A 44,838-nucleotide genomic window follows, 5' to 3' on the forward strand; every position below is an offset into this window, starting at 1 on the left:
ATTTTATCATTTCTATATCTTCAGGACTAAATGTCCTACCTGAAAATGTTCTATTAGTATTGTTCATGACTTGATTACCTACCTCCCCCAAGTCTACTATACAATACTAATCTTGTACGTGTCCAACTCGGTTTTGCGAAAATATTTTTTTGCTACTCTCTATAACTCTTGTTTTCTCTTTCTTTTAAATTCGTGCTTCATCTCTGTGAAATATTAAGTTAAGTTGGATTTAGCGAGGTGTGATGTATGAATAACAATATATGGCAGACAACTCCTATTAAATGGGATAGTATTAAAGAAAATGAGCTTTGCAAGAAGTCATATTCCATATTATTAAAATGGTTGCCTTATGCGGAAAAACAGTACCAGGAGTGGGATATAAGAAAAAATTGCGGACACTTTTTTGGAGGTTCCTACTGGTATGGACTGGAAACAGCAGGTACAGCCCTTGTATATGCAGTAATTGCAAGGCTCGGAGAATATGATGAAAAAATTACAGGTATTCCGAGATCACAGGTACTAAAAAGAGCTGTTAGTGCCATACGATACCTGGGCTTTACTCATGATACCGGACCTGATGACTGTGTAAGAGTTCAAAGCGCCAATCCTCACTGCAGTTTCAGAAAATGGGGAGGCAAGGGAGACGGATTTTTCCAGGCGAGTCAGCATGGAGTTCCAATTTCACAATTTGGACTTGCAGCTTGGATATTATGGGATAAGTTAGATGATGAAACCCGTATTTTGGTACAAAATGTTTTATCAAATTATGCAGACAGTTGGTCGAAAGAAAAACCGAGAAATGGTACATACTTTGATACCCAATGTGAGGAAAATGGGTGGACAGCTCTTGGTATAGCTATAGCAGCTGTAATGTTTTCCAAACATCAAAATGCAGAATTATGGAGACAAAAGGCAATTGAGTGGCTATTATGTGCGTGTACCACATATCTTGACAGGTTTAATAGAAGCAATTATCTTGGCAAACCCTTGGCAGGAGGCTGGATTAACAGCATCACGATACATCCGGATTATACAACTGAGAATCATGGATTCGTGCACCCGAATTACCTCAGTGCCGGATTGATTTTTGGAGGACATATTTCTTTGTTTAACCTGCTTGCAGGACAGGAAATTGTACCCAACCCCTTTCTGCATTGGGATGATATTTATGAAAAGGCTTTGAAAGTATGGACAATGTATGATGGCCTGATAACACCCATACAGGGTCAAGACTGGTGGTATAACCAACAAGCCGGTACAGCCGTAGTACATGCATATTTGAATATATTTAAAAAGAATGAGGATGCTGCTTCTCTTGAAAGAATGGCATTGGAAAGCGTTGCAAAAATTCAGGACAGCAACAAAAACGGCTGTTTATATGAAGCCAGGGGTGAAGAATGCAGGATTACTGAATTCCAGACAGCAAAAGATATGGAACACCAGGCAGCCTGTGGTATTGCGAAAATATATCTTTTACATTGTTTTGGAGGGGAAGGTAAAATTCCAACCAGCAAAGAAGAATTAAATCTGAAATTAAAAGGAGTATACAACTATCCTTACGGCAACAGCATTATTCACAGGACCCAAAATAGTTTCAGCTGCTTTAGCTGGAGAAATTGTGTAATGGCTCTTACCCTCCCTCAAAAAGGTATGTGGACTGTTACAGCTATGATTTCCAGTTATACGGGTGTAGTAAAGTTGAGAGACAACAAACAAAATACTGAATCAACTTGCATCCTGAATACTGAAATTAACGATGAACAGGGCAATAAATCAAACAAGATATCAAATAAGAACTCAAATAACAGCTTGAATTTTGGAATAACGAATGAAGATGTAATAAGAAATGTGATAGATGAGAACATAATACCCAGAGAGGACGGTTTTGCAGTAACTGCAAGGATTGAAAGGGGACGAAGGGAATTATTACAGGATGTTTCATTTGTTGCCCTTCCGGACGGAAACACTGTTTATATTGAGAAATTTACGGCTGCTGAAGATTGTATGGTAGAAGAAATGAAAACGGGTACCATTGGCATAAGAAATGAGCATTATGGCTATATGCCTAATGTTGCAAAAGGATATAGGAATGTTTACCTGGAAGGAGATAAAATTGAAACTTTTGAAGGGTACTATGGAAAAGATCCGGATAGGATAGTTGAATGGCAGAATGTGTCTTATATTAATATTGATAATGAAATCGGATATATAATATTTAATAACAATTCCGTCGAATATGTAAACAAGCATCAATATCCCAAATGGAAAGGAATTGAGGATATTCTTACTCTTAATAAATGCAGAGAACCGTTCTCTTTATCAAAAGGCAGTTCATTAGAGCCATTCATTCTTATTTCTTTACCTAATTGTACTTATAAAGAAACTGCTGAATTGGCTAAAAATGTTACTGTATTAAATGTAGATGACCATAATGTGAGTATGTTGATTTTTAATAATTTCCTTATTTATTGCAACCGTGAATACAGTAATATTTCGGCTGCGGGATATATTGATCTGAGTACAAATAGCAGTATAAATAACAACAGCAACTCAATATATCTTTTCAAAGGGCATAACAGAATTGAAAAAAACAAATATATCTGGAATGGAGATATTAGCAAAAGAGAATCAGGCTGGCATCAGTCTGGCTTTGTTTTGCATGACCTGAAAAATACAGATATTTCAGATATTTCACTAGATATTGATATAGCTGCAAACAACAGGGCAGTATTTTGCAACTCTTCGGATAAAGAAATTAGTTTCAAAGTAGAAGCCGTTTGTTCGGGAGTTATATATGATATAGTACTGAAGCCCCAACAGTATAGAATATGCACATGAATGTCTTTAGCGAAGGCACATATTAGCTATAGCTTCCTTGTCCCTACAGTCTCAAAAAAGGTGATTTTTTCATTCCCAAAGAGAGTGACTGCTAACAGGACCATTTCTTAAAACCGTGGTCTATGCCATATGCTTAAGTATATTGTACAACATTTTAAGTTATGTTTCATCAATTTTTGTGCCGGATAATGCCCGGCGTGGTGGTTAATTTGAAAATCTACACAATCCATCACTTGAATTTTACTTGAACTCAGGTAGAGGGAGGTATATAATCATATTATACGATAGCTATGTATTGGAGGTAAATTATTGTGCTGTCAGTTCGGGAAAACTATATTAGAAATGCAAGATTTGCCAACCCTGAATGGATACCTTCAAGTGTCCACATCAGTAATGCTTCATGGGACCAATTGAGATATGATCTCGAAGAAGTGGCTTTAGAGCATCCGGATTTTTTTCCGTATGTTAAAGAAGGATGGAGGGATTACGATAATTTCGACTTCGGAAATGCCTATACAAAGGGAAAACCAATTATATGTTGAAAATAATGCCAGAACACTATATAATAGGGCAATAAGGATGGGCAGATACAAATGAGGTATTGAGTGAATATTATTGTTATGTTTGAAGGAGATGGTTTTTATGGTAAACTTTGATTTTATAAGCCCAACCAAAATTATCTTTGGGAAAGGTACCGAGAACCGTGTGGGAGAGGAAACTGCAAAATACGGCAAAAAGGTTCTCTTGCACTACGGAGGGGGCAGCATAAAGAAAACCGGCCTTTATGATAAGGTGATACAATCTCTCAAACAAGCAGGTATTGACTTTATAGAACTTTCAGGAGTAAAACCTAACCCCAGGTTAAGTCTTGTAAAGGAAGGTATTAAAATCTGCAGGGAGAATGACATTGATTTTATCCTTGCAGTTGGAGGAGGAAGTGCAATTGACTCGGCAAAGGCTATAGGTGTAGGAGTACCATATAACGGGGATGTATGGGACTTTTACTCAGGAAAGGCAGAACCAAAGGAATCTCTTCCTGTAGGTGTTGTCCTCACCATAGCGGCAGCGGGAAGTGAAGCTAGTAAAAGTTCTGTTATTACTAATGAAGACGGATGGTACAAGAGAGGGCTTAATGTTGATATTATAAGGCCAAAATTTGCTATAATGAATCCGGAACTTACCTTTACATTACCGACTTATCAGACTGCGTGCGGGGCTGCTGATATTATGGCACATATAATGGAGAGGTATTTTACAAACACGCCCAATGTAGAACTTACAGATAGGCTATGCGAAGCAGCGCTGAAAACTGTAATTAACAATGCGCCTATAGCTTTAGAAGAACCTGATAATTATAATGCAAGAGCGGAAATAATGTGGACAGGAACTCTTGCTCATAATGACCTTTTAGGAACCGGTAGGATTGGAGACTGGACTTCTCACCAAATTGAACATGAATTGAGTGGAATATATGACATTGCTCATGGTGCAGGACTTGCTATTGTTTTCCCTGCATGGATGAAATATGTTTATAAAAATAACATAAACAGGTTTGCACAGTTTGCAACAAGGGTGTGGGATGTTGAATATTGTTTTGAATCTCCCGAAAGAACGGCATTAGAGGGAATAAATAGGTTGGAGAAGTTTTTTAAAGAGATAGGACTTCCGACTACGCTTAAAGGTGCGGGTATACCCGGCGACAGGCTGGAAGAAATGGCTGAAAAATGTAAAATGACAAACGGTAATACTGTAGGTAAGTTTGTGGAACTGACAAGAAAAGATGTTTTAAATATCCTGAAACTTGCACTGTAAAGATATTGAAGTTACAATAATTTTAAATAACAGGAGTAGGGGGAACAGGTGTATTATGTCAGGGAAAAGGTTGTCAACAGGGAGCATACCAACAGTAAAAGCAACAGCAGGTAAAATAAAGACAGCAGGAAAATCCATAGCAGTTGCTTTTCTTGTATTGGCAGTTTTATTCCCCTGCCGGACTTCCGGTTCATCCCTGCCCTCTGAAGACACCGGGACAGGAGCGGACGCCGGTGGCTTTAAATTTAATATGTCGTATATACATTACAACGATAAGGATTCTTACATAAAATATGTAGAAAATGCAAAGGGAGCAATCAGCGAGGTTTCTCCAAATTATTTTAATTTAAGCCAAACCGGTTCTTTACTCATTTCTTCCACAATAGATGAGAATTTCATTAGTGAAATGCATAAAAGGGGAATTAAAGTTGTACCTTTTCTCAGCAACCAATGGGACAGAACTTCGGGAAGACTTGCTTTGAGTAAAAGACATAAGTTATCGGATGAGATTGCCGCTGTGATAGAAAAGCATAACCTGGATGGAATTAATATTGACATTGAAAACCTTACCGAAAAAGACAGGGATAGATACGCTGATTTTGTGAGGTTGTTAAGAAGCAAGCTTCCGAGAGATAAAACTATTGCTGTGGCTGTTGCTGCCAATCCAAAGGGTATAACAACCGGATGGTATGGCTCCTACGATTATGAGGCTCTGGCAAAGTACAGTGATTATTTAATGGTTATGGCTTATGATGAGCATTATGCAGGTGGGCCTTCAGGGCCTGTGGCAAGTATAGACTTTGTTGAAAATTCTATTAAATACGCAGTGGAAAGAGTGCCTAAAGAAAAGATTGTATTGGGAATACCTTTTTATGGCAGAATATGGAGGAGTGGCGGAGGAGTAAGCGGACAGGGTTTAAGCCTTAAAATGGTGGAAAGCCTTGTCGCAAGCTATAGAGGGAGTGTTATTTTTAGTAATGCCTATCTTTCTCCAAAGGCTACCATCACTATAAAGTCCAGTGATAAAAAACCTGTTATAAACGGAAGTGAATTGCGTCCGGGCACATATACAATATGGTACGAAAATGAGGAATCTATAAAACACAAGTTAAGCCTTGTTAAGAAGTATGGCCTCAAAGGCACTGGAAGCTGGAGCCTGGGGCAGGAAACGCCAGATATATGGAATTATTATAACCTCTGGCTTAACGGGTACTATTATACTGATTGCGAGGGACACTGGGCTCAAAACCCTATAATATTTGTATTAAACAACGGATGGATAGAAGCAAAAGACAAAACCGGATTTGCACCTGATAAACCCCTTACCCGGGCAGAGGCTGCTGTAGCTATTGTACGGGCTCTTCAACTTGAAGAATATAAGGAAAAAGGAAATGAAGGTAAAATTGTTTTTAATGATATATCCGGACATTGGGCCAAAAAAGAAATTGAAATTGCCATACAGCATAGAATAGTTATGGGAAAGGGGGATGGCACCTTTTCTCCTGATGAGCCGGTGACGCGGGAGGAAATGTCTGTTATGTTGGACAGAGCGCTTATAGCAAGCAGGGGACTGGCCTTAAACTTAAGCCGGGGAATTAATTCCAATACAACAAATGCTAATAGCAATATTTCTCATAACAATACAAGTATAGAGATATGTTATAAGGATGTAAGCAGGGAAGTATGCGAATGGTCATATGACTCAATAGTAAGGATGTCACAACTGGGGATATTTACCGGCTCGACTGATGGAAAGTTCAACCCTAAAGAAAAAATTAGCAGGGCTGAAATGTCGGCATTGCTATATAGAATATGGGGAAAGTAAATAAAATATAATGAAAATATAATGAAAATATAATGTGACTAAGGGAAAAAAATCAGGAAATTTGTAAGTTTACATAAATTATGTGTTGAATTTTCTGACTGGATTCTGTATCCTAAATAATGAGGGGGGTACAGAAGCTATGTTTGGAAAGAGGTTAATTACATCATTACTAACTTTAATATTAATTGCATTTATTATTGTTTACCCATATTCAGCACGATCATTTGCAAATGCTTTAGATTATAAGTTTAATATGTCATATATATACTTTGAAGATAAAGCCAATTATCTGGCCTGTATAGAAAACACAAAGGGCTCAATAAACGAAATATCCCCCGGTTATTTTGATCTTAATACGGACGGGAGTCTAAAGCTTTCTTCCACAATAGATACGAATTTTATCAGTAAAATGCATAAAAAGGGTATCAGGGTTGTCCCTTTCCTGAGCAATCACTGGGACAGGTCTTTGGGAAGGATGGCGTTGAGCAAAAGGGACAAGCTGGCTGATCAGATTATTAATGCTATCATAGAATATAATCTGGATGGTGTTAATGTAGACCTGGAAAACTTGAATGAAGAAGACAGGGATAATTATACTGATTTTGTAAAGTTATTAAGTCAAAAGCTTCCTGAAGGAAAGATTCTTGCAGTGGCTGTTGCCTGCAACCCCAAAGGATTGACAAAAGGGTGGCACGGTTCTTACGATTATGCTGCATTAGGCAAATACAGCGATTATTTAATGGTTATGGCTTATGATGAACACTACAGCGGCGGTAGTGCAGGACCTGTAGCCGGTATTAAATTTGTTGAGGATTCAATAAAATATGCCCTGGAAAGAGTTCCTAAGGAGAAGATAGTTTTGGGAATACCGTTTTTCGGTCGTATATGGAAAAACGGCGGTGGAATAAGTGGACAGGGTGCAAGCTTAAATGATATTGAAATGCTGATTGCAAAATACAGGGGACAGGTTAGTTTTGACTATGCATCTTTTTCCCCAAGGGCGGTTATCACTATAAAATCCAGTGATGAAAAACCGTATATATATGGTAAAAAATTAGATGCGGGGACATATACAATATGGTATGAGAATGAGCAGTCGATAAAACAAAAGCTAAGCCTGGTTAAAAAATATGGCCTGAAAGGTACAGGAAGCTGGAGCCTTGGACAGGAGACGCCTAACACATGGGATTATTACAGCCTTTGGCTTAATGGGCATTATTATACGGATGCCCAGGGTCATTGGGCTTTAAAATCTATAATTTTTGTTGCCAGTAAGGGCTGGATGATAGGAAATGGTAGCTCAAGCTTCGCTCCTGATAAGCCGCTTACCCGTGCAGAGGCTGCAGTTGTATTGGTGCGCGCCTTGGGATTGAAAGGGGAAGCAATGGAAACGGAAGTGAGCAGTAGCGAAGAAGTTGCCAGTAGCCAAAATGATGAGAATATGGAGAAAGAAGAACCCATTATTTTTACTGATATATCGGAACACTGGGCAAAAAATGAAATTGAAATTGCTGCACAACATAGAATTGTGCTCGGTAGAGGTGACGGGACTTTTGGCCCCGACCAGCCCATAACAAGGGAAGAATTGGCTGTTTTGGTAAACAGGGTACTGTTATCTGACAGGAATACTCTTGCCAGCAGGGGTAACAGTATTAATGATAATAATAATAGTATTAGTATTGTTTATAAAGATGTAAGTGAGGATACCTGTACCTGGTCATACAATTCAATAATAGCCATGACAAGTATGGGAGTTATTACCGGAACTCCTGATGGAAGGTTTCTTCCAAAAGAAAAGGCCAGTCGTGCAGAAATGGCAACTTTGCTGTACAGGGTATGGGGGTATTGACAAATACTCTAACATGATATAGTATGTTACTGTGATATGCTCTATAGGTTGATGATTTCAGCCTATAGAGTCATAATCCGGCATACAGGGCGGCGTATTTGTATATTTCTATTTATTGTTATTCTTGTATGTATATGATACATGGTGGAATGCGCTGGGGTAGCTCAGTCGGTAGAGCAAATGATTCGTAATCATTAGGTCGAGGGTTCGAGTCCCTTCCTCAGCTCCAGATTAAAAGCCGCTAAACTCAATATTTTAGCTGTTTTTATTTTATTATTGATGAATTATAAAAACGTTTAAAAAGGTTTAAAAGTTGTGAAAATTTACTTAAAAAGTTGTGAAAAAAGTTAGTCTTTAGAGGGCGTTTCATAAAGTGATTCAAGCTTTTTAATAGTTTTTTGCTTCCTTTCATCCTAGATATGAGTATAAATTTTTCTCATTATGCTCACATCAATTTTATCTGCTATTGCTGCTTTAAATATTTGATTTAAAGTAATCCTTACTTTGTGTGCTGACTTTTAGAGCTTTTAATGCTTTTTAAAAATGTTTGTACTTGCGTAGATGTTTATCTCTTTGATTTTTTTTGCTACCAAGTGCAGTATTGATATGATTATTTATACAGTTTTGATACATTTTCTGAGTCTGTATTGCTCCTTCGCCTTTTTTATACGCATTATACCATTGCACCATGTAACTTTCCAAAGTAGGATTTTTATTAACATCGTGTTCTTAATTATGTTTATACTTCATTTCAATATATTTACTTTCAACTTCTTCCGGAGTGCTTCCATATATGAAATGCTTTTTACCACTGATTGTAAGCGTGGTATAAAAACCACCCCTTGTATGAGGACTTATTTTCATTTGGCATCCAACTATTCTTTTATTATGTGCCTTATATCCTCTATATTCTCTGCATTTCCCCTTGACTTAATCACCCTAAAGCTATTTTATTCTCCGCAGGATAAATTCATCATGCTTTGTTACTTCCTTTTCTATTCTGTCTAATTGACTGTTTAGTTGAGTATGACCGTCAAACAGTGCCTGCAGCTTTTTACCGTGGTCATCCTCAATTTTAAGTACGGTCTTTTCAACCATAGTTAGCCTGTCTTCGACCACAGTTAGCCTGTCTTCAACCATAGTTAGCCTGTCTTCAACCATAGTTAGCCTGTCTTCAACCATAGTTAGCCTATCTTCGACCACAGTTAGCCTATCTTCAACCCTTTTAAATCCTTCCTGCATTTCACCATACATTTTAGTCATGAATTCGAATAATTTATCGTTTTCCATTTTTTATCATCCTTTCTCTTTTACTCACCCTTTAGTGCTTCTATAATTTTTACTGCCCTTTCTATATCCTCTTTTGTGGCTTTTTTCGATATACTGAATAATGTCTTCATTTCTGGGCGTTTGTGGAGAGTTTCCAATATCTCATTTGCTTCATCAGGTGTGGTTGGATCAGTGACCTGTTCCATAATATCTGTTCGTCCTAAAAGATAATCAGTTGATACGTTGAAAAATTCAGACATCGTTTTAATCGTCAAGGCGTCCGGCTCAGAAATACCTTTTTCCCATTTAGCAACAGCTTGCTGGGTAACTCCTAACTTTTCAGCGAGTACTTTTTGGGACATTTTTTCTTTTTCACGCAAAATCTTAATTCTTTCATTTAACACATAAAACACCTCGCAATATAATTTTACAACAAAAAGTTGTTTAAATAAATAATAACAACCAAATTTCGTAAAAGTAATTGACAACAACTTAAAGTTGTTATATAATAAAAACAACATGAGGTTGTTACTATCAAAACTATATACGGTAAGATTGCAAGCCTTGCCACCTGCCAGTCCTACTCTCTTGAAGATTTAAGAAAGCTTGGTAAGGACAATATGAAGTAGAACAAATAACCAGAGCTCTCATTTATAAATTTATGGACAATATGGACTTAATCAGTGCTGAATTCGGCGAGCGTCAGTTCTTTACAGGAGAATATGAGAAATACGCATGCAATCTGCCCTAAAATTTGTGTTAACAGTCTGAGTCCCGTCCGGATATATTTCCGATTTTAAACCTTCATATACTCCTTTATTCCCATTATCATGCAGCATACCTGCGTTACGATACCACTCTATACCCTTATTTACGGCTTCCATTACCTGTTATTCAAAACCCTTATTCCATTCGTACTTTTTAAACCGATAATAATCTTTAAATAGTGATATTTCCGGTTCAACTCCACATAACCATTCATTTGTTATATGTATTTTATTATATAAATATTACGCAAACAAGCTAAAAGCTCCATATATCGGGACACTGAAAACTTAATATTGTCTAAAAGGTTGTTGCAATAGGGTTTCCAACATTTACAGCTATATTATGTTCCAACATTATATAATTTCCGAATAATAGTCAAAAAAACAGACAAACCATTTTTAAAGAGGATAGAAGAATTTTATACCGAAATTAATCCTGAGGTTGCTACGGATATTTTGGTTTATACCCCTGAAGAATTTGAAAACCTTAAAATTGATAACCCTTTTATATTTAGAGCCATAAAAGAAGGGAGAATAATTTATGAAGCCTGATTTTAAGAAAAATGCATACCGGTGGTTAGCTCAGGCCGAAAGAGATTTGGATGATGCCATGTTTGCAGTCTCAGGTAAAAGGTATAATCTATGTTGTTTTCTTTCACAGCAAGCTGCTGAAAAGGCTATAAAAGCATTTTTATATTTGCAGGGCGCTGAATTCGTATGGGGACATTCAATAGCTGAGTTATGTGAAGATGCAACAGCTTTTGATGGACAATTTACTGTTTTAAAAAAATACGGAGCATCGCTCGATAAATATTACATCCCGACAAGGTGTCCGGACGGATTACCGGGGGGCATATCTGCTGAGGTTTTTGACGATGATGATGCTCAAATGGCCATTGATAAAGCAGAGAAGATAATAGATTACGTTAGAAGTAATAGATTACGTTAGAAGTAAGTTTTAATAATCCCTTAATCTATCACAGAATGCGTTTTTATATACAAAAAATGAAAAAGAACCAAAATTAAAAAATATAAAAGAGAATAATTTCCATAGAGTAGTAAATAGTAATAAGATACACAGCTGTTTACTAAAGATTGGTTTGTGGCAAATATAATAAGGTAAAGTCCGAACAGCTTTGACAAATAGATGATAAACCGTTTGATTTAGTCAAAGACGGTTATTAATAAAGAAAGGCAGATGGCAACAATGGATGGGAATCAGATTAAGATTTGGTATCTACACCATAGCGGGTTTGCAGTAGAAACACAGGAACATTATGCTTCCTATGTATTTCCAAACTTAATTTACATTATAAAATTTACGTTATATAATTTACATTGTGTTATATTATTTATTATATTTAAAAAAATATATTAAATATATTAAGAACATAAAGTGTTATTCATTAAAAAGGTAAGAAAAGTAAGAAAGGGGTAAAGAATGATGAAGTTTTCAATTGCTCATACCAATTTTAATGTTATGGACTTGGAAAAAAGCGTGGCTTTCTACAAGGAAGCTCTAGAATTAAAGGAAATTAGAAGGAAAGAAGCATCTGATGGAAGTTTTATATTGGTGTTTATGGGTGATGAAACTACCGAGCATCAGGTAGAGCTTACCTGGCTTAGGGATCGAAAACAGCCATATGACCTATCTGATAATGAAATACACCTGGCCCTTGTCGTAGATGACTTCAATGCAGCTTATGAACATCATAAAAACATGGGCTGTATATGTTTTGAAAACAAGTCTATGGGTATTTACTTTATTCAAGACCCTGATGGGTATTGGATAGAAATTATTCCTCAAAGGAAGTAACAGCAGGAAAGAAGAGGAGCCTAAATATGTAAGCTCCTTTTTTATACGTAGAAAGGGAAGAGGTATGAGATCATATATAGATTGTGTACACTGTTATCTAAAACAGGTAGTTATCTGCATGGATAATGCAGGAGTAGATGAGGATACTCAATATAAAATAATTTATGAACTGATGGACTATGTAAAGAGTTTTGATAGAAATGATTCCCCTGCAGAAAATTCAACTAAAGTCCTTCTTAAAGCTTATGAAATGATTGGAGTGAACGATCCATACAAAAGAGCCAAAAGGGAATCTAATGATATAGCACTTTCTGTATATCCAAAACTCAAGACAATTGTAGAGGATTCCAAAGATAGTCTGTATCAAGCTTTAAAGGTAGCGGTTGCCGGAAACGTCATTGACCTTGGTATAAATAGAAGTTATGATATAGATGCAGGCTTAAAACACAGTTTAGAGATTGGGTTTTCAAAGGATAACTATACATATTTTGTAAAAAAACTTGAAGATGTTGAAGAGATACTGTTTTTAGGAGATAATGCCGGCGAGATTGTGTTTGATAAAATACTGGTTGAAGAATTGGTCCGAAGGAGAAAAAAGGTAGTATATGCGGTTAAAGAAGGACCTATTTTAAATGATGCAACTATATCTGATGCAATTTATGTTGGCATGGATAAAATAGCAGAGGTAATAACTACAGGAACTAATTTTTTAGGAATAAGTTTAAAGCGGGTTTCCAAGGCTTTTCTAAATAGGCTTGAAACTGCTAAACTGATTCTATCCAAAGGGCAGGCCAACTTCGAGTCTTTAGAGGGACAAGCTTTAGCCAGGAGTAAGGTTTTCTTCTTATTGAAGATTAAGTGCCAGGAGGTCAGTAAGGTAGCGGGAGCAGAATTTGGCGATATAGTGTTTTTTGCCGGATAGGCTGTTGGCTAAAATATATTGTATTGGCTTGCAAGTATAGTAGGTATAAAGGTAGAAATTATAGCAGGTATAAAGGTAGAAATAGGATATGGCCATATTCATGCTTAACCAGGATTTGCAGGGGGATATAATATACTTGAAATTAGGGATGTGAGGTGATTATTAATGAAAGTCAAAAAGAAGGATGGGAGAATTCAGGATTTTAATGCTGATAAGATCAAGTTGATCCTTGAGAAGGTTTCTGATGAGGCGGAAAAACCACTTACCGGTTCAGATGTTAATATTATAACTAAATTAGTAGAAGAAACTGTAAGGAAAGATTATAAAGACATAATTACTACGGAGGAAATACATAAAGTAGTGGTTAACCAATTGAAAAAAGCAGGTTTTTTGGATATCGCAAAGGCATATGATGAGTTTGAAAAGAAGTTTGAAAAATCGGACAAAAGCATAAAGGCAGAGCCTCGGAAAAAAGAAGTAAAATAACAAAAGGAGGATAATAAATAATATCATGAATATAATATAAGGTATTTTACGATTTTATTACGGATCAGGATGATGAAATTAAAAATAATTTTTTAACATTTGCGACCATTAAATATAGCCATTTTTAAAATTTTGATGATGTATCTAATTTGGTGTTTCAGGCCTTTGAAAATGTAGAAACCCAAAACACATTGATGCGTGTATCTCAAAAACAAAGGGAAGCATATTCTCAAGCTGTGACTTTTTCCCTAATATTATCGGAAGATTGATTGAACTTGGGGGTATATTTTATTTTGTTGCCAAATCCGGTGTATGGTGGCCTTCCCTCTAAGCTGCGTAAGGAGATTACTGAAAAGAGGAGAAAACAGGATCAGTGTGTCAGACATATCATTAGTAGGGAGTATTTACTTGAGACTAGGATATCTGGTTCAGACAGGTATTTTAAAAACAAATGGGAGGAATACAGGCAAGAGATTGAGCAGGAGGAGATGAATTTACAGCTTTATAGACTATGCTTTGAGCTTTTATTTAATCTGATAAAGTCTGTATGTATCGTTGCCATTATTGTATTAGCTGTATTATATATGTCGCAAGGGAAGTTATCTATTGGAGCTTTTAGCGCAGTTATCAGCATTTTGAATATTATGCACGCAAGTTTTAACCAATTGCGTCATCTTTCAACGTATAATTTTGCATGAGTGGTATATCATCAATAATCCTGCATGCATTTTTCCACAATATAAGTTCCAGTTCATCAGCAGAAAGGTCTAATTCACAAAGCCTTTGCAGTTCATCCTGATGAGACCACATCGGATAGTCAGTTCCAAATAGGACTTTTTCAACTCCGTGAGTCCTTATCATTTCTACAACTCTGCTCCTATCTAAAAACATAAGTGTACTTGATGTATCAAAATAAACATCTTTACCTACAAGGTATTCCATAGATTCCTCCCACATTTTATAACCTCCCATGTGGGCAGCTATAACTGTAAGTCCGGGAAACATATCTAAAATTTGTGCAAGCCTTTTAGGCCTTGAAAAAGTCTTGTTTTCATCTCCCATATGTATCAATAATGGAAACTTCCCTTCTATAGCAGAATAAATCGGCATCATACCTTTATGATCTATATCAAACCCCTGAAAATCAGGGTGAAGTTTAACGCCTCTGATACCAAAGGACTTAAGCCTTTCTATCTCCTCTTTAATTTCAATGTTTCCGAGCCCCGGATGTAAGGTACCAAAACCTATAATACAGTTATTGGATGCCTGAACCGACACTATAAAGTTATTTATGCTTTTTACCTGTTCAAATTTGGTTGCAGTAGAATGGACAATGTATTTATAGACTCCGATTTTACGGCCGCTTTCCAGAAGGTCGGAAACGGTACCTTTGCCATGCATGGGAATACCATAGTAGTTTCCTATATTTTCAACTGCCTTCTCTGCAATTTTATCAGGGAATATGTGTGCGTGTATATCGATTATTCTGTTTAACATTATTTTACTTTTCATCAAAAAATTCACCTTCATACTTTGTTAAGTCACTAAATCAATCAATAATGTAATAAATAAACCGTAAACATTCTAGCACATGCAAGATAAAAGCACAATATGCGGAAAAATTCGAAGCTACTAATGAAATGAGGTTTCTCCTGTATTTTTATAGACCCCTATATTTTACTACAAAATATCTTTACGGGGTATTGAATTTGTGATTTTTGCCATATATAATAAACTTTAATAGTTTGTGCGGAAATTCGCAGTTTTTGTTGATTTAAGTTTAGTGCAAAGTGTTTGGCAAAAGAAAGAAATGGTTAAAATTTTATGGAAGGAAGGTAATGTGGAAATGGAAAATGTGATCCCAGGCAGGGAAGAGGCGTTTGAACTTTTAAAAGAATATAATAAAGATGAAAGTCATATAAGGCATGCATTGGCTGTTGAGGCTGTCATGCTGCATTTTGCAGAGCTGCTTAATGAAGATGATAAGGAAAAGTGGGGAATTATAGGATTAGTACATGACCTTGACTATGAAATGTATCCTGATGAACATTGCAGAAAGGTAAGAGAAATACTTTTAGCAAGAAATTGGCCTGAGGACTATATCCGCTCAATAGAAAGCCATGGATGGAAGATTTGTTCTGATGTGGAACCTGTTCATAGGATGGAAAAAGTCTTGTATACAATTGATGAATTGACAGGGTTAATAGCTGCTACAGCGCTTATGCGCCCATCCAAAAGCATACTGGACCTGGAGGCAAAATCGGTAAAAAAGAAGTGGAAGCAGAAAAACTTTGCGGCGGGTGTTAATAGAGAAATAATCGAGGAAGGCGCAAAGCTTCTTGGTATGGAACTGGCTGAAATAATTGAAGAAACCATAAAGGGTATGCAAAAAGTAGCGGAAAGTATAGGGCTTAAAGGAAACTTCTAATATACAAGCCCAGGATGCGTACAACACTTGCAACAATAAAACATACAGCTATTCCGGTTATAGTCGGTACCAGAAAGGATACAATGGTCCATTTCATGCTCTGCGTTTCCTTCCTTATAGTCCAGCAGGTAGTGCCACAGGGAAAGTGCATAAGGGAAAACAACATTGTGCATACAGCCGTAAGCCAGGTCCAATTGTGGGATAGTAGCAGTTCCCTTAACTCACTAAGACTTCCTAACTCCAGTATTGAGCCTGTTGCCATGTAACTCATGATAATAATGGGTAAAACAATTTCATTTGCAGGGAAGCCCAATATAAATGCCATTAGAATATACCCGTCAAGTCCTATAAGAAAAGCAAAGGGTTCTAAAAAGCCTGCGCAATGGTCCAACAGGCTGAGTGTTCCAATGCGAATATTTGCCATAATCCATATAACTAATCCTGCAGGTGCAGCAACTCCAATGGCACGGCCCAATACAAAGAATGTCCTGTCAAATACTGAACGAACAATAACCCGGCCTATTTGCGGTTTACGGTATGGAGGAAGTTCAAGAGTAAATGATGAAGGTAGTCCTTTTAAAACAGTTCCGGATAATATTTTTGAACCCAAAAGAGTTATTACTATTCCAAAAATGATGACTCCTAATAGCGCCAAAGTAGATACAACAGGTTGGAATGGGCCGGGTACAGTTCCGGTAATAAATATGGTTATTATTGCTATTAGTGTGGGAAATCGTCCATTACACGGGACAAAATTATTTGTAATTATTGCTATTAGTCTTTCTCTTGGAGAGTCAATGATTCTGCAGCCGATAACTCCGGCAGCATTGCATCCAAAACCCATACACATTGTTAATGCCTGTTTTCCATGTGCACATGCCTTTTTAAAGAAATTATCCAGATTAAAGGCCACTCTTGGTAAGTATCCTAAATCTTCAAGCAATGTGAACAAGGGGAAGAAAATGGCCATGGGAGGCAGCATGACAGATACTACCCATGCAAGTGTCTTATATATTCCCATTACCAGCAGACCGTGTATCCATGGTGGAGTTCCTGCCCATGCAAAGCAATCTGTCAGGATATCTTCAAACCAAAAAAGAAAAGAAGCAATTACTTCAGAAGGATAATTTGCTCCTGTTATAGTAAGCCAGAATATAATTCCAAGGAGCCCTATCATTATAGGTATTCCAAATAACTTTGAAGTGACAATGCTGTCAATTTTTCTGTCGATACTGTTGTATTTTTCATTATGAAAGCGGATTATATCCGTACAGATTTTTTCTGCCAGTTTAACTATGCAAGAAACAATATTATCCCTTAAATAGTCATGATCAATACCATTTTTATTTAGATAGTCTCTGGCATTCTGAATTTGATTTAACAAAGTTTGATTTTCCATTAAACTAAATCCTGCATATTTTTCTAAAGCTTTGAGCAGGGAAGAGTCTCCGTCGATCAATCTCAGTGAAACCCATCTGCTATTCAGCTTATTTTGAAGAAGGCCCTTTATATAAGGCTCAATCATTTGGATGGCTTCTTCTATTAAATTGTTATATTTGAATTTTATTGGATTAGTTACAACTTTTTTTTCTGTTATATTATAAACCGCATCCATTAATTCTTTCAGACCTTTATTACTTCTGGCATTTGTGCCAATAACAGGTACGCCCAGCCAATGTGACAGTCCATTCACATCAATGTATATTTTTTTTCTTTTTGCTTCGTCAATTAAGTTTACACAGACTACTACATTTTGCGTAACTTCCAGGGTTTGAAGCACTAGATTGAGGTTTCTTTCAAGACATGTAGCATCTGTAACTATTACAGTTGCATCAGGATTTCCGAAGCAAATAAAATCTCTTGCAACTTCCTCTTCCACTGAGTTTGCCATTAGTGAGTAGGTTCCGGGTAAGTCTACAAAAATAAAGTCCCTGTCTTTATGCTTGCATTTCCCTTGGGCGTTTGTAACAGTTTTTCCCGGCCAGTTCCCGGTGTGTTGCTTCAAGCCTGTCAAATTATTAAAAACCGTACTTTTACCTACGTTAGGGTTACCTGCAAGTGTAATTACTCTCTCATGAGGTGTGGTACGTACTATTTTCAGTTCCTGTGCCAGGATTCTTGTACCGGTAGATTGACTTGTAAGACCCATAACAAAAACACCTTCCGGATTAGTTCAAAACCTGTTAACATTCAATTTAAAGTAATTGTACCAATATTTTACCGGCTTCCTCAGAACGCAAGGCAATTACTGCACCACGAATGCTATATGCTGTTGGATCGCCTGATGGGCTTTTCTGCAATACCTCTACTTCTGTATCTGTTATTAAACCTAAATCTAGCATTCTTCTTCTAATAATACCTGTTGAACTAAGCTTTTTTACTTTGGCTTTTCTACCCGGAGGCAGAAGATTTAATGGTATAATATTATCAACCATAGAACCAATCCCCAAATAATATTTAATATTAAGCATATTACCGGTCATTTCAATAAATCGCTTATTTGTTCTAAATAAGCGGCGTGAAAAATTTTTTCTCATGACTAATATATGTAAAATAAAATATGAGTGTTACGAATATAAATTAAATAAAATCACCAATTCCTCCTATTAATTGCAGATGTGGTTAAATGAAGACCAAAAGGTAGTGGTAAACAGTGGAAAACAACCGGGAATTTTATACAGTACGGGGGTATGAACTCCTTGAGCAGGAAAAAAGGCTTTTAACTTACGCTATGGAGGATTACCTTGAGATGATTTACAGGCACAGCCTTCAGGATGGATATATCCGAATAAATGTCCTTTCTGAACTATTGAATGTTAAACCTTCATCAGCAACCAAGATGGTCCAGAAACTTACTGCTATGGACTTATTGGATTATAAGAAGTACGGTATTATTCTGTTAACTAATAAGGGCAAAAAAATAGGGGAGTTTCTACTAAAAAGGCATAATATCATAGAAAAGTTTTTAAAAACTATAGGTGTAAAGGAGAACATATTGGTCCAGACAGAACTAATAGAGCACAATGTCAGCAATAGCACGCTTAATAGTATAAATATTCTAAATACTTTCTTTGAAAATAATCCCGATATTCTGGAAAAATTTATTTATTTTAAAAATGAAAAAACTGATATGTAAGCTTTTAAATTATGCATGATATACAGACGGGAGTATAGGTATTTAACTAATACGCAACTAAAAGCTTTTATTTGCTGAAGTATGAATGAAAACTACAATTTATTATTGACATATGCCCATAAAAATAATAGAATATATTATGGGCAAAAGCTAATAATATTTACAGGTAACAATGATGACTACTATATAGTTAAAGGGGTGTAGATTTTATGAAAATATGTATTTCATCGAAAGGAAACTCACTTGATAGTATGCTGGATTCCAGGTTTGGAAGGGCTGATTATTTTATCATAGTGGATACTGATACTATGGAGTTTGAAAGCATTGAAAATACTGCAGCAACGTCTGGAGGAGGTGCGGGAATTACATCAGGCCAGATGATGGTTGACAGGGATATAAAAGCTGTAATAACAGGCAATGTAGGGCCTAACGCGATGAGTGTTTTAAAGGCTGCAGATATTGATATATATAGAGGCATGGCTATTTCTGTGAAAGAAAATATCGAAAGCTTTAAGAGAGGACTTCTTGAGAAAATCGAAGCTACAGTACCGGCACATTCCGGCCTTGGAATAAATGGAGGGCAGAAATGAGAATTGCTGTTTTAAGCGGTAAGGGTGGTACAGGGAAAACTACCGTTTCTGCAAGTCTGGCAGCTTCATTGGAGTCATGCCAGTATATTGACTGTGATGTTGAAGAGCCTAACGGCTATATTTTTTTGAAACCCGAGTTATATCAAAATATTTCTGTAAAAGTGCTTGTACCTGAAATTGATGTTATGAAATGCAATGGTTGTGGAAAGTGCAGTAAGGTATGCCAGTTTAATGCAATTGCAGTTGTGAAAAGAAAGGTCCTTGTGTTTCCTGAAATATGTCATCACTGTGGGGCTTGTACAATAGCCTGCCCTAATGATGCAATACATGAAATTGAAAGAGAAATAGGGATTGTTGAAATGAATGGAGACGAGACATTTCTCCATGGCAAATTGAATATAGGAGAACCTATAAGCATTCCTATAATACAGGAACTCAAAAGGCATATAAAAAAAGATATGCCTGTAATTCTTGACTGTTCGCCTGGAGCGTCATGTACCGTAGTATGTTCTATTGAAGGATGCGATTATTGTATTCTTGTCACAGAACCAACACCTTTTGGCTTTCACGATTTGAAAATTGCGGTACAACTTGTAAGAAAAATGGAAATACCCTTTGGTGTAGTTGTAAATAAAGCTTCAGATGCCAGTAAGATTATACATGAGTTTTGTAAAAATGAAAATATCGAAATTCTTATGGAAATACCGTTTTCCCGGGAGATTGCAAGTGCATATTCGCAGGGAATACTTCCTACCCATAGCAGCATGGAATGGAAAGAAAAATTTAGAGAACTGTACAAGAAATTGGAAAGGGGTGCTGCAAAATGAAACAGGTTGTATTTATAAGCGGAAAAGGAGGAACAGGAAAAAGCACCCTGGTTTCATCATTGAGTATATTGGTGAAGGAGAAAGTTCTTGCAGACTGTGATGTAGATGCACCCAACCTGCATATCCTTCTAAAAGGAGAGACTCTAAAAAAGGAAGATTACTTTGGAGCAAAAGAAGCAAGTATCGATAATTGCTCTTGTGTGAAGTGTGGTGTATGTAGAGACACATGCAGGTTTGGCGCCATAAGTGAAGACATTAAGATAATACCCATGAAATGTGAAGGGTGCGGAGCTTGTGTACTAGTGTGCCCTCAGGGAGCAATACACCTTGAAGAGGTAAAAACGGGGGAAACATATGTATCTGCCACAAATAGGGGGACTTTTTCCCATGCATTACTTGACATTGGAGCGGAAGGTTCCGGAAAACTTGTTACAGAGGTAAGAAAAAACATATATAACTATAAAAAAGACGAAAAGTGGGTTTTAATAGATGGTTCTCCTGGCATAGGTTGCGTGGTTATAGCATCCATTACAGGGACTGATGCGGTAGTAGCAGTTGCTGAGCCCACAAAATCAGGCCTTAGCGACCTTGAGAGGGTTTTGGGTGTCGCACGCCATTTCCAAATTCCCGGATTTGTTTGTATAAATAAATATGATTTAAATCAGGAGGTTGCTTCACAAATAGAAGATTTTTGCAAAAAAAACAATTTTCCTGTAATTGGCAAAATACCTTTTGATCCTTCAATTGTGAAGGCACTGCAGGAATTTAAAACGCCGGTTGAAGTAGGAAATAGCAGTGTAACTGACAGGATTAAGAGTTTATGGGCAAGGCTTGAGGAGGAAATGGAGAAGCTTGATGAAAAAAAGTAACATGCGACAACCCTTAAATTAACTGGCACAACAGATTAATTAAAAAACATTTATAAAGGAGGATAAAAGCGTATGCGTATTGCAATATCTACAGAAGGAGAATATGTATCTCAGCACTTTGGCAGGTGCCAGCATTTTACATTGGTTGATATTGAAAATGGAGAAACAAAAAAAAGAGAAGTTATTCCAAATCCAGGACATTCCCCCGGATATATACCTCAATTTCTGCACCAAAGAGATGTGAATTGCATTGTCTGTGGAGGTATGGGTACACGTGCGGCAGGTTATTTTGAAGAATATGGGATTAAAATAATAACAGGTATAGAAGGAAAAATAGATGAAGTGGTCGCAAAGCTTGAGAAGGGTATACTTAAAGGTGGAAACAGTTTATGTACACCGGGGGCTGGAAAAGGTTACGGGGTGGAGAAGACAGAGTGTGACCATCCCCATGATAATTAATAACGAGTAACCAGGAGGTGATTGCAATGCCTTTGGGAGATGGAACAGGGCCTATGGGACAGGGACCTGGGGCAGGAAGAGGCTTAAGGTTCGGAAAAGGCAGGGGCAGAATGGGTGGCAATAGGGCAGGTGCAGGTCCCAGCGGAGATTGTGTGTGTCCTAATTGCGGAGAAAAAGTAATTCATCAGAGAGGAATACCTTGCTATTCCATAACGTGCCCGAAATGTGGAGCACGGATGACAAGGGGATAAATAACTTAATTTTTGCCTGATAATATATAGATAGTAGTGTACCGATAATAGTGTACCGTTATTGACATAGTGCCAAAATAGTGGTACTATTTTTCTTGTTTTTAAGAGCAAGAGCCCATAATAACAGATAAAGAACAAAATTGGAAAAAGGGAGTGGAAAAAAATGAAGGATGTTTCAGAAAAAAACAAAAAGAGTAATTGCAGTAATTGTGCAGATAAAGAAAAATGTGAGTCAGAAGGCTTCAAATGCAAAACCCATGAACTAAACGATATTAAGAAAACCGTTGCAATTTTGAGTGGCAAGGGAGGAGTGGGAAAGTCCCTTGTAACTTCGCTTTTGGCAGTAATGATGAGAAGAAGGGGTTATAGCACGGGAATTTTGGATGCAGATATTACTGGACCGTCAATACCCAAAATGTTTGGCGGGGATGGTTACAAGGTTGAAACCGGTGAATTTGGCATCTATCCCGCAAGAACCCATAATGATATAAAAATTATGTCAATAAATTTGCTTCTGGATAAAACAGATACTCCCGTTATATGGAGAGGACCCCTAATCGCAGGTGCAGTAAAACAGTTCTGGACCGATGTGATTTGGGGTAACCTTGATTACCTGTTATTCGATATGCCTCCGGGAACAGGTGATGTACCTTTGACCATATTCCAATCCATACCTTTGGACGGTATCATTATTGTAACCTCGCCTCAGGACCTTGTTTCACTTATTGTTAAAAAGGCTTACAACATGGCTAAAACCATGAATATGCCTGTAATTGGGATTATTGAAAACATGAGCTATGTTGTCTGCCCTGAATGCGGGAAACAGATAAATATTTTCGGAGAGAGTAAAGCTGAAAAGATTGCAAAAGAAATGGGTATACCATTTCTCGGGAGAATACCAATTGACCCTTATTTAGCAGAACTTTGCGATAAAGGAGAAATAGAAAAATTCAATAAGGATTATATGGACTATCCTTTAGATGCTATTGAGAATATTTCTGGTAGATAGATTTGATAGTGCGCATTTTATTTTTATGAAGAAAATGCTTCCGGTAACTAAATGTTCCAAGTCTTAAGAGCCTGTAAATTCACTTCGGGGCAAATCAAACTCGCAAAATAATTTGAATAGAATTTAATAATATTTATTTTCTTCAAAATTTGAAAATGCGCCCGATTTGATAGATAGTTTTGATAATACTACTGTTAATTTTATAAAATAGGTGGTAGAATATTTTTATAAAAAGATTAAGGGGATGATGAATAATTGGCAAGGCCTACTAAATGGAGAAGAGTTGAATTTATACCAAATGTTCAATATTTTGCTCCGGCAGATATTGAGGCTGATAATCTTAAGGAAAACATATTGAGAGTTGAAGAACTAGAGGCCATACGCCTTAAGGACCTTGAGGGATTGGAACAGGAGACTTGTGCAGAAAGGATGGAGATATCCCGACAGACTTTTCAAAGGATTCTCAATGCTGCAAGGGAAAAGATTGCTGATAGCTTGGTTACCGGAAAAGCCATCAGGATAGAAGGCGGCAATTACACACGCAATATATGTCCTGTTAAATGCCTTGATTGTGGCAAGGAGTGGAATGAAAGCTATGAAAATTATGAAAAAATATTGAATGGGGAATATAATTGTCCTGATTGTAATTCAAAAAGGGTGGTGTGCCATCGGAGAGAAAAGATGAAGTTTTGTGGAAGAAATTGCTGGAGGCACAGGCATGGGATATAAAACATGTAAGTTATATTATAAATGTAAGTTATATAAATTTTAAATACGCAAATATTTAATGCATAATATGGAGAGGAGAGATTGCATGATTCCAATCGAAGAACAAATTAAGATTATTGCAAAAGGTGCTGAAGAAATTATAACTATAGAAGACTTAAAAGCAAAGCTAACCATGGCACAAAAAGAGGGAAGGGCTCTCACGGTAAAGCTTGGACTCGATCCATCCGCACCTGACATCCACCTAGGCCATGCTGTTGTATTGCGAAAAATCAGGCAATTTCAGGACCTTGGCCATAAAGCCGTTATAATCATAGGTGATTTTACCGGCATGATAGGAGACCCTACAGGAAGGTCTAAAACCAGAAAGCAATTAAGTAAAGAAGAGGTTTTAGAGAACGCAAAGACATATGAAAAGCAAATTTTCAGAATACTTGACAGAGATAAGACAGAAGTGCGTTTCAATAGTGAATGGCTGGGGAAGCTGAATTTTGCTGATGTCATTTCCCTTGCGTCAAAGTATACCGTGGCCAGGATGCTTGAAAGGGAAGACTTCAAAAACAGATTTGAATCTCATGAAAGTATAAGTATCCATGAGTTTTTTTATCCCTTGATGCAGGGATATGATTCTGTTGTATTAAAAGCCGACGTTGAACTGGGAGGTACGGACCAGAGGTTTAATATCCTTATGGGGAGGACACTTCAGAAGGATTATGGCCAGGAGAGCCAGGTGGCTATATTAATGCCTATTCTTGAAGGGACTGATGGATTGGAAAAAATGAGCAAGAGTTTGGGCAATTACATTGGTGTCAACGAGAGCCCGGAGGATATGTACGGCAAAGTAATGTCCATACCTGATGAACTTATAATAAAATATTTCGAACTGGCTACGGACATACACCCTGATGAAGTTAACAGGATAAAGGCTACATTGGAAAGCGGAAATGTAAACCCAAGAGACGTAAAAATGCAACTTGCCCATGAGATAACAAAGTTATATCATGGCAATGCTGCGGCAGATGAAGCAGAGAAGCATTTTGTATCTGTATTCCAAAAAAAAGAAATACCAGAGGAAGTACCTGTTATCAATATGAACAAAGAAATGCTTATCAACGGTAAGGTTGACTTAATAAAAGTAATTACTTCCTCAGGTTTTGCACCCAGCAATAGTGAGGCAAGAAGATTAGTTGCCCAGGGGGCCGTAAAAATTAATGGAAGCCGGGTCGAGAACTTACAAGATGCAAATATAAAAAATGGTGATATTATCCAGGTTGGCAAAAGGAATTTTGTTAAGGTACTATTTTAACTTTTTAGCATGCAAATTTGAATGTTTTTACAGGAGGGGGGGACAAAGCATGGATACTATATTTTTAGATGATATCACCATTGAATTTAATGCCGAGGATTTTTTTAAGTTATTAAAGATGGATAATGATTATGATTACTCACCTGATGTGCTGAAGTTGTTTGAAGAAGGAAAGAAAATAGGGAGGCCTAAAGCCTTATATGGAATAGCATATATTGAGGATAGAGGAGAAGATTGGGTCGTGGTGGAAGGTATCCGTTTTACAAGCCGGATATTGAGCGTAAACCTGAAAGATGTTCACAGGGTATTCCCATATATTGTTACTTGTGGCAGGGAGCTTAATACATGGGCTAAATCTATTAATGACCCGGTTGAACGTTATTGGGCGGACACATTTTGTGAAATGGTTTTACGTGAGGCATTTAAAAAAATGAATGAAGATTTTAATAATAGGCTAAATCCCGGTAAAACTGCAACTATGAATCCGGGCTCCCTTGAAGATTGGCCTATAAGTGAGCAAAGGCAACTGTTTGCTTTAATGGGAGAAAAAGTTAAGGATACGGGGGTTGAATTGGCAGAAAGCTTTTTGATGATACCTGTAAAATCAATGTCGGGAATCAAATTCCCTACGGGATTCAATTATGAAAACTGTATGCTGTGCCCCAGGGAGAAGTGCCCGGGAAGAAGGGCAAAATATGACCCCGAGGCTTTTGAAAAAGGTTTGGGAATTGCTTACTAAAAATATTCCCCTTCCTTTATAATAAAATATGTTATAATAGATAAAAAAAACAATAAGGTATTCCTAAAAAGGAAATAACTTCTTTGGAGGGAATACATTTCTGCGGAAGGAATGAAAGGAGGTAAAAGAATGCAAATTTGCAAAATTAATGGAAAAACCAACGAAAACATAGATAAAGCCTATGAATATGCCAAAGAGGTTTATGGAGCCTATGGTGTGGACACAGAAGATGTGTTGAAAAAAATGAAGGATATCCAGGTATCTCTTCATTGCTGGCAGGGAGATGATGTAACAGGATTTGAGAAAGGAGTAGACGGCCTTTCGGGTGGAGGTATTATGGCAACGGGAAATTACCCTGGAAGGGCTAGGAATGGCGACGAATTGAGGCAAGATATTGAAAAGGCATTAAGCCTTATTCCGGGAAAACAACGTGTAAACCTCCATGCCATTTATGCAGAAACAGGGGATAAGTATGTAGATAGGGATAATCTTGATGTAAGCCATTTTAAAAGATGGATAGATTGGGCTAAGGAAAAGGGAATAGGTCTTGATTTTAACCCTACATTTTTTTCCCACAAGATGGCGGATTCCGGTTTTACCCTATCCAGCAAAGATAAAGAGGTACGTTCTTTCTGGATACGCCACGGGAAAAGGTGCAGGGAAATTGCTGCTGAAATGGGTAAGGAACTGGGTACCCCATGTGTAAACAATGTATGGATTCCCGACGGGATGAAGGATATTCCGGCCGATAGATTAGGCCATCGGCTTATACTTAAAGACTCCCTGGATAAATTGTTTGAAGAAAAATATGATAAAAACCATCTTATTGATTCTGTTGAGAGTAAATTGTTCGGAATAGGTTCTGAAAGTTATGTAGTCGGTTCTCACGAATTTTATATGGGATACGCACTTTCCAGGGATGTAGTGCTTTGCCTTGATACAGGGCACTTCCACCCCACAGAAGGTATTGCCGATAAAATATCATCAGTTCTTGCTTTTCAAGATGAACTGCTTTTACATATAAGCAGGGGCGTACGTTGGGACAGTGATCATGTAGTTTTGCTAAATGATGAAGTATTGGCAATTGCCCAAGAAGTCAAACGGGCTAATGCGTTTGAACGAGTACATTTTGCCCTTGACTTCTTTGATGCAAGTATTAACAGGATTACTGCATGGGTAATTGGAACAAGGTCTGTGCTGAAAGCTATTATGTTTGCTCTACTGGAGCCTACCGAATTGTTAAAGGAAGAAGAGAATAAAGGCAATTTCGGAAACCGTCTGGCTTTAATGGAAGAGATAAAGACGCTTCCTTTTTCAGCTGTTTGGAATAAGTATTGCAGTAGAAGTGGAGTGCCTGTAGGTTCAGAATGGCTGAATGATGTAAAAGAGTATGAAGAGAAGGTGCTTTTTAAGAGAAGTTAGGGATGAGATGTTAGAAGTTAGAGTTGAGAGATGAAGAACTAGGCTATTTAGTATTAGCTAATTTGGAAAGGGGACGGTTAAGTGTTCGATGAGATTTTGAATGAACTTGAAATAATATCACATGCTGTGGGAAATTCACCTGAATATGTACAGGGAGGTGGAGGCAATACCTCTGTCAAACTTGACAATAAATTGATGGCGGTTAAAGCATCAGGGTTTAAATTAAAACAAATCACTTCCAGTGAAGGTTTTGTAGTTGTAAATTATAAAAACATAAAGGAATACTTTCAAAACGTGGATCTTAATTCAGGCATCGATTACGAAAAAGACAGCATAAAATTTGCACAGGATAATGTTGTTGAACTGAAGGGCCTGGTAAAATTAAGACCTTCTGTGGAAGCAGGATTCCATTCTATCCTGAAAAGATACGTGATACACACCCATTCGGTATATGCAAATATTGTTTGCTGCTCGGAAGAAGGCCAAGAGCTTGTTGGTAAAATATTCCCTGAAAACGAATGGGATACCTTGTGGATCCCATATGTAAACCCGGGATTTTTTCTAACCTTAAAAATTATGGAAGGGATTAAATATTTTGAAAACGAAAAAGGGAGGTTCCCTGAAATAATTTTTATGGAAAATCATGGGCTTATAATTACTTCGAACAATAAATATTGTTGTATTGAACTTCATGAAAAAGTTAATAACCGTATTAGGGAATATCTTGGAGTAAAAGAAGATTACCCTGGGATTACTCTCAGTAAAAGAGAAAATAGCTATATAAGTAAAACAGAATATCTGATTGATTTCTTTAAAGAGAGCAATATAAGTAAGAAATTTTTTGAAGAAATTGTGTTATATCCGGACCAGCTGGTGTATCTAAATGATAGTGTTTCAATTGACGGAGAGGGAAATAAGCTCAATATTAACACAAAAACCGGTGAATTGATATATAATACCAATTATCAGGAAGCGCTAACCATCGAGGAAACCCTACTGGCCTACCTTTATGTAGTGAATAAGATAAAAGAATGTAAAATGAGTGTTAAGTCAATGACGAGAGTTCAGGTGGATTATATCCGCAACTGGGAAAGCGAAAGATACAGAAGAAAGTTAGTAGAAAAATCAGATGCTGGTAACATGGGATGAGGATTTATTTAATTTAGGTTAATTTATACAGGAGGCTGTAGAAATGATTACACCAGCCCCCCTGTATTTTTATTCTGTACATTTGTTTTTTGAGTAAAGGTAATTATACAGGATACCGTGCCGCAACTCATCGGTAATAATCTCAATCATTTTATTGATTTGATCCCTTCTTGAAAGGGCAAAAAGTATTTTTCTGTATTTTTCCACTGCCTTTTGCTCTCCCATAATTGCCGTCTTCAATCCTTCACAAAAGGATGAGGGCTTGACGAATTCACCTTCTGTTATACAGGGAATCATTTGCCCTGTTAATTCTTTATATAATTCTCTAAACATATCGAAATGTTTTATTTCATTATCCCGTATTTCCTTTATTATATTTTTATCCTCTTCTGAAGGAGCAGCACCTATTAAATATTCATAGAACAACCTGTCCTCAGTTTCCCCACCTATTGCTTCTTTAATAAGCTCAAGAGTTGTTTGTAAATCTCCGGGGCTTACCGGCATTCCAGGTGAAGACATTGTCAGGTTGTAGGGCATCGCCTGCCCATCCATGGTATCCATAGAATAACCCGGAACAGGAGCCGGCCATTGCAAAAAATCTCCTTCAATTACATCCTGGAAAAGCTGGGGCATTTGTGGCATAATATATTGGCCTTGCATATACATGCACGGCGGTATAAATTGCGTATACGGCATATTGCCTGTATTATAATACTTCACGGTTATCCCTCCATATTGCTCAGACCTTTTTTAAGCTTAAAGTTAGTGCTGTATAACATCCTGAGGTTAAAGTTTAATACTATGTAATATTTTATGAATTAATATAGAGAAGTGTTACACCATCGCTGTATTTCCTAAAAGATGCTAATTTGCGCCTACCTCAGTAAAAGGCATACCCTTTGCGCAAATGATTGTTGCTCCTGAGGCTGTTGCATATTCGGCATGGTCAGGAATGTGGAATTTTACACCGAATATTCTTTCCAACTGTTCAAAGATTCCCCGGGATTGAGGTACATTTGTAAGGTTACCCGTTAATACAACATCCCTTATGTTATCAATGCGCGTGGCGAAAACCGATATCATGCCAATAGTCTGAAAAACAAGATTTATTATGCCTAAGGCTATATCGGCCTTTGTTGCCAAATCACTGATTTTCCCAAAGTTTGATGCTGTAGTTTCAGGTGGGAGGTTTCCCACCTTTTTATCAATAGATATATCACCTATTGTCAGGTCAATATTTGAAAGGTTGCCACCCTGGGCAGTTTCAATTAAATCATCGAAACTTCTTACATTAAGCATAAGGCTTGATAATCCTAAAAGAGTTCCGCCACCGACACCTGTACCTCCCATATGTTTAACTTCTTTACTATCTGCAGCAACTAATGCTGTACCTGTGCCCATACTTACAATTATAGCCTTTTCCAGGCCGCTTAAAAACAAACCTCCCATGCCTGTGGCCAAGAATTCATCAACTTTACCTGTTGGGATCCCATAAAGCCTATCTTTTATAAAAGAAGAGCCAACCCCTGTTATCATAACCCTTTCTATATTATCAAGAGTAAATTTATTGAAACTTAGGAACTTGCCAAATGCTCCATAAACTGAAGAAATTGGGTCATTAGCCTTTACTATCATGGGACTTAATATCTTTTTGTTATCAAAGCCAACTATTTTTGTTGTACTTCCTCCTATATCAATTCCAATTATTTTACCCAAAACAATTCCCCTCTTCCTATATGGTTGTAATTAAACAATAAGCATTTCCGGTTGTCGTAGTTTCCGAATCTTAATAATTCTTAATAATTTAACGTCCTGTAACCATCCTGATAATTGCGATAGCAACACCGGTTATGCCTTCACCTCCCAGCAATCCCGATGCAGCAATATTACCTGTTTCATTGGAGCAGGGACGCCTGCGATCGGCTATAAAGCGTATAAGGCCGCCTAATAAAACAACGGATGATATTTCAAAGGGGAGGTACATTCCTATTCCTAATGTCATTACAGGTACTTTAAGGAGATAAAGGACTACACCTATAGTTATAGCTATCCAGAATACCAGGGGATTCCCAATGCCGTTAACCATCTGGCTTACAGCAAAAGCCTGGGCTGCAGGAAGACCCTTTTCTACACCTACGCCACCAAACTGGTTAATAATTGCAAACATGGATGCTGCTGCAACGACAGTACCTACTATACCTCCAACTGTTTGTGATATTAGCTGCGCTACGGGATTACTGCCAAGTATATAACCCGCTTTATAATCGTTAAGAAGGTCTCCTGCATAACCGCAAGATACCGCAACACAGGCAGCGATGAAAAATGCACCTGTTGCGTCAACATCAACGAATATCCTTATAGCCAGGAGAATTATTATCCCAAAAATTTCCATAGGATCAATACCTGTTTGCCCGGTAATCGTTGCGGCCATGGCAGAAGTAAGGAAAACTCCGGCTATAAGAAGGATTGACGGAATAATTCGCAGGCCGCAAGCTATAGAAAGTATAAAAGCTATTGCGACTGATATAACTGTTAATGTTCGGGAAGTATTATTAACACTTGAAGCATTTTTAGAGTTTTTGTTGTTACCTTGAGTATTTATTGTAGGCTTGCTGCTTTTACTTCTTGCTAAAACAGGCTTAATATTGGCAATTATGTATGAAATAAGAATTCCGGCACCAGTTCCCACCATGAGGCCTATTCCTATGGTACCCTTAAATGATACGGCGTCTTCAACGGATGGAAAGAGTTTTAATGTGATTCCAAGAGGAATTATCAATAAATAGGATAAAACTGCACCAAGAAACCAAACCCCTGTATAAAGTGTACCAATTAGGTAACCTGTCCCTATTGCCAGTGGTGAAACCCACAACCCAATAAAAAAGTTCCTGGCATAAAGCCAATTGGATACAATAACATCCGGTATCCATCGCAGGCTGTCCCTAAAAAAAGTAAACACAGTTGAAAATACCATCGTTCCGAATAACACGGCAGATTTTTTGCCGCCTGCATCTCCTGCTTTAATTGTTTCGGCTGCTGCAGCCCCTATAGGGTATGGAAGAGCCTCAACTTCAACAAACCTTGGCCTTAGTAGCCAGGTAAGCACTGTACCTAAAAGCATACCTGCCATAGCAATGGCCAATACTTTCCAGAAATGCTGCCTAAACATGTCCGGACCACTCCAAACGCCTGTAATCCACAGGCCAGGAAGAGTAAAAGCAAGGCCTCCTGCTATCATTGCCCCGGCAGACATGGCCGTCTTGGTAATATTTATCTCGTTAAAGGTTGTCTTGCCAAGAATTTTTAACAAAGCCATTGAGAGGACAGCCACGAAAATAGTAGGCCATGGTAGGGCACTCATCCTAAGAGCCGTATACATTGAACTTGCAGTAATTATACATGAACCGACAGCACCTATTAAAAGGCTTCTGAAGGATAATTGGTATATACCCGCAAAACTCCGTTCCTTCTCCGACGTATTCAACATAACAATACCTCCAATTTACTAGTGAATATATAGGCCTGACTATGTATTTATTGTATAATTATGCATATATAATAGCACTTACGAAAGGAAATGTAAACATGGTGGACCGTGCTGACTAAATAACAAATATAAAAAAACTACAAAATATCCGGAATAATTTATAGAATTAGTTTATAATATGAGATAACATAATTTAACATAATTTATTCAACGTGTATCAAATTTATAGTAAATTTATAGTATATTTAGCATGAAAGGAGATTTTTTATGGAACTTTTAAAAAATGTTGTTGACAATATTAAACCTGCTGATTATAAAGCTATGCAACACGCGGCCAAAAGACTGGATAGTCTCGTCAAACCTATAGGGAGTCTGGGAAGGCTGGAGGATATTGCGATTAAAATTGCAGGTATAAGTGGTAAGTTGAATAACTATATAAAGAAAAAATGTATAATTGTAATGGCTGCCGACAATGGAATATGTGAAGAAGGCGTAAGTTCTGTTCCGCAGATAATTACTGCCATGCAAGCTGTGAATATGACCAGGGGTTTGGCGGGTATAAGTGTTTTGTGCAGGCATGCCTATGCTGATCTAAGAGTAGTAGACATCGGCATAAAAGAAGATTATGATTGCGAAGACATTATTAACATGAAAATAAGGCGAGGAACCTGGAACTTTTCAAAGGGGCCTGCCATGACAAAGGAAGAAGCAATAAGAGGAATAGAAATAGGCATAAGGATAACGGAAGAATTAATCGCCGAAGGATATGACCTTATTGGAACAGGAGAGATGGGAATAGGAAACACAAGCAGCAGCAGTGCAATAATAATGAGCTTTACGGGCTTAAGCGCAGAAGAAGCTGTTGGCAAAGGAGCCGGACTAACAGACGAGGGACTTAAAAACAAGAAAAAAGTCATAAGCAGAGCAATCGAGATTAATAAACCCGACAAAAGCGACCCTATCGATGTGCTGTCAAAAGTAGGGGGATTTGATATTGCCGGACTTACAGGTTGCTTTTTAGCCGCTGCCCGTTACAGGATACCTGTTGTAATTGATGGAATTATTTCGGCTGCTGCCGCAATGATGGCATATAAAATAAATCCTTTTGCGAAAGATTATATGATACCTTCGCATATTTCAGAAGAACCGGGTTTTCAAATTGTCATGAAGGAAATGGGACTAATTCCTGTTTTAGACCTTGGTATGAGGCTGGGAGAAGGAACGGGTTGTGCCCTAATGTTTAATGTTATAGAAGCGGCTTTACGGATTATAAATGAAATGGCTACTTTTGAGCAAGTGAGCATGGAAAACGATTTTCTTGTGGATATAAGAAAAAGGATGTGAAAGGTATGGGAAAGCTAGTTTTTGTAACCGGCGGTGCTAGAAGCGGTAAAAGCAGATTTGCAGAAAAACTTGCAGCGGAACAGGGAAAAAAAGTGCTCTATATTGCCACATCAATTCCCTTTGATGATGAAATGAAAATAAGAATTGAAATACACAGGGCAAGAAGACCTGAAGAATGGGAAACAGTAGAAGCATACAGGGATTTAGATAAAGTAATTGAAAATAATTTAGCAGGAAAATCTGCAGTGCTATTAGACTGCATAACGGTTATGATAACCAATTTAATGGTTGAAAGCAATAGTAACTGGGACAAGATGAAAACTGATGAACTTTATAATATTGAAGCAGTAATTAATTGTGAAATAGATAAATTCATTTACACAGCAAAGAAAAAAGAACCTCTGTTTGTGGCAGTAAGCAACGAAGTAGGTATGGGCCTGGTACCTGAGTATGTTATGTCAAGGGTTTTCAGGGATATAGCCGGACGTATTAATCAAAAACTTGCTGATGCGGCAGATGAAGTTTTCTTTTGTGTATCGGGTATTCCGCTGAAAATTAAGTAGCAGCCTAAAAACTATATGGAAACTATATGGGGAAAGAGGTTGAGAATAGTTATGAAAACAGTAGTGAAAAGATTTTTGTTAATGCTTCAATTCCTTACTGCCATACCTGTACCTAAAGAAATAGAAGCAGATGACAGGGATCTGGGAGAAGGACTTGTTTTTGCAGTACCTGTTGGGCTTCTTATAGGAGGTATTCTTGCAGCATTTCATTATTTATTTTCTCTTATTTTTCCTCCATTGGTTGTTGCTATAATGTTGAATATTGTTTACATAAAAATTACCGGCGGACTTCATCTTGACGGGCTTGCAGATACTTTTGACGGTGTCCTTTCGCACAGGCCCAGGGAAAATATGTTGGAAATTATGAAAGATAGCAGGATTGGGACTCATGGGGTTTTGGCTTTGATATGTATATTGCTGCTTAATACAGCATTTTATTTTGAAGCAGATTATCTGGTTACAAGAGATGTTCTTAGAGCTATGATTGTTTTAATGCCTGTAATTGGTCGTACCGGCATGATAATTAGTGCGGGTATATCAGAGTATGCAAGAAGCGAAGGAGGATTGGGCAAGCCATTTATAAATTTTTGTGGTACAAAAGAGATTGTCATTGGAGTTATAATGTGTAGTGTAGTAATCATTTGCTTTAGAAACATTCAAATTACAGCAGCGGGAGTGGCTGCATTAATTTTTCCCTTTGGCGCTGCCGGATACTTTAATAAAAAGCTGCAAGGACTTACCGGAGATGTTTTAGGGGCAATATGCGAGATGACGCAGACATTTTTCTTGTTTATGGTTTTTGCCCTTAATGGAGGTATGGGCTTATGGAATTGATTATTGTCAGGCATGGTGAAACAGATGCCAATAGTGAAGGAGTGTTGTTAGGCTGTACCGATGTGAGCCTTAACAGGCGAGGGATACAGCAGGTGAAAAGGGCAGCAAAAAAGCTTAGGGAGTTAAAAGTTGATCGTGTTGAGGATATCTATTCGAGCCCTTTAAAAAGAGCGGTGCAAACAGCAGAAATAATAGGCAATGAATTGGGCTGCAAAAAAATAATTTATTCAGATGACCTTAAAGAAAGAAATTTTGGTGATTGGGAAGGGTTGACAGTAGAGGAAATAAGCCGGTTATATGAAAATGAATACAGGCTTTGGATAAATGATGTTGATTACTGTATGAAAAATGGAGAAGAGGTTTATGAGATGAAGGAAAGAATTAAGAGCTTTACAAAAAGGCTAATTGATTCCTCAAAGGATGATAAATACACGGATACGCATAAAAGGGAACATGGTACCGGGCAATGTACCCATATAATAGTAACCCATCTCGGATGTATAAGATATATGCTTGCTTTTCTGCTGGGTTTGCCCGATGAATATTCTTGGAGGTTCAGGGTTGGAACTGGAAGCTTGACAAGAGTATGCATAAATGAAGAGGGATATTCTTACCTTACTCTGCTTAACGGTTGATACAAAATCCGGGTTTTAGAAAAAATTAAAAAAAATTATTGACATATGCCCATAATTATATTAGAATAAATTATGGGCATATGTCAATAATAAATATACAAAACAGTTAAAGGTACATCTAATATAACTGGTGAAGATAAAAAAGGAAAAGGAGGTGAAAATAAATGCCAAGAGGAGATGGAACCGGTCCTATGGGAATGGGACCAATGACAGGCAGAGCAGCAGGTTTTTGCGCAGGGTTTTCCGTGCCTGGATACATGAATCCTTTTCCAAGATACGGTATTGGATTCGGAAGAGGCCGTGGATTCAGAAGAATGGCTTACCTCACAGGTCTTCCCGGATGGATACGTTTTGGATATCCGTGGATAGGCTTTGGGTATCCTGGGTATCCAATGTACTACGGAGGCGCTTACAGGACAGCACCTGCTGCTGATGAAAAAGAATTTTTAAAAATGCAGAAAGACTTTTTGGAAGAGCAGCTGAAGCAGGTTAATGAACAACTGGGCAATCTTGAAAAGGATACAGAATAAAAGATAAGATAAAAGATGCGCATTTTCCTCAAAAAAATAAAATGCGTACGGATAAAAGTTGTTGATTTTATTCTATTAAAAGTGGTATTATATAATCAGCATTTGTTAAATTTTAAACAAGATTGTAAACGAGGTTGAACTTTGAAAAATAAGTTATTGAAAATAGTGTTCTAATGTCGAGGAGTTTTCTGAGACAGAGGAAGATTAAACAGTAATTGGTTTACATTATTTGTAAGCTTGCATGTAACCCTTTCCCGGGAATCTTTCTCCTCCTCGGGGAAGGGTTTTTGTTTTGGATAAAAAGGAGGAACAAATAAGCATATTAAGGGGGCAAAATTAGGTATGATTGATACATTAAAAGTTAATACAGCGAAAACAGATATTAATACACCGAAAGTAGATATGAAAATAGCAGATACAGTTTATTTGTCAAAGGGAAATTTGAATGATACACCGCGAGGTGACAGGCTTCATATTGCTTTGTTCGGAAGGCGGAATGCTGGCAAATCAAGCCTTATAAATGCAATAACCCGGCAAAACATAGCTGTAGTTTCCGAGGTGGCAGGCACTACAACAGACCCTGTTTATAAAAGTATGGAAGTGTTGCCTTTGGGTCCTGTAGTATTTATAGATACACCGGGTATTGATGACGTGGGAGAACTTGGAAGGCTGAGAATTGAGAAAACCAGAGAGGTACTGAGAAAGACCGATATTGCCTTGCTTGTCTTAGGATGCGACATGGTATGGGGTGATGAGGAGGGACGTTTGGTAGAAGAGTTTAAGAAACGCTCTATACCTTTTATAATAGTCGCGAACCAACAGGACAAAGCTAAAAATATGGATGCTAGAAATATATATACAGGGAAAAACATTAATATGGTACCGGAAAATACGCCTATTGTCATGACTTCCGCTTTAACAGGTTATGGAATCGATAAATTAATTGAAGCACTGACAAAGGTTAAAAAAGAAGATGACCAAAGACTTCATTTGATTGACGGCATCGTAAAAGAGGGAGACCTTGTAATACTGGTAACTCCTATTGACAAAGCAGCTCCGAAGGGAAGGCTTATACTTCCCCAACAACAGGTTTTACGGGATATCCTGGACAATAATGCAATGGCCCTTGTGGTGCAAGATTCAAAATTGGAAGAAGCCCTTAAAAAACTACCTGAACCGCCTGCGATCGTTATAACCGATTCCCAGGTCTTTGATAGAGTAGGAAAAATACTTCATGAAAATATCCTTCTTACTTCTTTTTCAATTATTTATGCAAGACAAAAGGGGAATTTAAAGCTTTTTTATAGCGCAGTAAAAAAAATAGAAAAATTAAAAGATGGAGACTGTATCCTGGTAGCGGAGGGTTGTACCCACCATCGTAAAGATGATGATATAGGCACGGTAAAAATACCTACCCTTCTTAAAAAGAAAACGGGGAAAAAACTTGAATTTCACCATGTTTCGGGAGGTTTTTTTGAAGAAGACCTTTCTAAATACAGACTGGTTATCCATTGCGGCGCATGTATGCTTAACAAAAAGGAAATGGAGTATAGGCAGGAGCATGCGTTAAAAAGTGGTATTCCGATGATTAATTACGGGATTATTCTTGCATACTTGCACGGAATTCTTGATAGGGTATTGGAACCTTTTAAGAAAGAACTGGAATAGAGAATTAATTAGGAGGCGAAAATTAATGAGGTTTTTAGAAAAATATAAGGAAGAATTCAAAGAGTATGATTCAATGGAAAAGGATTTTATTGATGATGATAAAATCTGGAAACAGCTTAATAAGTGGGAAAACCCGTCAAAAGCCGACGTAAGAAGAGTTCTTGAAAAAGCAGCCCAAAAAGTACGCCTTGAGCCTGAGGAAATGGCAATCCTTATTCAAAACAAGGATAAGGAAACCATAGAAGAAATGTATGCTTTAGCAAACAAACTGAAAAGGGAAATATACGGCGATAGGATAGTTTTCTTTGCTCCGTTATATATCAGCAATAAATGTGCAAACAATTGTAAATACTGCGGCTTCCGGAACGAGAACGAGAAAATATCCAGGAGGACCCTTACCATGGATGAAATCTCTGAAGAAGTAAGGATAATGATAAACGAGGGGCAAAAAAGGACAGTACTCGTTTACGGAGAATCTCCGGAAACAGATATAGACTTTATTTGTAAGAGCATACAGCAAGTATATAGTACAAAGTGCAAGAACGGCGAAATCAGGAGGGCTAATATAAACTGTGCGCCCCTTTCGAGGGAGGAGCTTAAAAAACTGAAAGAGGCAGGGATAGGGACATATCAGGTGTTCCAGGAAACATATCACCATGAAACCTATAAAGAAGTACACCCTGAAAATACCATTAAGGGCCATTACCGCTGGCGGCTTTATGCACAGGACAGGGCCCAGGATGCAGGAATAGATGATGTGGCAATAGGAGCATTATTTGGACTGTATGATTGGAGATTTGAAGCAATGGGGTTACTTTACCATACAATCCACCTGGAAGAAAAGTATAATGGAGTAGGTCCTCATACCATATCTTTTCCGAGAATAGAACCGGCTATAGGTACCCCGTATGCTTCAAGTCCCAAATATGCTGTAAGTGATGAGGATTTTAAAAAACTTGTTGCTATTTTGCGGCTGTCGGTACCTTATACCGGACTGATACTGACTGCCAGGGAAAGGCCGGAAGTAAGGAGGGAAGTAATACCTGTAGGCGTGTCCCAAATTGATGCAGGTACTAGAATAGGAGTGGGAGGTTATAAGAAGTCGAAAGCAAATATGATTCCTGATAAAGAACAATTTCAGATAGGTGATACTAGGTCCCTGGACGATGTAATTAGGGAAACATGTGAAATGGGAAATATTCCATCCTTTTGTACCGCATGTTATAGGGCCGGTAGAACAGGAGAAGAATTTATGGATATTGCAAAATCAAGTTTTGTGCATAACTTCTGTATGCCTAATGCAATATTGACATTAAAAGAATATTTATTGGACTATGCTTCAAAAGAAACGAAAAAGGTTGGAGAAAAAGCTATAAAACAGTATGTTGATAAGATGACAAATGAAAGAATAAAAAACTTTATTATAGAGTCATTACAAAAAATGGAAATAGAAGGGAAACGTGATATAAGGGTTTAAGCATGTGAGCAGGAAATGAAATGAAATCAATGATTTAACCCGTAATACACTATTACTCACTTAAAAAGGAGGATGGCCAAGGCTGGGATGGATTGCGCAGAAAAGCTAATAAATGAACTTGAAGAAAGACATGACCTTGATATAGATGGTTTGAGTTATTTAATTGAGGTGGTACTTTTTGCATATTTCACAACTCGCTTGACATAAAACATTATTATGTCTAAAATGTTGATGATAATTATTATCATTAACATTTTAGGAGGAGTTTAATGTGGGGAGCATTGGTGCTAATATAGATTTAGGAAGCATTTTATTTGCATTCAGCTTGACATTGTTTGCAGGAATATCTGCAGGAATAGGAGGTCTTTTTACTACTTTTTGCAGAAAGACTAACACAAAATTTTTATCATTCATTTTGGGATTTTCAGCAGGAGTAATGGTTTACCTATCTTTTATGGAAATTCTCCCCGAAGCAAAAAGTTTCCTGGTGAATAAGTTGGGAGAACCTGCAGGCTTATGGGTTACTTCAGTTGCTTTTTTTGGCGGAGTGCTTATTATTGCAATAATTGATAAACTTATACCTTCAAGTGACAACCCTCATGTATCTCATAAAATAGAAGAAATACAAAGCTGTGATGTTAATTATAACAGGAAGAGACTTTTAAGGACAGGTTTGTTTACTGCATTTGCCATAACAATACATAATTTCCCTGAGGGGATTGCTTCTTTTGCATCAGCCCTTAAGGATCCTGCTCTTGGAATTATGATAGCAATTGCGATAGCTATACATAACATACCTGAAGGCATGGCTGTATCAATACCGGTTTTTTGTGCAACAGGGAGTAAGAAAAAAGCGTTTTTGCTTTCATTGGCTTCCGGATTATCAGAACCTTTAGGTGCTTTGGTGGGATTCCTGATACTTAAGCCATTTTTAAATGATATAGTTTTTGGTATTTTATTTGCAGCTGTAGCAGGTATAATGGTATATATTTCGTTTGATGAATTGCTTCCTATGGCAGAAGAATATGGAGAACATCATCTTGCCATCCTAGGCCTTATGGTAGGAATGGCTTTAATGGCAATAAGCCTGATATTGCTTATTATATAAATATATGTATTTGCATTGCCGACACCAGCTCAGCATGAACTATGGCGAGCAGGAGCTTATCCCTTTTTATATCACTGTTGAGAAGACCGGATTTTTATTTTATCCGGTTTTTTATTTTTCATTTCTAAAACATTGTTAGTAGTAACACATATATACTTATTTGAATATTATACTATAGACTCAAATTAAACATAATGCTTATTTTACCAAAGCATACGGTTATCAAAAAGAATACGCAGGATGTGCTATTCTAATTAAAACTGAAAGGAGGTCAACGGTATGACTGAAGACAGGGGCGTATGCGGATATCCTGCTTATGGAAGCTGTAATTGGATAATCTGGCTATTAATAATTCTGGTTGTAATTTGCTTATTATGCCCGGGCATTTTCGGCGGCTTAGGATATGGCTACAAAGAATAAATAAACATAATGAATTTTATATGTTAAGCTATTATATGTCCAACGCATATTCATAGTGTAAAAATGAAAATCGTTGAAACGTTGGACATATAATATTTTTTATATTTATTAAATACAAGGTTAATGTGGTATATTATAATAAATATTAAAAACGGCAGAAAATATTATAAAAAAGCAAAGGTAAAAAGAATTGGAAAGGAAAGGTAGAAGCAATGTTAGAGGCAGTGATTTTTGACATGGATGGGGTCATAATAGATAGCGAGCCCATATACCATGAAGTTGAGATGGGAATGTTTAAAGAATTTGGCCTTGATTTGACCGATAAACATAGACATATGTATGCTGGGGTGAGGACAGTGGACATGTGGGTGGAATTAAAAGAGAAATACGATATTCCGCTGTCAATAGAAGAATTGGTAAAAATAGAAGCAGAAAGAGTAAGGGCATGCCTTAAGGCAAAAAATGCAATTGAGCCTGTTTGTGGTATTAGAGAATTGTTGGAGAAATTACATAAAAATAACATTAAGATTGCCTTGGCTTCTTCAAGCAGTATGGCGGATATAGAAATAGTATTAAACGAAACAGGATTGAAAGAGTACTTTTCGGTTATCGTAAGCGGGGACCATGTTGAAAGAGGGAAACCGGCCCCCGATATATTCTTGCATGCTGTATCCAAGCTTGGTGCAGAACCTGAAAATTGCATTGTTATTGAAGATGCAAGCAGTGGAGTTAAAGCTGCAAAGGCTGCCCGTTTGAAGTGCATAGCATACAGGAATCCTAATTCAGGTAATCAGGACCTGTCTGAAGCGGATATGGTTGTGGAAAGCTTTTATGATGTTATTTCCATGCTTTAATTGCTAAACATTAAATATACAGGTCTTTGCGGTTAAACAATGCAATTCCTCCAGGGTACGTTAGATTTTGAATATAGGATAACTACTTGCCTTTTCTATTTGTAGTGGATAAGCATTTTTTGGAGGAATGTGCATATCATGGCAAAACTTTAAAAATTTATTTTAAATTTAATAGTCCATTTTGATTTTCACCAAATATTAAATATGGTATAATAGCATCAGACAATAATAAAGGTGGTGAATTTATATGAAGTGGGAAGAAGTAAGACAAGCATACCCGCATCAATGGGTTAAGCTTAAAGTTTTAAAAAGTCATCTAGAAGATAACAAAGAGTATATTGAAGAAATGGAAGTAATAAAAACAATCGACAGCGATTTGGAAGCTGGAAGAGAGCTTGGAAAATGCAAAGAGAGCGAGGTTGTTTACCATACTTTCCATGAAGAAATATATCTTGAGATAAGAAATATATTTGGATTCAGGGTGGCAAAATAGATGAATGTATACTTGTTTGACAGGCTTATCTGTACTGATATAACAGTTACTTTTAATGGTAAGTCCAAGACTTTAAAAAATGTTGTAGTAGATACAGGCGCAGCGCAATCAATCATCAATTCCATTTTTGTTGCTGATTTGGAAATTGCACCAAGCTTCAAGGATAAGATGGTTAAAACCAGAGGAATTGGTGGAGATTTGGAGTTTTTTTATAGGACCGTAGATGAACTGAAAATCGGGGACTTCACTTTTAAAAACTATGAAATCGACTTTGGAGAAATTGATCCCAAAGGCGAAATATCAGGTTTAATCGGCCTGGACTTACTAAATGAACTTCGTGCTGTTATAGATGTAGAAATTCCTATAATCTACAATAAAACTTAAAATTATAGAATCCATTTTAACGTGTTTCAAGTGCATAGCATACACGAATCCTAATTTAGGTAATCAGGACCTGTCTGAAGCGGATATGGTTGTGGAAAGCTTTTATGACGTTATTTCCATGCTTTAATTTCTAAGCATTATATATACAGGTCTTTGCGGTTAAACAATACAATTCCCCCATGATACATAACAACTAAGTGTTTTATTTTTATCTCAATATTCCGGCAATATTCTGAACTATCCATTGACTTAGAATGGGTGTTTCGATAGAATATATGCATGGAAAGTAATTTATAGCGGCTTGAATAAAAATATCCGGAGGAATTATATTATGGCAAGTAATGTGAAAATAAAAAATAAAGACATAATTAATATCCTCACAGAGGTAAAAGAAAGCATGTTCAAGATATTTGGTGTTAAACTTAGAAAGGTTATTTTATTTGGATCTTATGCCAGAAACGAAGCCGATAAAGAATCTGACGTGGATATTCTACTCTTAATTGACGATGAACAAGAGAATATTAAACGCTATCATGATTCTATTGTTGATACTATGGTGAAATTATCTTTAAAATATGGACTTGTAGTGTCAATAACAGAACAGGAGTACAAACAATATATGAAGTATATTACATTTGTACCTTTCTATGCGAATGTAAATAATGAGGGAGTGGAATTCTATGTTAGATAATCAAAATGACCTAAGTAAGTACAGATTAGAAAAATCCAAGGAGGATTTGCTTAGTTCAAAATTATTATTCGAAAATGGTTTATACAAACAATCGGTAAATCGTTCATATTATTCTATATTTCATGCAACAAGAGCATTATTAGCCTTGGATAAATTTGATTCTAAAAAGCACTCAGGAATAATTGCATATTTTAATCAGAAATATATTGCGACTGGGAAAATTGAAATAGAGTTTTCCAAGATACTTATGAGTGCACAAAAAATCAGGAATAGTAGTGACTACGATGAGTTTTATATAGTAAGTATAAAAGATGCTGAGAATCAAATTAATAATGCAACAAAATTTATAGATAGAATTGAAAAGTTTCTAACACAGACATAACAGCATTGTTACTTCAAGTAAAATTTTTCGACCTGGGTAATAGCTTTCATCTAAAAAGCATAGGTTACACCTTACAAATTATCTTCTCAAGGCTTAATTTTGGATTCATTTGTATATACCACTTTCACAATATTGAGAATTCAATTGCTATTCCGAATTACCTCGATTACAATCTCGATTGCTGCGATTGCTGGTTGCTACGGTTCTACGGGCGCATTTTCTTTTTATGAAGAAATAAATACCAATTACTTTAAAAATCCTCAATTTCGGGCATTTCGAGATTTTGTGAAATTTAGTGTAAGTTGATAAACTGTTTTATAAACATACAACTTGAAAGGTATAAGCAAATAGAAATATATTGGTTGTTTGATTATCGCTATTATATATGCAAAACATTTTAGCTATATACAAATTGACAAATATAGATAATTGTAATATAATATGTCATATAGATGATATACAAACAAAAGGTGGTGAAGTAAATGAAAATTAATTCTACCGAACTGCAAAACAACTTCGGGAAATATCTTCAATTGGCCGAAACCCAAAGCATATATATTGAAAAGAAGGGCAGCGACAGTATTTTCAAGCTTGAAAAGGTAGAAAGGAAAGAAATGCTTGGTAAAATACTGGATAGTTTATATGGATGCTTGAGGGGAACCGGGCTTGAAAATGTCAATTCAGAAGAGATTATATATCAGAGAGTAAGTGAAAAACTTAATCCGAGCAAACAGGTGATGAAAAATGGTCAAGAAAAGAAAAATACTCGTTGATACCAATATAATTCTGGATTTATTATTGGCAAGACAGCCCTTTGCCGAAGAGGCCAGGGACATATTCTTAAAAGCTGCAAATGAAGAAATAGAAATTTATGTTACCAGTTGCAGTATAAATACGCTTATTTATTTTATGGAAAAGACTATTGGTTATGAATTGACAAGAGAAATCATAAACAATTTTTTGCAAATAGCAAAAGGCATAGATATAACCATAAATGACATTCAAAAAGCATTTAATAATACGGCAATAACTGATACGGAAGATGCTATACAGATGCAGGGAGCTATTAAAGCAGGAATGGATTTAATATTAACGAGGGATTGCAATTTCCTTAAAATAGATACAATGGATATACCTGTCCTATCACCGGCTGATTATTTAAAGCATTGAAATCAATGGGGGATAAATTGGGTAGATCAACTTATAGTTCTGTTATTTCAGACTTGGAAAATATGACTAAATAATCTTAGTCCCTTAAGGTCAAAATTCATCTCAAAGTGGAAAAAAATCAGAATGAAGTTACCTGAATACCAGCTAATTCAGGCACTACAAACAGATTCTTTACTCTGAGTCCAGTTGTTATTACAGTCTTACCCAATTTGGTCAAATAGTATTTGTATGTACCCTTAATTTTCTTTATTAGTCCATGAACATGAAGTCTCTTAATAATCCGGGAAATTGAAGCAGAACTCA

At 36.9% G+C, this 44,838-nt stretch carries 47 protein-coding genes and 1 tRNA gene; 40 read left to right on the forward strand and 8 right to left on the reverse strand.

Going from position 1 to position 44,838, the window contains the following annotated elements:
- The first annotated feature begins 246 nt into the window (after nt 1-246).
- From HPY74_05165 to HPY74_05190, 6 genes are all read left to right on the forward strand, one after another.
- On the forward strand, nt 247-2,838 hold the full coding sequence (locus HPY74_05165; protein NSW90070.1) for a hypothetical protein: 2,592 nt from the start codon (nt 247-249) through the stop codon (nt 2,836-2,838).
- A gap of 311 nt (nt 2,839-3,149) precedes the next feature.
- Nucleotides 3,150-3,380, forward strand: coding sequence for a hypothetical protein (locus HPY74_05170; protein NSW90071.1), 231 nt, complete (start codon nt 3,150-3,152; stop codon nt 3,378-3,380).
- Between the two features lie 100 nt (nt 3,381-3,480).
- Nucleotides 3,481-4,650 (forward strand): iron-containing alcohol dehydrogenase, encoded by a 1,170-nt coding sequence (locus HPY74_05175; GenBank protein NSW90072.1) that lies wholly within the window; start codon nt 3,481-3,483, stop codon nt 4,648-4,650.
- Nucleotides 4,651-4,705: 55 nt separating this feature from the next.
- The gene (locus tag HPY74_05180; GenBank protein ID NSW90073.1) at nt 4,706-6,475 is read left to right on the forward strand and encodes an S-layer homology domain-containing protein; all 1,770 of its coding nucleotides are present in this window, start codon (nt 4,706-4,708) and stop codon (nt 6,473-6,475) included.
- Between the two features lie 139 nt (nt 6,476-6,614).
- Nucleotides 6,615-8,324, forward strand: a complete 1,710-nt coding sequence (locus HPY74_05185; protein NSW90074.1) for an S-layer homology domain-containing protein — start codon at nt 6,615-6,617, stop codon at nt 8,322-8,324.
- Between the two features lie 153 nt (nt 8,325-8,477).
- Nucleotides 8,478-8,553, forward strand: a tRNA-Thr gene (locus tag HPY74_05190).
- 716 nt (nt 8,554-9,269) lie between these two features.
- Here the strand turns inward: HPY74_05190 and HPY74_05195 are convergent.
- Nucleotides 9,270-9,614 (reverse strand): hypothetical protein, encoded by a 345-nt coding sequence (locus HPY74_05195; GenBank protein ID NSW90075.1) that lies wholly within the window; start codon nt 9,612-9,614, stop codon nt 9,270-9,272.
- Nucleotides 9,615-9,634: 20 nt separating this feature from the next.
- Nucleotides 9,635-9,997 (reverse strand): helix-turn-helix transcriptional regulator, encoded by a 363-nt coding sequence (locus HPY74_05200; protein NSW90076.1) that lies wholly within the window; start codon nt 9,995-9,997, stop codon nt 9,635-9,637.
- 904 nt (nt 9,998-10,901) lie between these two features.
- On the opposite strand from HPY74_05200, the gene HPY74_05205 reads away from it, so the two are divergent.
- From HPY74_05205 to HPY74_05225, 5 genes are all read left to right on the forward strand, one after another.
- Complete coding sequence (locus HPY74_05205) at nt 10,902-11,309, forward strand: HEPN domain-containing protein (GenBank protein NSW90077.1); 408 nt, start codon at nt 10,902-10,904, stop codon at nt 11,307-11,309.
- A gap of 495 nt (nt 11,310-11,804) precedes the next feature.
- A complete protein-coding gene (locus HPY74_05210) occupies nt 11,805-12,176 on the forward strand; it encodes a VOC family protein (GenBank protein NSW90078.1) in 372 nt (123 codons plus the stop codon).
- 64 nt (nt 12,177-12,240) lie between these two features.
- Nucleotides 12,241-13,098, forward strand: a complete 858-nt coding sequence (locus tag HPY74_05215) for a DUF89 family protein (protein ID NSW90079.1) — start codon at nt 12,241-12,243, stop codon at nt 13,096-13,098.
- Nucleotides 13,099-13,263: 165 nt separating this feature from the next.
- Nucleotides 13,264-13,584, forward strand: a complete 321-nt coding sequence (locus HPY74_05220; protein NSW90080.1) for an ATPase — start codon at nt 13,264-13,266, stop codon at nt 13,582-13,584.
- Nucleotides 13,585-13,880: 296 nt separating this feature from the next.
- Nucleotides 13,881-14,282, forward strand: coding sequence for an ABC transporter ATP-binding protein (locus tag HPY74_05225; protein ID NSW90081.1), 402 nt, complete (start codon nt 13,881-13,883; stop codon nt 14,280-14,282).
- On the opposite strand, the gene HPY74_05230 is transcribed toward HPY74_05225, so the two are convergent.
- Nucleotides 14,242-15,081 carry an amidohydrolase family protein gene (locus tag HPY74_05230; GenBank protein NSW90082.1) on the reverse strand — a complete coding sequence of 280 codons (840 nt, stop codon included), beginning with the start codon at nt 15,079-15,081 and terminating at the stop codon, nt 14,242-14,244. The two genes, HPY74_05225 and HPY74_05230, sit on opposite strands and share 41 nt — an antisense overlap.
- 349 nt (nt 15,082-15,430) lie before the next feature.
- Between HPY74_05230 and HPY74_05235 the strand changes: the two genes are divergently transcribed.
- On the forward strand, nt 15,431-16,012 hold the full coding sequence (locus HPY74_05235; GenBank protein NSW90083.1) for a hydrolase: 582 nt from the start codon (nt 15,431-15,433) through the stop codon (nt 16,010-16,012).
- On the opposite strand, the gene feoB is transcribed toward HPY74_05235, so the two are convergent.
- Together feoB and HPY74_05245 are read right to left on the reverse strand one after the other, a co-directional pair.
- Nucleotides 15,996-18,161 (reverse strand): ferrous iron transport protein B, encoded by a 2,166-nt coding sequence (gene feoB, locus HPY74_05240; GenBank protein ID NSW90084.1) that lies wholly within the window; start codon nt 18,159-18,161, stop codon nt 15,996-15,998. The two genes, HPY74_05235 and feoB, sit on opposite strands and share 17 nt — an antisense overlap.
- A 46-nt stretch (nt 18,162-18,207) precedes the next feature.
- Complete coding sequence (locus HPY74_05245) at nt 18,208-18,447, reverse strand: ferrous iron transport protein A (GenBank protein ID NSW90085.1); 240 nt, start codon at nt 18,445-18,447, stop codon at nt 18,208-18,210.
- A 296-nt stretch (nt 18,448-18,743) separates the two neighbouring features.
- On the opposite strand from HPY74_05245, the gene HPY74_05250 reads away from it, so the two are divergent.
- From HPY74_05250 to HPY74_05305, 12 genes are all read left to right on the forward strand, one after another.
- Nucleotides 18,744-19,148, forward strand: a complete 405-nt coding sequence (locus tag HPY74_05250; GenBank protein NSW90086.1) for a DtxR family transcriptional regulator — start codon at nt 18,744-18,746, stop codon at nt 19,146-19,148.
- A gap of 209 nt (nt 19,149-19,357) precedes the next feature.
- Entirely contained in the window at nt 19,358-19,738 is a 381-nt protein-coding gene (locus tag HPY74_05255; protein ID NSW90087.1) for a NifB/NifX family molybdenum-iron cluster-binding protein, read from the forward strand.
- Nucleotides 19,735-20,565 carry a 4Fe-4S binding protein gene (locus HPY74_05260; protein ID NSW90088.1) on the forward strand — a complete coding sequence of 277 codons (831 nt, stop codon included), beginning with the start codon at nt 19,735-19,737 and terminating at the stop codon, nt 20,563-20,565. The genes HPY74_05255 and HPY74_05260 overlap by 4 nt, the downstream gene beginning before the upstream one ends.
- Nucleotides 20,562-21,434 (forward strand): 4Fe-4S binding protein, encoded by an 873-nt coding sequence (locus tag HPY74_05265; protein NSW90089.1) that lies wholly within the window; start codon nt 20,562-20,564, stop codon nt 21,432-21,434. Before HPY74_05260 ends, HPY74_05265 begins: the two co-directional genes overlap by 4 nt.
- A 72-nt stretch (nt 21,435-21,506) precedes the next feature.
- Complete coding sequence (locus tag HPY74_05270; GenBank protein ID NSW90090.1) at nt 21,507-21,893, forward strand: dinitrogenase iron-molybdenum cofactor; 387 nt, start codon at nt 21,507-21,509, stop codon at nt 21,891-21,893.
- Between the two features lie 53 nt (nt 21,894-21,946).
- Nucleotides 21,947-22,144 carry a hypothetical protein gene (locus HPY74_05275; protein NSW90091.1) on the forward strand — a complete coding sequence of 66 codons (198 nt, stop codon included), beginning with the start codon at nt 21,947-21,949 and terminating at the stop codon, nt 22,142-22,144.
- A gap of 163 nt (nt 22,145-22,307) precedes the next feature.
- Nucleotides 22,308-23,153: an Mrp/NBP35 family ATP-binding protein gene (locus HPY74_05280; protein NSW90092.1), complete on the forward strand. Its 846-nt coding sequence runs from the start codon at nt 22,308-22,310 to the stop codon at nt 23,151-23,153.
- A gap of 255 nt (nt 23,154-23,408) precedes the next feature.
- Nucleotides 23,409-23,882 carry a DUF134 domain-containing protein gene (locus HPY74_05285; protein ID NSW90093.1) on the forward strand — a complete coding sequence of 158 codons (474 nt, stop codon included), beginning with the start codon at nt 23,409-23,411 and terminating at the stop codon, nt 23,880-23,882.
- An 85-nt stretch (nt 23,883-23,967) separates the two neighbouring features.
- Nucleotides 23,968-25,185 carry a tyrosine--tRNA ligase gene (locus HPY74_05290; GenBank protein NSW90094.1) on the forward strand — a complete coding sequence of 406 codons (1,218 nt, stop codon included), beginning with the start codon at nt 23,968-23,970 and terminating at the stop codon, nt 25,183-25,185.
- A 49-nt stretch (nt 25,186-25,234) separates the two neighbouring features.
- Complete coding sequence (locus tag HPY74_05295; GenBank protein ID NSW90095.1) at nt 25,235-25,924, forward strand: vitamin B12 dependent methionine synthase; 690 nt, start codon at nt 25,235-25,237, stop codon at nt 25,922-25,924.
- Nucleotides 25,925-26,053: 129 nt separating this feature from the next.
- A complete protein-coding gene (locus HPY74_05300; GenBank protein ID NSW90096.1) occupies nt 26,054-27,346 on the forward strand; it encodes an L-rhamnose isomerase in 1,293 nt (430 codons plus the stop codon).
- An 81-nt stretch (nt 27,347-27,427) separates the two neighbouring features.
- A complete protein-coding gene (locus HPY74_05305; protein NSW90097.1) occupies nt 27,428-28,495 on the forward strand; it encodes a class II aldolase in 1,068 nt (355 codons plus the stop codon).
- 69 nt (nt 28,496-28,564) lie between these two features.
- On the opposite strand, the gene HPY74_05310 is transcribed toward HPY74_05305, so the two are convergent.
- The 3 genes from HPY74_05310 to HPY74_05320 form a co-directional block, all read right to left on the reverse strand.
- Nucleotides 28,565-29,191: a ferritin-like domain-containing protein gene (locus HPY74_05310; GenBank protein NSW90098.1), complete on the reverse strand. Its 627-nt coding sequence runs from the start codon at nt 29,189-29,191 to the stop codon at nt 28,565-28,567.
- A 168-nt stretch (nt 29,192-29,359) separates the two neighbouring features.
- Nucleotides 29,360-30,211 carry a type II pantothenate kinase gene (gene coaW / locus HPY74_05315; protein ID NSW90099.1) on the reverse strand — a complete coding sequence of 284 codons (852 nt, stop codon included), beginning with the start codon at nt 30,209-30,211 and terminating at the stop codon, nt 29,360-29,362.
- Nucleotides 30,212-30,299: 88 nt separating this feature from the next.
- On the reverse strand, nt 30,300-31,982 hold the full coding sequence (locus HPY74_05320) for an OPT/YSL family transporter (protein NSW90100.1): 1,683 nt from the start codon (nt 31,980-31,982) through the stop codon (nt 30,300-30,302).
- Nucleotides 31,983-32,249: 267 nt separating this feature from the next.
- On the opposite strand from HPY74_05320, the gene cobT reads away from it, so the two are divergent.
- The 16 genes from cobT (at nt 32,250) to HPY74_05400 (ending at nt 44,535) form a co-directional block, all read left to right on the forward strand.
- Entirely contained in the window at nt 32,250-33,326 is a 1,077-nt protein-coding gene (cobT, locus tag HPY74_05325) for a nicotinate-nucleotide--dimethylbenzimidazole phosphoribosyltransferase (protein ID NSW90101.1), read from the forward strand.
- A gap of 5 nt (nt 33,327-33,331) precedes the next feature.
- Complete coding sequence (gene cobU / locus HPY74_05330) at nt 33,332-33,889, forward strand: bifunctional adenosylcobinamide kinase/adenosylcobinamide-phosphate guanylyltransferase (GenBank protein ID NSW90102.1); 558 nt, start codon at nt 33,332-33,334, stop codon at nt 33,887-33,889.
- A gap of 51 nt (nt 33,890-33,940) precedes the next feature.
- Nucleotides 33,941-34,723 (forward strand): adenosylcobinamide-GDP ribazoletransferase, encoded by a 783-nt coding sequence (cobS, locus tag HPY74_05335; protein NSW90103.1) that lies wholly within the window; start codon nt 33,941-33,943, stop codon nt 34,721-34,723.
- The gene (locus tag HPY74_05340; protein ID NSW90104.1) at nt 34,714-35,358 is read left to right on the forward strand and encodes a histidine phosphatase family protein; all 645 of its coding nucleotides are present in this window, start codon (nt 34,714-34,716) and stop codon (nt 35,356-35,358) included. Before cobS ends, HPY74_05340 begins: the two co-directional genes overlap by 10 nt.
- 164 nt (nt 35,359-35,522) lie before the next feature.
- The gene (locus tag HPY74_05345) at nt 35,523-35,888 is read left to right on the forward strand and encodes a DUF5320 domain-containing protein (protein NSW90105.1); all 366 of its coding nucleotides are present in this window, start codon (nt 35,523-35,525) and stop codon (nt 35,886-35,888) included.
- Between the two features lie 441 nt (nt 35,889-36,329).
- Nucleotides 36,330-37,556: a [FeFe] hydrogenase H-cluster maturation GTPase HydF gene (gene hydF, locus HPY74_05350; GenBank protein NSW90106.1), complete on the forward strand. Its 1,227-nt coding sequence runs from the start codon at nt 36,330-36,332 to the stop codon at nt 37,554-37,556.
- Between the two features lie 25 nt (nt 37,557-37,581).
- A complete protein-coding gene (gene hydG, locus HPY74_05355) occupies nt 37,582-39,033 on the forward strand; it encodes a [FeFe] hydrogenase H-cluster radical SAM maturase HydG (protein ID NSW90107.1) in 1,452 nt (483 codons plus the stop codon).
- 292 nt (nt 39,034-39,325) lie between these two features.
- Nucleotides 39,326-40,141: a zinc transporter ZupT gene (zupT, locus tag HPY74_05360; protein ID NSW90108.1), complete on the forward strand. Its 816-nt coding sequence runs from the start codon at nt 39,326-39,328 to the stop codon at nt 40,139-40,141.
- A 279-nt stretch (nt 40,142-40,420) separates the two neighbouring features.
- Nucleotides 40,421-40,561 (forward strand): hypothetical protein, encoded by a 141-nt coding sequence (locus tag HPY74_05365; GenBank protein ID NSW90109.1) that lies wholly within the window; start codon nt 40,421-40,423, stop codon nt 40,559-40,561.
- 212 nt (nt 40,562-40,773) lie between these two features.
- Nucleotides 40,774-41,415 (forward strand): HAD family hydrolase, encoded by a 642-nt coding sequence (locus HPY74_05370; GenBank protein ID NSW90110.1) that lies wholly within the window; start codon nt 40,774-40,776, stop codon nt 41,413-41,415.
- Nucleotides 41,416-41,662: 247 nt separating this feature from the next.
- Nucleotides 41,663-41,908, forward strand: a complete 246-nt coding sequence (locus HPY74_05375; GenBank protein NSW90111.1) for a hypothetical protein — start codon at nt 41,663-41,665, stop codon at nt 41,906-41,908.
- Nucleotides 41,909-42,292, forward strand: a complete 384-nt coding sequence (locus tag HPY74_05380; GenBank protein ID NSW90112.1) for a retropepsin-like domain-containing protein — start codon at nt 41,909-41,911, stop codon at nt 42,290-42,292. It abuts the gene before it with no gap.
- 331 nt (nt 42,293-42,623) lie between these two features.
- Nucleotides 42,624-42,983, forward strand: a complete 360-nt coding sequence (locus HPY74_05385) for a nucleotidyltransferase domain-containing protein (protein NSW90113.1) — start codon at nt 42,624-42,626, stop codon at nt 42,981-42,983.
- On the forward strand, nt 42,973-43,365 hold the full coding sequence (locus HPY74_05390; GenBank protein ID NSW90114.1) for a HEPN domain-containing protein: 393 nt from the start codon (nt 42,973-42,975) through the stop codon (nt 43,363-43,365). Before HPY74_05385 ends, HPY74_05390 begins: the two co-directional genes overlap by 11 nt.
- A gap of 482 nt (nt 43,366-43,847) precedes the next feature.
- The gene (locus HPY74_05395) at nt 43,848-44,138 is read left to right on the forward strand and encodes a hypothetical protein (protein NSW90115.1); all 291 of its coding nucleotides are present in this window, start codon (nt 43,848-43,850) and stop codon (nt 44,136-44,138) included.
- Nucleotides 44,110-44,535, forward strand: a complete 426-nt coding sequence (locus HPY74_05400; protein NSW90116.1) for a type II toxin-antitoxin system VapC family toxin — start codon at nt 44,110-44,112, stop codon at nt 44,533-44,535. The genes HPY74_05395 and HPY74_05400 overlap by 29 nt, the downstream gene beginning before the upstream one ends.
- The last annotated feature ends 303 nt before the right edge of the window (nt 44,536-44,838 follow it).

The sequence above is a fragment of the Bacillota bacterium genome (assembly GCA_013314855.1).
Taxonomy (GTDB): Bacteria; Bacillota; Clostridia; order Acetivibrionales; family DUMC01; genus Ch48.

Coding starts and splice junctions, on each gene's coding strand:
- HPY74_05165 (NSW90070.1), top strand. CDS start 247: ATGAATAACAATATATGGCAGACAACTCCTATTAAATGGGATAGTATT.
- HPY74_05175 (NSW90072.1), top strand. CDS start 3,481: ATGGTAAACTTTGATTTTATAAGCCCAACCAAAATTATCTTTGGGAAA.
- HPY74_05180 (NSW90073.1), top strand. CDS start 4,706: ATGTCAGGGAAAAGGTTGTCAACAGGGAGCATACCAACAGTAAAAGCA.
- HPY74_05185 (NSW90074.1), top strand. CDS start 6,615: ATGTTTGGAAAGAGGTTAATTACATCATTACTAACTTTAATATTAATT.
- HPY74_05195 (NSW90075.1), bottom strand. CDS start 9,614: ATGGAAAACGATAAATTATTCGAATTCATGACTAAAATGTATGGTGAA.
- HPY74_05205 (NSW90077.1), top strand. CDS start 10,902: ATGAAGCCTGATTTTAAGAAAAATGCATACCGGTGGTTAGCTCAGGCC.
- HPY74_05210 (NSW90078.1), top strand. CDS start 11,805: ATGAAGTTTTCAATTGCTCATACCAATTTTAATGTTATGGACTTGGAA.
- HPY74_05215 (NSW90079.1), top strand. CDS start 12,241: ATGAGATCATATATAGATTGTGTACACTGTTATCTAAAACAGGTAGTT.
- HPY74_05220 (NSW90080.1), top strand. CDS start 13,264: ATGAAAGTCAAAAAGAAGGATGGGAGAATTCAGGATTTTAATGCTGAT.
- HPY74_05230 (NSW90082.1), bottom strand. CDS start 15,081: ATGTTAAACAGAATAATCGATATACACGCACACATATTCCCTGATAAA.
- HPY74_05235 (NSW90083.1), top strand. CDS start 15,431: ATGGAAAATGTGATCCCAGGCAGGGAAGAGGCGTTTGAACTTTTAAAA.
- feoB (NSW90084.1), bottom strand. CDS start 18,161: ATGGGTCTTACAAGTCAATCTACCGGTACAAGAATCCTGGCACAGGAA.
- HPY74_05245 (NSW90085.1), bottom strand. CDS start 18,447: ATGGTTGATAATATTATACCATTAAATCTTCTGCCTCCGGGTAGAAAA.
- HPY74_05250 (NSW90086.1), top strand. CDS start 18,744: ATGGAGGATTACCTTGAGATGATTTACAGGCACAGCCTTCAGGATGGA.
- HPY74_05255 (NSW90087.1), top strand. CDS start 19,358: ATGAAAATATGTATTTCATCGAAAGGAAACTCACTTGATAGTATGCTG.
- HPY74_05260 (NSW90088.1), top strand. CDS start 19,735: ATGAGAATTGCTGTTTTAAGCGGTAAGGGTGGTACAGGGAAAACTACC.
- HPY74_05265 (NSW90089.1), top strand. CDS start 20,562: ATGAAACAGGTTGTATTTATAAGCGGAAAAGGAGGAACAGGAAAAAGC.
- HPY74_05270 (NSW90090.1), top strand. CDS start 21,507: ATGCGTATTGCAATATCTACAGAAGGAGAATATGTATCTCAGCACTTT.
- HPY74_05275 (NSW90091.1), top strand. CDS start 21,947: ATGGGACAGGGACCTGGGGCAGGAAGAGGCTTAAGGTTCGGAAAAGGC.
- HPY74_05280 (NSW90092.1), top strand. CDS start 22,308: ATGAAGGATGTTTCAGAAAAAAACAAAAAGAGTAATTGCAGTAATTGT.
- HPY74_05290 (NSW90094.1), top strand. CDS start 23,968: ATGATTCCAATCGAAGAACAAATTAAGATTATTGCAAAAGGTGCTGAA.
- HPY74_05295 (NSW90095.1), top strand. CDS start 25,235: ATGGATACTATATTTTTAGATGATATCACCATTGAATTTAATGCCGAG.
- HPY74_05300 (NSW90096.1), top strand. CDS start 26,054: ATGCAAATTTGCAAAATTAATGGAAAAACCAACGAAAACATAGATAAA.
- HPY74_05310 (NSW90098.1), bottom strand. CDS start 29,191: ATGCCGTATACGCAATTTATACCGCCGTGCATGTATATGCAAGGCCAA.
- HPY74_05320 (NSW90100.1), bottom strand. CDS start 31,982: ATGTTGAATACGTCGGAGAAGGAACGGAGTTTTGCGGGTATATACCAA.
- cobT (NSW90101.1), top strand. CDS start 32,250: ATGGAACTTTTAAAAAATGTTGTTGACAATATTAAACCTGCTGATTAT.
- cobU (NSW90102.1), top strand. CDS start 33,332: ATGGGAAAGCTAGTTTTTGTAACCGGCGGTGCTAGAAGCGGTAAAAGC.
- cobS (NSW90103.1), top strand. CDS start 33,941: ATGAAAACAGTAGTGAAAAGATTTTTGTTAATGCTTCAATTCCTTACT.
- HPY74_05340 (NSW90104.1), top strand. CDS start 34,714: ATGGAATTGATTATTGTCAGGCATGGTGAAACAGATGCCAATAGTGAA.
- HPY74_05345 (NSW90105.1), top strand. CDS start 35,523: ATGCCAAGAGGAGATGGAACCGGTCCTATGGGAATGGGACCAATGACA.
- hydG (NSW90107.1), top strand. CDS start 37,582: ATGAGGTTTTTAGAAAAATATAAGGAAGAATTCAAAGAGTATGATTCA.
- HPY74_05365 (NSW90109.1), top strand. CDS start 40,421: ATGACTGAAGACAGGGGCGTATGCGGATATCCTGCTTATGGAAGCTGT.
- HPY74_05370 (NSW90110.1), top strand. CDS start 40,774: ATGTTAGAGGCAGTGATTTTTGACATGGATGGGGTCATAATAGATAGC.
- HPY74_05375 (NSW90111.1), top strand. CDS start 41,663: ATGAAGTGGGAAGAAGTAAGACAAGCATACCCGCATCAATGGGTTAAG.
- HPY74_05380 (NSW90112.1), top strand. CDS start 41,909: ATGAATGTATACTTGTTTGACAGGCTTATCTGTACTGATATAACAGTT.
- HPY74_05385 (NSW90113.1), top strand. CDS start 42,624: ATGGCAAGTAATGTGAAAATAAAAAATAAAGACATAATTAATATCCTC.
- HPY74_05390 (NSW90114.1), top strand. CDS start 42,973: ATGTTAGATAATCAAAATGACCTAAGTAAGTACAGATTAGAAAAATCC.
- HPY74_05395 (NSW90115.1), top strand. CDS start 43,848: ATGAAAATTAATTCTACCGAACTGCAAAACAACTTCGGGAAATATCTT.
- HPY74_05400 (NSW90116.1), top strand. CDS start 44,110: ATGGTCAAGAAAAGAAAAATACTCGTTGATACCAATATAATTCTGGAT.